The organism is Chachezhania sediminis, from assembly GCF_009765275.1.
In the GTDB taxonomy this organism is placed as follows: Bacteria; Pseudomonadota; Alphaproteobacteria; order Rhodobacterales; family Rhodobacteraceae; genus Chachezhania; species Chachezhania sediminis.
In genome coordinates this window covers 1-57671 of record NZ_VOPH01000004.1, presented here as the reverse complement: position 1 = coordinate 57671, position 57671 = coordinate 1, and the positions used below count along the sequence as shown (strand labels likewise).

Sequence of the window (57671 nt, the reverse complement as noted above, 5' to 3'; positions counted from 1 at the left end):
GGCAGAACACCCGGCCCGGATGCCATCTGCCTTTCGCGATCCGGGCCTTCGGCCGGAACCGCTGCCGTCCTTCGGGCGACGGGCATCGGACGCCACGGCGATGGCGGCCGGTCGCTGCGGCGATGACGCACCGCCCCCCAAGGACGGCCGCCGGCTCAGACAGAAAGGTGGCGGCCACCCCCGGGCACCGGGCAGCCGCGCGGGTCGATGGGGCGGCGTCAGCCCTGTTCCGGCTTCAGCCGAAAGCGCTGGATCTTGCCGGACTCGGTCTTGGGCAGGCCTTCGGTGAAGATCACGCTGCGCGGGTACTTGTAGGGTGCGATCACCGCTTTCACGTGGTCCTGGAGCGCCTTCACCATCTCGGGCGACCGTTCCTCGCCCGCGGCCAGCACCACATGGGCCTGAACGACATGGCCGCGATCCTCATCCGGCAGGCCGATCACCGCGCATTCCGACACCGACGCATGCGACAGCAGTGCCGCCTCGACCTCGGGACCCGCGATGTTGTAGCCCGAGGACAGGATGATGTCGTCGTTCCGCGCGGCAAAGTGGAAATACCCGTCCTCGTCCATCCAGAACGTGTCGCCGGTGACGTTCCAGCCGTTCTGCACATAGACCTCCTGCTTTTCGGCCCGAAGATAGCGGCAGCCCAGCGGCCCCTGCACCGCCAGACGGCCCAGCTCGCCCGGCGGCAGGTCCTCGCCCTCCGGGCCGATGATCTTGGCGCGATAACCCTTCAGAGGCTTGCCGGTACAGGCGGCCCGGTGATCCTCGAACCGGTTCGAGATGAAGATGTGCAGCATCTCGGTCGACCCGATCCCGTCCAGCAGCGGCTTGCCGGTCTTTGCCTTCCATTCCTCGAAGATCGGCGCCGGCAGCGTTTCACCCGCCGACACGGCTGCCCTCAGCGACGACAGATCCGCCCCCTCGCCCATCGCCCGCAGCATCACGCGATAGGCCGTCGGCGCAGTGAAACAGACCGTGGCGCGGTACTTCTCGATGATCGCGATCAGGTTCGGGGGCGAAGCATCTTCCAGCAACGTCGCCGTCGCTCCGAAGCGCAGCGGGAAGATGGCCAGACCGCCCAGTCCGAAGGTGAAGGCCAGGGGCGGGGATCCGACGAAGGTATCTTCGGGCCGCACGTCCAGCACCTCGGCCGCGTAGGCATCGGCGATCAGCAGAAGGTCGCGGTGGAAATGCATCGTGGCCTTGGGCTCGCCGGTCGAACCGGAGGTAAAACCCAAAAGCGCCACGTCGTCCTGCGCGGTGTCGACCGCCTTGAACCGGACCGATTTCTGCAAGGCCAGCTGGTCCAGTTCGGCGTCGTGATTGGACGATCCGTCGAAGCCCACCACCCGCTTCAGGAACCTGCTGCCCTCGGCCGCGCGCTCCATCTCCTCCATCAGGCGGGTGTCGCACAGGGCCAGTGTCACCTCGGCCTTGTCGATGTACTTGATCAGTTCGCCCGCGCGCATCATCGACATGGTGTTGACGACCACAGCGCCGACCTTGGTCGCGGCCAGCCAGCAGGCAACCAGCGCCGGGTTGTTGGCCGACCGGATCAGGATCCGGTTGCCGGGGACAACTCCCAGATCCTCGACCAGCACATTGGCCAGCCGGTTGGTCCAGTCCGCCAGTTCCTTGTAGGTCCGTCGCCGTCCGTTGCCGATCAGCGCATCATGGTCGCCGAACCCCTTTTCGACCATGCGGTCCGTCAGCTCGACGCCCGCATTCAGGCGGTCAGGGTATTCGAACCCGGGCAGGAATTCGGGCCACATGTCCGGCGGCGGAAGGTTGTCCCGTGCGAATGTGTCAGCATGGGCCGAAGGTCGAAGCATGGAGTTCCTCCCACTGGAAACCGGGTTCTTCTTGTCTTGATCTTGTCGGACCCTGACGCTCGCCTCCGAAGGGGAGCAGCCCGAAACGCAAAAGGCGCGCTCGGACGGATCCGCGGCGCGCCTTTTCCTCATCATTGCAGGGGCCAGGCCACCAAGGGGCGGTCAGCAGCACAGGCGTCTTGGCCGGCCAACCGGCCGTTCCCCCCTGCCTGACCTGAAACCTCCCCCCTGTTTTCATTCAGCCGCCCGAGTTCATTTCCCGTTCAAGCCCCTTGGGATTGGCCTCCAGCCTTTCCCGCAGGTCCTTGACGAAGTCGCCGACATAGACGTCTTCCTGCCCCTCCCTCAGCGCCTTGACGATGGCAGAGGCCACGGCACCCGGCCCCACCTTGGGGGGCGTAAGTTCCTGATACCATTCATCCTCGACAGGGCCCGAGAAGACATTGGTCACCCGCACCCCGCCATGGCGCATCTCTCCCCGCAGGGAATGGGACAGCGACAGGCAGGCGGCCTGCACCGCGGAATAGGTCCCGTAGGGATGCGTGTTGGCCAGCGCATAGGCGGAAAGGACGTTGACCCAGGCCACCGCGCTGTTGGTGCCATCGGCACCGCGCGCGCGCATCCCGCCACCGAACGTATGTGCCAGGTGCAGGAAGCCCAGGAAATGGCGGTTCAGCTGCTCGCGCGCCTCGGTCACGACATTGGTGTCCATGATGTCGCCCGGCCGCATGTAGTCGCCGGTGTTCACCAGGATATCGACCTTGCCGCCGATGGCACCGGCCAGTTTCTCGCAGCTTTTCACGTCGTCGACGGTCAGCGGCACCACGTTCACCCGCGGATCGACCGGCGGATAGGGTTTCCAGTCCTCCGAGATGCCCAGCCACACTGTCTTGGCGCCCGCGTCCAGCAGGGCCTTCGCCACAGCCCGACCGACCGGCGCGCGCCCGTCGGTCACAAGGATCCGGCGGAACTTGGGATCGGCCACCATGGTGCGCCATTGCCGGTCGTCTGCCATGTTCGGGGTCTCCTTCACCGGGCGGGCAAAGGCCGCCGCGTTGCCGGCCACATCGAGTTGCAGCGACATTCGCACCCGGTCGCCCTTGGCCGAATCGCCGTGCAGGTGGGCAACCATGATCGGGCCTTCGTCCAGCTTGATCATGCCGATCCGCCATGGCGCGCGTTCGCGGAAATAGACCTCGCCCGAGATCTCGATGGTGCTTTCCGACACGACCTCGCCACCCCGGGAGATATCGGCCAGCGGCAGATGTTCCGACAAGCACTCTGGGCAGGCATCCCGCGGGGGATAGGCGACATGGCCGCATTCTAGGCATTTCTGAAGGGCAAAACGCCCTTCGGCCGCGGCCCAGGTCAAAAGCTGCCCGGCGCGCGACCGCATCGACGGCGGAAGGACCGGGATCGCCGTCCGCTTCAGCGGATCCTTGCGTTTCGGGGGGCTCAGCGGTTCGGTCATGCGCCCTCTCCCGACAGGATCACGGCGCCGGATGCGAGGCCGCGTTCATAGTTGATCATGCCAAAGCCGGACGCCAGCGCCGTCTTCGCGCCCGCGACCTGTGTGGGCCCGGCGGTGCCGGTGACCTGCCGCATGGATTCGGTCAGGCCGATATAGCCACCGGCCGCCCCCGCCTGCCCCGCCGACAGTTGCCCGCCGGACGTGTTGTGCGGGAAATCCCCGCCGATGGTCAGGTCGTGCGACCGGACAAAGGCCGCGCCTTCGCCCTTCTTGCAAAAGCCCAGGTCTTCCAGCTGCATCATCACGATCACGGGATAATCGTCATAGGTCTGGACGACGTCGATGCCCTGCGGCGTGGTGCCTGCCGTCTCGTAAAGCTCGTCGATGTCCACGACCCAGCCGCCATGTTCCTGCACGGTGTCGTCGATGGCATTGTGCCGTTCGATGGCCCCTTTCAGGAAGACAGGTGTCAGGCCCAGTTCCTCGGCCAGATCCTCGCGCATGACAAGGAAGGCCTCTGCCCCCGCGCAGGGCATGACGCAATCGAACAGATGCACGGGCGAGGCGATGGCCCGCGCGTTCACGTATTCGTCCAGCGTCAGCGGCTTTTTCATCAGCGCGTTCGGGTTCTTCAGCGCATTGGCGCGCTGGGACACGGCGATCCGGCCCAGATCCTCGCGCGTGACGCCGTAACGGTCCATGTAGTTCCGCTGGATCATGGCAAAGCTGGAATTGGCCCCGCCCGACCCATAGGGCAGCACCGCATCCTGCGCAAAGCGGGAAAAGTTGGCGGTGGTCTGGCGGAAGGTGTCGATCTGGTTCGTATCGGCCGCGACGCAGGCCACGATATCGGCGTCGCCCGCCTGAACGAAACGCGCGGCCCGGCGGATCGCCGCCACGCCGCTGTTGCCGCCCAAGGGGATCGTGTCCACCGTCCGCAGGTTCAGACCCATGTGCTGGGCGATGCCGATGGCGCTGTCGGTCCCGGCGGTGAAGCTGGACAGGCAGAACCCGTCGAACTGCCTGTGCGAGAGGCCGGAGGAATCGGCCAGCGCCCGAAGCGCCTTGCCGATCCACCAATGCGCCGCGTGGATCGAATACCGCGAATAGGGCACCGTCACGGGGCAGGTCAGCACCACCCCGTCATAGCTTGCGCGCTGTTTTCTGCCGCCTGCCATCCGACTCAGACGCTTACCGTCAGTTTCACGTCCATGTTGCCACGGGTCGCGTTGGAATAGGGGCAGCGTTCATGCGCTTCGGCCACGATTTTTTCGGCCTCGGCCTGATCCAGCCCGGGCAGCGACACGTCGAGTTCGACCTGCAGCGCATAACGTTCGCCCGCGCGCCCGGTTTCGACCTTGGACGTGATCGCCGCCGTGTCCGGGATTGCGACCTTCGACAGGCGCCCCACCAGCTTCACCGCCGACAGGAAACACGCGGCATAGCCCACGGCAAAAAGCTGTTCCGGGTTGGTCCCCGACCCGCCCGGTCCGCCCAGTTCCTTCGGAATGGTCAGTGTCACCTTCAGGTTGCCGTCGCTGGTTTCGCCGGTGCCTTCGCGCCCGCCCGAAACATGGGCCTCGGCAGTGTACAGGATGCTTTCGGGTTTGATCATCTTGGTCTCCATCATTTCGTTGTGGCGGGCATCAATGCCAGGAAATCCTGCTGCGCCTGCCCCTTGGGCTGCGCGAAACAGGCACCGCGGCTGGGGCCCACTCCGTCGAGTTTCTTCAGTTGCGCCCACATCTCGGCCGATTTCAGCGCGACCGAGGCACAGTTGACCACCGGCGCGGTGCCGACGGTCAGCCCGGGGAAATCGGCGACGAACAGGCCCGGCAGCACGCCGCCGGCCACAATCACGTCGGCACCCTGCGCCACCAGCTTTTCGCCGGCCGCCTGAATCCGCGCCAGAAGCGAAGCCTTCACCGTTTCATCCCCCGCAAAGCTTGCGTTGAATTCCTGCGGGTTGCTTTCCAGCGAGGTCACGGCCACCAGCCGCGTGCCCAGCCCGTAAAGGTCCGCCTGTTCGCGGTGCCAGATCTCGAACTCCGGGGCCAGCGTGATGACGCCCAGACGGCGGCCAAGGGTAGAGGCCTGCAGCATCGTGGCCTCCCCTGTCCCCACGACCGGAATGTCGAGAGCGGAGCGGATCTCGTAAAGCCCCGGATCCTGGAAATGGCCCATGACATAGGCGTCGTAACCGTCTTCCAGGCGCAGGGCACGGTCGATGGCCTGCATGGCACAGCGGAACTCGGCCAGGCGGCCGAAATCGCGGTCAGGTGGGGTCATCCCTTCGACGACGACCTCGGTCCCCGGCGCGGCAATGCCGTTCAGGTATTCCGTCAGGCGGCGCAGGTAATCCGCACCGGTGACCGGATCGACGAAGCTTTGCCAGAAAATCCGCATTCGGGGTCCCTTCCTGCTCTCGTTATTTCAAGCTTAAAATATCCACGCCGTCAAGCGCGCGCCTGCCGGCTCTCGCTATCGCTTCACCTTGTAGCCGGTCGTTTCCAGGTCCCACATATCAGCGGTGATCCCGTCCTCGCGGAAGACGACCTTGCGGATCTTGCCGTTCTCGGTCAGCGGCATGTCGGCGACGAAGCGCAGGTAGCGGGGCACGGCAAAATAGGCCAGCAAGGGTTCCACGTGCCGGATCAGCGCCAGCGGATCGACCGACGTGCCCGCCTTGGGCTTGACCGCCACGGCGACCTCGTCCTCGCCCAGTTCTGACGGCACAGGGTACGCGGCGCAGGCCTCGACCTCGGGATGGGACAGGATGGCCTGCTCGACCTCCCAGGACGAGACATTCTCGCCCCGGCGCCGGATCGCATCCTTGGTGCGGTCGATGAAGCGATAGTTGCCATCCGGGTCCCGCACCACGCGGTCGCCGGTGTGGAACCAGTAGTTGGCCCAGGTTTCCACCGTCTTGTCGGCCATCTTGTAGTAGCCGGAAGCGAAGGAATGGGGTTCGGTCGGGCGCAGTAGCAACTCGCCCGGTTCGCCATCGGGGACCGGGTTGTCCCACCTGTCGGCCACGATGGCATGCGCCCCGTGTTCCAAGAACCCCATGGTCCCGGGATGGGCCGACGGGGTGGCGGAATAGAAGATGAAGTTCGTCTCGGTCGAACCATAGCCATCGACCATCGGCACCCCGAACCGTTCCAGGAAGGGCGCATGCATCGGCCCCGGCACACCGCCGCCCAGGGCCACGCGCAGGGAATGATCCCTGTCGCTGGCCTTTTCCGGCTGGGCCATCAGGATCGCGGCCATGGCGCCCAGCAGGTAGGTCACGTTGGCCTTGCGCGCCCGCGCGATGTCCCAGAAGCCGGACGCGGTGAACCGCGGCTCCAACACGTATTCGCCCTTCATCAAAAGCGCCTGGTAGAACGTGTTCAGCGCATTGGTGTGAAAGACCGGCAGCATGGTCATCAGCACGTCGCCTTCCCGCACCCCCAGGGCGCGGGCGGAATAAAGGCCCCACCAGAACAGCTGTGCCTGTGGGCAGCACACCCCCTTGGACGGCCCCGTCGTGCCCGAGGTGTAAAGGATAGCGACCGTGTCCGACGGTTTCACGTCCGGCAGGCCCGCGGGCACCTCGGCCGGGAAGATGGGCTGGTCGCCTTCGCAGACGCCCTTGGCGATCACGGTCCAGCAGCGGGGCGGCATCACCTCGTCCCGCGACAGCACGGCATAGGCGTCCAGGAAACATTCCTCGGCCACCAGCAGCTTGGGGTCGGCATTGTCCAGCACATGGGCCAGTTGCGGGCCCTTGAAGGCGGTGTTGAAAGGGGCTGCGATGGCGCCCAGCCAGGCACAGCCCAGGAAGATTTCCAGGAATTCCGGCCGGTTCGAACAGTGGATCGCCACCCGGTCACCCGGCCCGATTCCCGCTTCGGCCAGCCGCGCGGCCCAGGCGGCGGCGATGGTGCGCGTCTGGGCATAGGACCAGACTGCCTCGCCGCAGCGGACCAGCACCCTGTCCCCCATCTCGGCCGCCCGGCGGTCCAGGATCGCCGGCAGGGTCCGCGCCTCGGGCGGGAATTCCACCGCTAGGGCGGAATATATGTCGTCCTTGGGGTCGGGCATCCGGATGCCGGCAGAAACAGTAGGGGCCATCGTCGTCGCCTTGTCCAAGGTCATGTCATTCAGTCTTCGGCTTCGGGGCACGGTTCCCCTGCCCCGTCCGGCCGTCAGCCGGGGCGCGGCATTTCGAACGTGTCCCCGACGAACGCGAAGTCGAGATAGCCCAAGCGCGCCAGGGGCTTGTAGGTCTTCACCTCGAACCGGCCATCGACGATGCAGTCGTCGCGCAGGTGTACCGCCTCGATGAAACCCAGCACGACATAGTTCTGCTGGCCCGGCAGGTCGATCACCCGGTCCAGCCTGCATTCGAAAGTCGCGGGCGCGTCGGCCACGAAGGGGCAGTCGATCGTCCGGCATTCCGCCTTGGCGATGCCGACCGCCGCGAATTCGTCCACGTCCTTGGCGAAGCCGCCCGAGGACGCGTTCACCGCCTCGCGCGCGGCATATTCGGTGGTCGAGATGGCAAAGACGCCCGTCGCCTCGATATTGGCCAGCGTGTCCTTGCCCCGGGTCTGGTCCGGCTTCGTCATAGTCGACGAGAACATCAGCTGCGGCGGCGCATAGGCGGTCAGATTATAGAGCGAATGCGGCGCCAGGTTATCCACCCCGTCCGCGCTGCGGGTCGAAATCCAGGCGATCGGCCGGGGCGAGACGATGGCGGTCAGCGGGTTGTGCTCGAATGGATGCCCGTCCGCGGTGGTATAGAACATCAGGCGTCCCCTTCGATCATCGCGAAGACGCGCAGCGGGCTGCCCGACCCGCCCATGATCTTCAGCGGCGCCGCGACGATGACCGCACCGAAGGTCGGCAGCTGGTCCAGGTTGGCCAGGCACTGCAGGCCATAGCGCCCGTTGCCGTGCAGGATCGAATGGGCCGGATACGGCGGCTCAAGATGCTGCGCCTGCCCCGCATCGGTGCCCACGGTTTCGACCGCCAGCCCGACGCAGTCGCGGTCATGGACCAGGAAGTTGATCGCACTGGCGTCCGGCCCCGGCGAATGGGCGCCGTCGTCCTTCAGGTTCAGGTATTCGACCGTGCCCACCTTCTTGGACCAGTCCGTGCGCAGCGCGATCCAGTGGCGGGGCGGGATCCGGCCGTTCTTTTCCTCCCACGCTTCCAGATGCGCGCGGGTCAGGACGAAATCGGCGTCGGCGTCCGATTCCGCCACGATGTCGATCACCACGGCGGGCGCCATGAACGATTGCGCGGGGACCGCGTCCACCGTGTTCGACGGCAGGTCCTTGCCCGTCACCCAATGCGCCGGGGCGTCGAAATGGGTGCCGGTATGTTCGTTCATCGTGATGTTGTTCCAGTACCACGCCGGCCCGTTCTGATCATATCGCGACACCGGCTCCATCCGGAACGGCGCGCACTGGCCGAATTCCACCGGCAGCACGATGACGGGAAAGTCCGGCGACAGCGTGTTGGTCAGGTCCACGCATTTCACCGCGCCAGTGGTCAGCGCGTCGGCCAGTTGGGTCAGCAGTCCGGTCATGGTCAATCCTCAGGCCGTGCGTTTCTTCATGTGGCGGGTATCGATGAAACCGCCTTCGTCCAGCGTCCTGGCCAACAGCGTCTTCAGTTCGCCCCTCAGGATCTTCTGCGTGGCGGTCAGCGGCAGCGTGTCGACCGCAGCGATCCAGCCCGGCACCTTGTAGTACGCCATCTGTTCCAGCGCCCAGGTGACGATACTTTCGGCCCGCGCCTGGTCCCAGCCGCCGCCCGACAGGATCACGAAGGCCGCGACCTCGTCGCCGCGCACCTCGTCGGGGGCCGCGGCCACGGCGCAGATCTCGATCTCCGGATGGCGGTTCAGGATCGATTCCACCTCGACCGCCGCGATGTTCTCGCCCGACCGGCGGATCACGTTCTTCTTGCGGTCGACGAAATGCAGCGACCCGTCCTCGTCCTGCACCACCACGTCGCCGGTATGCAGCCAGCCCCCGGCCCAAAGTTCGTCCGTCGCGTCCTGGTTCTTCAGATAGCCCGAGGCAAAGCCGTACATCGGGTTGGGCCCCGCGCGCCGCACCAGCAGTTCGCCCTGGGTCCCGAAGGGCACGTCGTTGCCGGCATCGTCCACCAGCCGCACCTCGACATCCGCGGTCGGCCGGCCAAAGCAGGCGGTGCCGATCTTGCGCGGCTCTTCATGCGCGGAAATAGTGCCGCCCGATCCCGTCTCGGTGCAGGCCCATGCCTCGATCAGGGGAAAACCATAGCGTTCCTCGAAGGGAGCGTGCAGCTTCTTGTCGACGCCTGCGCCAAAGCCGAAGCGGACGTTGTGATCCGTGTCGGCAGGCGACGGCGCGGCGCCCATCAGCATCGACGGCATGACGCCCAGATAGTGGACGACCGTCGCTTTCGACAGGCGGACCGACTCCCACCAGCTGCGCGGATGGAACCGGTCCAGCAGGATCAGGCAGCCGCCGGTGGTGATCATCGCCATGACCGACACGGCCAGCGCGTTCATGTGGAACAGCGGCAAGGGCGTCAGCATCCGTTCGTTGTCCAGCTCCAGGCTGATGTAGCCAGGCGTTTCCGCATACCAGTCGCCGCCATGCAGGAAGTATTCGTTGGACAGGATGCAGCCCTTGGGCCGACCCGTGGTGCCAGAGGTGTAAAGCAGCGCGCATTCCGTCTGGGTCGTCAGGACATGCGTCCCGGCATCCTCGGGCGCGGGCGGCACTTCCTCCTCCGGCGCGATGATCGGGACGGTCAGACCGGCATTGGCCACGGCCTGCTGCAGTTCAGGCACGCGGGGGGCCAGGGCTATGGCCAGCACCATCTCGGAGTGTTCGATCAGGTATTCCAGTTCCGCCACCCGCAGGTCCGGGTTGATCGGCACGATGGACACCCCCAGCCCGTTCAGGGCCAGCCAGATCTCCAGATAGACCGGGCGGTTTTCCAGCAGCAGCCCGACCCGGTGCCCGGCGCCATAGCCTTGCGCCTTGAAGGTCGCGGCCCAGTCGTCCACCCGTGCGGCCATCTCGGTATACGAGATATCGCCGGCCGGAATGCCATAGACGCCGGCGGTTTCCTCCAGCACATGCAGGAACGGGGCGTCGCCCCTGCGGTCAGCGGTTTCCGCGAAACGGTGATAGACGGTGGAAGCGGTCATGTCGGTCCTTCGAAGGCGCAGGCCCTTGCAGGCACAGGTGCGGCAGAGGTCGCGATTTACTTTAAGTATAAAATACCCAGCCTCGCAAGGCAAGAATATGCGGTGCGCAGGCCCCGGGTCATCTGGTCACGCGGTCACGCCGGGTTGCAGCGGCCCCGGATGCGCAGCGTCGCGGCATTCGCCCGCCAGCCAGTCGCGAAAGGCCGCCAGCGCCGCCAGGCTGTCATTGCGTTCCGGCCAGACCAACCAATAGGCGCCGGTCCCCGGCACATGCTGTTGCAAAACGGCCCGAAGACGGCCGTCCTCCAGCTCCGGCACGGCCAGGTAATGCGGCAGCAACGCGATCCCCAGCCCCGACAGGGCCGCCTGGATCATCATCGAAAACTGGTCCATCACCATGCCCACCGTCCGCGGGCTGTCGCCCCCCTGCCCCGCGGCCCAGTCGGCCCAGGCCGTGGGCCGCGTTTCCAGCTGCAACAGCGGCAGGCCGCGCATGTCGGCCACGCTGCCGATCGGGTGCCGCGCTAGGAATCCGGGCGAGGCGCAGGCGGTATAGCGTTCACCGAAAAGCTTCATCCGCCGCGTGCCCGGTGCGGCCTCTTCCCCGAAGAGGATCCCGGCATCCAGCCCCTCGGCCTCGAAACTGAAGCTTTGCAGCCGCGTGGCCAGCGTGACGGTCACCCCCGGATTGCGGTCGAAGAACCCCCCCAGCCGCGGCGCCAGCCAACGGGTGCCGAAGGTCGGAAGGATCCCCAGGTCCAGCGACCCGCCCCCGGGGCTGGTCACCAGCCCCATCGTCGCCCGCTGCAGCATGTCCAGGCTGCGCCCGACCTTGCTGTGATAGTCCCGCGCAGCTTCCGTCGGCACCAGCCGCTGCCGCTGGCGCAGGAACAGCGTGGCGCCCACCTGTCCCTCCAGCGTCTGGATCAGCCGGCTGACGGTGCTTTGCGTCAGGCTCAGCTCTTCCGCCGCGGCGGTCACAGATCCCCGCGCCATCACCGCCTCGAAGGCCAGGAGCATCGAGATCGACGGCAGATAGCGGCGCTGGCGCATGTCATGCACTCCATGAATGAACTCATGCAGAAATGCCGCTTTTCGGGGCCTGTTGAAAGCCTCTATGCAACGACCCGACCAGATTTCACGCCGGAGTTCTCCATGTCAGCCTCGCATCGCGGCCAAGCCTTCACCTGGGACGATCCCTTTCTCCTCGACGATCAGCTGACGGAAGAAGAGCGGATGATCCGCGACAGCGCCCGCGATTTCGCACAGGCCGAACTGGCCCCCGGCATCGTCGACGCCTACATGAACGAACAGACCGACCCCGAGCTCTTCGCCAAGATGGGCGCCGCGGGCCTTCTGGGCGTGACCCTGCCGGAAGAGTACGGCTGCGCCGGCGCGACCTACGTCTCCTATGGTCTGGTCGCGCGCGAGGTCGAACGGGTCGACAGCGGCTACCGCTCGATGATGTCCGTGCAATCCAGCCTCGTCATGTACCCGATTTACGCCTACGGGTCCGAGGAACAGCGCCGGAAATACCTGCCGAAACTGGCCTCGGGCGAATATATCGGCTGTTTCGGCCTGACCGAACCCGATGCCGGTTCCGACCCGGGCGGCATGAAGACCCGGGCGACCAAGACCGAGGGCGGCTATGTCCTGAACGGCGCCAAGATGTGGATTTCCAACGCCCCCATCGCCGACGTCTTCGTCGTCTGGGCCAAGTCCGAAGCCCATGGCGGCAAGATCCGCGGTTTCGTGCTGGACAAGGGCATGAAGGGCCTCACCGCCCCCAAAGTCGGCGGCAAGCTCTCGCTGCGCGCCTCGATCACCGGTGAGATCGTGCTCGACAATGTCGAAGTCGGCGAAGACGCGCTGCTGCCGAACATCGAAGGCCTGGGCGGCCCCTTCGGCTGCCTCAACCGTGCCCGCTACGGCATCAGCTGGGGCGCCATGGGCGCGGCCGAAGACTGCTTCCACCGCGCCCGGCAGTACGGGCTGGACCGGATCCAGTTCAACCGCCCGCTGGCACAGACCCAGCTTTACCAGAAGAAGCTGGCCGACATGGAAACCGAGATCACCCTGGGCCTGCAGGGCGCGCTGCGCGTCGGCCGGCTGATGGATGACGGCCGCTTCGCGCCGGAAATGATCTCGCTGATGAAGCGCAACAACTGCGGCAAGGCGCTGGCCATCGCGCGGGAGGCACGCGACATGCACGGCGGCAACGGCATCCAGGTCGAATACCACGTGATGCGCCACGCCCAGAACCTGGAAACGGTGAACACCTACGAAGGCACGCACGACGTGCACGCCCTGATCCTGGGCCGCGCCATCACCGGCCTCCAGGCCTTCGCGTAGACCGACGGCCCCCTCTCCCCGGCCGAAGTTCACGCAGAAGTCCTCTTCGCGGAGCCACCGTCGCGCTGCCGACAGGCGCCGTCGGTGTGCCCGCGTCAAGGGGGCGCCAGCCCCGCGCGACAGCGCGGCTTGCCCTTGATGCGGGCGCATCGATGGCTCAGGCAGCAAATGCGACGGGGGATCCGTGAAGAGGACGTGGTCCCTCTTCGTGGTGAACCCGAGCCTTCCCCTTGCGACGAAGACGTCAAAGCACCGAACACAGCCGGTCGCTCACGCGACGCGTATTCCCCGCACCTATGGTTCCCCGCACCTGTGGAAGAGCATCGCGCCCGAAGCGGCGAGGTCGAAAACCGAAGGTTTTCGGCCGGGGGCTGGACGGGTGGGCCGCTGAGGGCGCGATGCCGGCCCGAGGGCCGAGAGTTCAGCCCTTGCGCCCCGGCCTGTGGGCGACATCGCCCAGCAGGTCCGACAGCCGCCAGGCCCGGTCCTGTTCGACACCGCTCAAAAGCTCGTCGATCCAGGCTTCGTGCGCCACCGCCTGCCGCTCGAATTCCTCGCGGCCGCGCTGGGTCAGACGGGCGCGAAACGACCGTCGGTCGCCTTCTACCTGCTCCCGCAGCACCAGCCCGTCGTCGACCAACCGGTCGACGATGCCCGTCACATTGCCGTTCGACACCTTCAGAACGCCGCTCAGCGCGCTCATCTTCAACCCGTCCTCGTTCCGGTACAGGGCCGACATCACGTCGAAGCGCGGCAGCGTCGTTGCGAACTCGACCCGCAGCCTTTCGCGCAGCTCGCCCTCGATATGGCGCGAGGCCGACAGGATCCGAAGCCACAGCCGAAGCCGAGACTTGCTGACGGGTTCGGATGCGTGCCGGTCCGGCATCGGGGTCATGGGCGGCTCCCTCGTGATTTCGGTCCTGCCCCTTTAGCGCCATGGCCGCCGGGAACAAAGCGAAACTCTGCCTCAAGGCGCGACAGGCCGAAACGGCCCCTGCCCGGTCAGGGACAGGGGCCATGTCGTCAGACGCGGATCGTCTCCGCCTCGCGGTCGGCCAGCCGGAACAGCTGGTCGCGGCCGCTGCGATAGGGGGCGGGCCAGGCCTCGGCCCGGTCGCCGATCCGGGCGGCCTCGTGGTAGGTCCAGTACGGGTCCGCCAGGTGCGGGCGCGCCAGGCACACCAGGTCCGCACGCCCCGCCATCAGGATCGAGTTCACGTGATCGGCCTCGTAGATGTTGCCGACCGCCATAGTGGCGATCCCGGCCTCGTTGCGGATGTGATCCGAGAACGGGGTCTGGAACATCCGGCCATAGACCGGGTGATCGCCCTTGGCCACCTGCCCGGCGGACACGTCGACGATATCCGCACCGGCGGCGGTGAACATCTTCGCGATGTCCACTGCATCTTCCGGCGTGATCCCGTCGTCGCCCATCCAGTCGTTGGCGGAAATCCGCACGGACATCGGCTTTTCCGCCGGCCAGACGGCGCGCATCGCCTCGAACACTTCCAGCGGGTACTTCATCCGGTTCTCCAGCGAACCGCCGTATTCATCCGTCCGCACATTGGTGATCGGAGAGATGAAGGACGAGATCAGGTAACCGTGCGCGGCGTGCAGTTCGATCATGTCGAAGCCGGCGCGTTCCGCCATTTCGGCCGCGGACACGAATTGTGCCTTCACCTCGTCCATGTCGGCGCGCGTCATCTCGCGCGGGGTCTGGTTCTGCTCGGACCACGCGATCGGAGAGGCCGAGATCAGGTCCCAGTTCCCGTCCGTCAGCGGCTTGTCCATCCCTTCCCAGCCGATCCGGGTCGAGCCCTTGCGGCCCGAATGCCCGATCTGACAGCAGATCTTCGCATCGGTTTCGGCATGGACGAAACCGGTCAGACGGGTCCAGGCGGCCTCGTGTTCGGGTGCATAAAGCCCCGGGCAGCCCGGCGTGATCCGGCCGGTGGGCGAAACGCAGGTCATTTCCGTATAGACCAGCCCCGCGCCCCCCTTGGCGCGTTCGCCATAATGGATCAGGTGCCAGTCGGTCGGACAGCCGTCGACGGCCTTGTATTGCGCCATCGGCGACACGACGATGCGGTTCTTCAGGTCCATGTCGCGCAGCTTGAACGGCGCGAACATCGGCGCGCGCACCGGTGCATCGGCCGGCACGCCTGCCTTGGTCTGGAACCACTTTTCCGCGCTTTCCAGCCATTCGGGATCGCGCAGGCGCAGGTTTTCATGGCTGATCCGCTGCGACCGGGTCAGCAGCGAGTAGTTCAGCTGCACCAGGTCCATGTCCAGATACCGTTCCACCCGCTCGAACCATTCCAGCGAGTTCCGGGCGGCGGACTGAAGCCGCAGCACATCCAGGCGGCGTTCCTCCTGGTAGCGGGCAAAGGCCTTCTGCATGTCGGTTTCCGAATGCAGGAATTCGGCCAGGGCAATCGCGCTGTCGATGGCCAGGCGCGAGCCCGACCCGATCGAGAAGTGCCCGGTCGCCGCTGCGTCGCCCATCAGGACGACGTTTTCATGATACCAGTTTTCACAGATCACGCGGGGGAAGTTCATCCACACGGCCGACCCGCGCAGGTGTGCGGCGTTCGAGATCAACTCGTTGCCCGACAGGTGCTTTTCGAACACCTTGCGGCAGGTCTCGACGGTTTCTTCCTTGGACATGTCCTCGAAGCCGAAGCTGTCCCAGGTGTCTTGCTGGCATTCCACGATGAAGGTCGCGGTGTTGTCGTCGAACTGGTAGGCGTGGGCCCACATCCAGCCGTGTTCGGTCTTCTCGAAGATGAAGGTGAAGGCATCGTCGAACTTCTGGTGGGTGCCCAGCCAGATGAACTTGCATTCGCGGATGTCGATGTCGGGCTTGAAATGTTCCGCCCAGGCATTGCGCACCGCGCTGTTGATGCCGTCGCAGGCGACGACCAGGTCGAAATCGCCGGTATAGTCCTCGACCGGCCCGACCTCGGTTTCGAACCGCATGTCGACGCCAAGTTCCCGCGCCCGCTCCTGCAGGATGATCAGAAACTGCTTGCGCCCGATCCCGGCGAAGCCGTGGCCGCCGGACACGGTGCGTTCATCCCCGCGGATGGTCGCGATATCGTCCCAGTAGGCAAAGTGTTCGCGGATCGTCGCGGCCGAAACAGGGTCGTTCTTGACCATGTTGCCCAGTGCGTCGTCCGACAGCACCACGCCCCAGCCGAAGGTGTCGTTGGCCTTGTTCCGCTCGAACACCACCACCTCGTGCGAGGGGTCGCGCAGCTTCATCGAGATCGCGAAATAAAGGCCGGCAGGCCCTCCACCCAGACAGGCAACACGCATTTCCCGGATCCTTCCCGCTGTCAGATTCCCGATAGTCTACCGTCGGATCTTGGCGCCATCCCGAATTTACTTCAAGCTTAAAATTTTCATATATCAAGCAATCCTCTTTTGGGGCGCCCTGCCCCAAAGCCGCACGAACCGCAGGCCGATCCGCCGCCCAAAGCGCATGAAAATGGATGCATGTGTTTGACCGGCGCGCAAGAGAGATGACACCGGCCGGCAGGTCAACCCGGGCCATCGCCCGGATTTTCCGGCCTGCGCGCCACCGCTGAGACGCTTCAAATCGTGAATATGACTGAAAAACGGGCAAATGATCAGACAGCGGGCGCTGGACGGCCCGGCGCCCCCGCAGTGGCCCAAAAATATTTGCATTTGCATTTATCTGATCCTAGCGTTTTCGTAACGCCCTCGGGCCGACACGACTTTTGCACCACTCCGGGACCGCCGACATGAAAGATTCGCCTGCCGACGCCCGCCGCACCGCCCTGGGCGAGCTGGGGCTGAACAACTTTCCGCCCTACCTGATGAACCGCATCATGGGACGCTACAACACCTCGCTTCGGGATGAACTGGCGGCCCTGGGCCTGACCACGCCGCAGGCCCGTGCGCTGGCCGTGCTGGCGGTCAATGACGGGCTTCTGATCCGCGACCTGGCGGTTTTTGCCGTCGTCGAACAGTCGACGCTCTCCCGCGCGCTGGACCGGCTGCAAACCGACGGCAAGATCCGCCGCGAGGCCGATCCCGACGACAGCCGCGGCGTCCGCATCTTCATCACCCCCGAAGGCCGCGCCACCTTCGAAGGGCTCTGGCCCCACATGGACGATGTCGCCGCGATGATGTTCCGGGACATCCCCGACGAGGAACGCCGCGCTTTCGTCGCCACGCTTCACAAGATGCTGTCGAACGTCCGGCAGCACGAATTCTAGGGGCCGGTCCGCCGGCATCCTGTCCATAGCCACCATGAAAGAAGGCACGCCATGGCCGAACGATCATTCAAGGCAGAAGTCGAACATCTGAAACTGGGCAAGGGGGAAACCTTCACCGGCGAAGGGATCCTTGCCATCACCAAGGCATTGTTGGAATCCGGTGTGGGATATGTGGGCGGCTACCAGGGCGCCCCGATCTCTCACCTGATGGACGTGCTGTCCGACGCGCAGGACCTCCTGGGCGAGCTGGGCGTGCGCTACGAGGCTTCGGCGAACGAGGCGGCGGCGGGCGCAATGCTGGCCGCTTCCGTTCACTATCCGATCCGCGGCGCCGTCACCTTCAAAGGTCCCGTGGGCGTGAACGTGGCCTCGGACGCGCTGGCCAACCTGGCGTCCGGGGGCGTGAACGGCGGCGCGCTGGTCATCGTGGGCGAGGATTACGGCGAAGGCTCCTCGATCATGCAGGAGCGGACCCATGCCTTCGCGATGAAATCGCAGCTTTGGCTGATGGATCCGCGCCCGAACCTGCCGTCGATCGTGAAGGCGGTGAAGGACGGCTTCGAACTGTCCGAGGCATCGAACACCCCGGTCATGCTGATGGTCCGGATCCGGTCCTGCCACGTGTCGGGCACCTTCGAATGCGACGACAACAAGAAGCCCGCCCTTTCGGTGCGCGAGGCACTGTCGAACCCGCAATCGGATTTCAACCGCGTCGTGCTGCCGCCGATGTCGTTCACCCACGAACAGGACAAGATCAAGGCGCGCTGGCCCAACGCCGAAAAGTTCATCCGCGACCGCAAGCTGAACGAACTATTCGGACCGAAGGAGGCGCCGCTGGGCATCGTCGTCCAGGGCGGCATGTACAACGGCGTCATCCGCGCGCTGCAGCGCCTGGGCCTGGCCGATGCCTATGGCGAGACGGACATTCCCATATATGTCCTGAACGTCACCTATCCCCTGCTGGCCGACGAATTCCACGACTTTTGCGCCGGTAAGGAACATGTGATCGTGGTCGAGGAAGGCCAGCCCGAATTCATCGAGACCCAGCTGGGATCCTTCCTCTATCGCTCGGGCCAGCCAGTGAAGCTGCACGGCAAGGACATCTTCCCCATGGCCGGCGAATATACCGGCCAGGTGATGCTGGACGCGATGGAGGCCTTCGTGCGCCTCGCCGCGCCGCAGATGCTGCCGGCCGCGGTGCGCGCGCCGAACATGGATCGCCCGGCGATCCCGGACCTGTCCAAGACGGTTCCGATCCGTCCACCCGGGTTCTGCACCGGCTGCCCGGAACGCCCGATCTTTGCCGCGATGAAGCTGGTGGAAGGCGAACTGGGCAAGCACCAGATCGCGGCCGATATCGGCTGTCACCTCTTCGGCTCGCTGCCGCCCTTCGAAATCGGCGGCGCGACCATGGGCTATGGCCTGGGGCCGGCCGGCAACGCGGCCTTCGACGGCGGCGGCGAACGGCGCCCGGTGTCGATCATCGGCGACGGCGGGTTCTGGCATAACGGCCTGTCGTCGTCCTTTGGCACCATGGCCTTCAACAAGTCCGACGGCGTGGCGATCATCGTCGACAACTTCTATTCGGCGGCAACCGGCGGGCAGGACATCATGTCGTCCCGCGCGACGAACCCGACGAAGTCGACCCGCAACCCGATTTCCAAGGCCCTGAAGGGCATCGGCATCGACTGGGTGCGCGAAATCGATCGCACCTATGACGTGAAACGCATGCGCGACACGATCCGCGAGGCACTGACCACCGACGAACCGGGCCCGCGGGTCATCGTGGCCTCGTCGGAATGCATGCTGAACCGTCAACGGCGCGAAAAGCCCCTGCGCAACCAGGCGATCCGCGAAGGCCGCCGGGTCGAAGCCCCGCGCTTCGGCGTGGACGAAGAGGTCTGCACCGGCGATCACGCCTGCATGCGCCTGTCGGGCTGCCCGTCGCTGTCGCTGAAAAAGACCGGCGATCCGCTGCGGGACGATCCCGTGGCGTCCATCGACCAAAGCTGCGTCGGCTGCGGCAACTGTGGCGAGGTGGCGGATGCCGCGATCCTCTGCCCGTCGTTCTACCGCGCCGATGTCGTCCACAACCCGTCCAGGGCAGAACGCTGGTGGGCCGGCGTGTCGTCGAAGGTCATCGACTGGCTGATCACCCGCCGCACCGCCCGTTCGCTCAGCTTCGGAGACGCGCAATGAGCATCCATGAAACCCTAGACCCGCGTCCCGCCGATCCCCGCCTGGGCGACATCATCAAGCTGGCGATGCTGGCGGTCGGTGGCCAGGGCGGCGGCGTCCTGACCAACTGGATCGAGGCGGTCGCCCGCGCCAACGGCTATGCCGCGCAGGCGACGTCGGTCGCGGGCGTGGCCCAGCGGACCGGCGCCACGGTCTACTACATCGAAATGGCACCCCTGGGCGAAAAGCCCACCGTCTTCTCGCTGGCGCCGGCGGCCGGTGACGTCGACATCATGATCGCGGCGGAAATGATGGAGGCCGGCCGGTCGATCCAGCGCGGCTTCGTCACGCCGGACCGCACGGTCCTGATCGCCTCGACCCACCGCGCGCTGGCCGTGTCCGAAAAGATGGTCCCGGGCGACGGCATCGCATCGAGCGAGGAAGTCATCGCCGCCGCCGAAATCGCCGCGCGCCAGTTCATCGCCGCCGACTTTGACACGATCGCGGTGAAAAGCGGCTCTGTCATCTCGGCAACGCTCTTCGGTGCGCTGGCAGCTTCGGGCGCATTGCCCTTCCCCCGGGAAAGCTTCGAGGACGCGATCCGCGCCTCGGGCAAGGGGGTCGAACCCAGTCTGCGCGCCTTCGCGGCCGGTTATGACGCAGCCATGGCAGGCGCCGAACCGCTTGCGAAACCGGTGGCCCCCACGGCACCGTCAACCGCCGTCAAGGGTCCCGACAGCCTGATCTACGAATGGGAACAGCTGCAGGCGCGCATCCCCGCCCTGCCCCAGATCGCACAGGAACTGGCACAGCTCGGCCTGCGCAAGGTGGTCCGCTTCCAGGACACGCGCTATGGCGCGCTCTACCTCGACCGGCTGGAGGCGCTGGCCAAGGCCGATACCGGCGACGGCACCTTCACCCGCGAAGCGGCGAAGTACCTGGCGAACGCCATGGCCTACGACGACATCATCCGCGTGGCCGAGGCCAAGACCCGCGGCGGCCGGTCCACCCGCATCGCGGCCGAAATGGGCGCGGGCGAGGCCCAGCTGATGCACGTGACCGAGTTCCTCCACCCGAGGGCCGAGGAAGTCGTGTCCATGCTGCCGAAAGGCCTCGGCGCCAAGCTGGAAAAAAGCCCGGGCTGGATGAAAGCCATCGACAAGGTCTTCAACCGCGGCCGACGTCTGCGGACGGACCGGCTGATCCCTTTCCTGACGCTTTACATGCTGGGCGGGATGAAGGGCTGGCGCCTGCGCACCCTGCGCCACGCCCAGGAAACCGCCCATGTCGAAGCCTGGCTCGCCCGCGCCACCGCGGCGCTGCCCCGGAACTACGATCTGGCGGTCGAGATCCTGAAGACCCAGCGTCTGGTCAAGGGCTACTCCGACACCCATGCGCGGGGACAGTCCAAGTTCCACAAGGTGACGGAGGGCATCGTCCTGGTCGAAGGTCGCGACGACGCCGCCGATTGGGCCCGCCGCCTGATCGAAGCGGCGCTGCAGGACGAAAAGGGCAAGACGCTGGACGGCGCCATCGAGACGATCCGAAGCTTCGCCTGACGGGTCCCGGCACTCCGCGCCCGATCGCGGGTTGCCGACGGCAGACGCGGCGACGATGTCCCCGCACCCTTGGGAAATGCTTGATGACCGAAGACGTCAGGGACGTCGCGCTGCAAACCCTCTGGGCCGTTCCGCATCGCCGATGTCGCGCGGGGACGCTGTCCCCGCACCCCTGAGTTATTTGAAGATCAAAGAAGTTGGGGGGGCGCCCGGAATAGAAAAGGGGGCCGCCGATCGGGCGCGCCCCCTTCTTCTCTTTCCAAATACCTCCCGCCGGAGGCATCCGACGGTGCGTCCAAAGCGCCGTCGGAAGATCTGCATCAGTCCTGGGCGATGTAGGCGGTCGCCTCGATCTCGACCAGGGCGTCGTCCTCGACCAGGGCCTGGATCACCAGCATCGACATGGCCGGGAAATGTCGGCCCAGGACGCGGCGATAGGCTTCGCCGACTTCGCGCTGGCGGGCCAGGTATTCGGCCTTGTCTGTCACGTACCAGGTCAGGCGGCCGATATCCTCGACGGTGCCGCCCGCCGCCTCGACGATGGCGACGATGTTCTTCAGCGCCTGCTCCATCTGGGCAATGAAGTCCTTGGAGACGAATTTCTTCTGCGCGTCCCAGCCGATCTGTCCGGCGATGTGAAGCGTGCCGTCCGCCATCAGCATGCCGTTGGCATAGCCCAGTGCCGGGGCCCAGCCTTCGGGTTGTACGTCCCGGGGTTTCCGCTTGTCTGTCATGGGCTTGCCTTTCTTTTTGTTCTTGGGCTCAATATCCGTCACGCGCCGGCGGTCTGCCGGGCGATCACCACGCGTTGAACGTCCGACGCACCTTCGTAGATCCGGAGCGCCCGGATTTCGCGATAGAGGCTTTCGACCTTCACGCCCGATTTCACCCCTTCGCCCCCGAAGAGCTGGACCGCCGTGTCGATCACCTTCTGCGCCTGTTCGGTCGCGAAAAGCTTGGCCATGGCCGCCTCGCGCGTGACGCGGGGGGCGCCGGAATCCTTGGTCCAGGCCGCGCGGTAGACCAGGAGCGCCGCCGCGTCCACGTCCAGCGCCATGTCGGCGATGTGGCCCTGCACCATCTGCAGGTCGAACAGCGACTGGTTGCCGATCTTGCGCGAGGTCACGCGTTCCAGCGCCTCGTCCAGGGCGCGGCGGGCAAAGCCCAGGGCCGCGGCCGCGACGGTCGACCGGAAGACGTCCAGCACCGACATCGCGATGCGGAAGCCCTGGCCGGGCGCGCCCAGCATGGACGACGCCGGGATCCGGCAGTCGGTGAAGCGCAGTGTGGCCAGCGGGTGGGGTGCGATGACCTCCAGCCGTTCGGCCACTTCGAAGCCGGGCAGGCCTGCGGGCACGATGAAGGCCGACAGACCCTTGGCGCCCGGCGCCTCGCCCGTGCGGGCGAAGAGCGTGTAGACATCGGCGATGCCGCCGTTCGAAATCCAGGTCTTCTCGCCGTTCAGGACGTAATCGTCGCCGTCGCGCACAGCCGTCATCGTCGAATTGGCGACGTCGGAGCCGGATTGCGGTTCCGTCAGGGCAAAGGCCGAAATCGCCTCGCCCGCGCGCGTCCTGGTCAGCCATTCGGCCTTCTGCGCGTCGGTGCCGAAGAGCGAGATCGCCCCCGTCCCCAGCCCCTGCATCGCGAAGGCAAAATCGGCCAGACCGTCATGGCGGGCCAGCGTCTCGCGGATCAGGCACAGGGACCGCACGTCCAGCGGCGCCCCCGTGGACGGATCGACGGCGGAATGGGTCAGGATCCCGGCCTCGCCCATCGCCTTGACCAGCGACCGGCAGGCATTGTCGGTGTCATGGTGGTCAAGCCCGGCCGTGAAACCGGCAGCCCAGGTGTCGACCAGGGCGGCCAGATCCGAATGGCGCTCTTCGAAGAAGGGCCAGCTGAGGAAGGTCTTGTCGGCCATCAGTCGCCCTCGAACACAGGTTTTTCTTTTGCCACGAAGGCGTTGTAGGCGCGGGTAAAGTCCTGCCCCTGCATGCAGATCGCCTGCGCCTGGGCTTCGGCCTCGATCGCCATTTCCAGGCTCATCGACCATTCCTGCGCCAGCATGGTCTTGGTCATCATGTGGGCAAAGTTCGGACCCGCCGCGATCTTCGCGGCCATGTCCAGCGCGTCGGCTTCCAGGGCGTCGGCGGCGACGATGCGGCTGAAGAAGCCCCAGTTCACGCCTTCCTCGGCCGACATCGACCGGCCGGTGTAAAGGAGTTCGGCGGCGCGCGACTGTCCGATGACCCGCGGAAGGATCGCGCAGGCGCCCATGTCGCACCCTGCCAGCCCGACGCGGGTGAACAGGAACGCCGTCTTGGCGTCTGCCGTTGCAATACGGATGTCCGATGCCATCGCCATGATCGCCCCGGCCCCGGCGCAGACACCGTCGACGGCCGCGATGATCGGCTTGCCGCAGTTGATCATCGCCTTGACCAGATCGCCCGTCATGCGGGTGAAGCGCAGCAGTTCCTTCATCGACATCCTGGTCAGCGGACCGATGATGTCGTGCACGTCCCCGCCGGAGGAGAAGTTGCCGCCATTGGGCACGATCACCACGGCCTTCACGTCGTCGGAATAGTGCAGCTCGCGGAACCAGTCGCGCAGTTCGGCATAGCTGTCGAAGGTCAGCGGGTTCTTCCGCTCGGGCCGCGCCAGAGAGATCTTGGCGATGCCCCCTTCGATGGTGCAGTTGAAATGGGTAACCTGGTCCAGCATGGAACGGATCTCCTCCTCGGATGTCTCAAAGCGCGCGGGCGGTCAAATCTCGCCGCCCGACAGCGCCAGCGTGTGGCCATTGACGGGGCGCGCGGCATCGGAACACAGCCACAGCGCCGCGCCGGCGACCTCGTCCGGCTGGACGAAGGCCTTTTGCGGATTGGTGTCGGACAGCGCCGCGCGGGCTTTTTCGACGCTCATGCCGGTCTTGGCGATGATGTTGTCGACCGACCGGTCCAGCATCGGCGTATCGACGAAGCCCGGGCAGATGGCGTTGACGGTGATCCCCGTCTGCGCCAGTTCCAGCGCCAGCGAACGGGTCAGGCCCACGACTGCATGCTTGGCCGCGGAATAGCCGGACGTGTAGGCATAACCTTTCAGCCCCGCGGTCGACGCGACGGCGATCAGCCGGCCCCAGCCTGCGGCCTTCATGTCGGGCAAGGCGGCCTGCCAGCACTGCATGACGCCGATGACGTTGACGGCCATCAGCCGTTCCATCAGGGCGGCATCCATGCGGTGGAAGGGCTGGGTTTCGGCCGCACCCGCATTGGCAATCACCGACAGGATCGGCCCGCGCGCGGCGCGCGCGGCGTCGAAGGCAGCCTTGACCTGCCCCGCATCCGTCACGTCGCACAATTCGTAGGGAAGGCCCTGTTCGGCCAGCGGCGCCTCGCTGCGGCCCATGATGGTCACAGCCGCGCCCGCGCCGGCCAGTGCATGGGCGATTGCCGCCCCTACCCCGGTGCCGCCGCCGGTCACGACCACGTGCTTGCCTTCCAGGCTCATCGCTGCTGTCTCCGGTCCAGGGCCAGGGGTCCAGGTGTCTTACAGGTCATGGCAGGGTCCGGCCGCAGTGGTCTGATCTTCGCCCAAAGGCTAGACGCGGGGCTGAATTAATTCAAGCTTAAAATATTTAGGTTCAGAAGGACTGCCGCAGCGTTTCGGGACGGTTCGGCAGACGGTGTCACAGGCTGCTCGTGAACCTGTGGCCAGCCCGGTAGTAAAGCCTGACGGCGGTGATGATCCGGTCGCCATCCTGGGTCGACCGGTCCAGGCACAGGACGGGGCTGGCATCCGTCACGTCCAGCAGGCGGGCAATCTGGGCCGAGGCCGGTTCAGCCGAAAAGGCAAGCGCGCCGCCGGTATAGGGGATATGTTCCAGCAGCCATTCGTTCGGGCTGACCCGGTCGAAGGGCGCGGCATCAAGGCCGGTCAGGCAGGCGTCGATCCAGCGATCCTCGACCGCATAGGACACGCCGTCGGCATGGTGCAGCGCCAGCACGTGCAGGCAGGGCCCCGACGACCGCATGCGGGCCGCCACATCGTCCGGTGGCGTGACGATACCGCTTTGGACAAGGCGATAGCCGTAGGCGGCGCCGGTCTCTTCGACCTCCTGCCGCATGATGGCGATTTCCAGCACCGCGCGGCGCACCGGGTGGAGCGCAACCCGCGTGCCGCCCTTGCGGCGGCGGTCGACCAGCCCGTCCTCGGCCAGGCTGCGCAGCGCGCGGTTCACCGTCGCGCGGGCACAGCCGAATTCCTGGGCCAGCACTTCCTCGTTCGGGATCGGCGCCCCGGGCGGCCAGTCGCGGCTGTGGATGCGCTGGCGCACCGTTTCGCGGATCTGCTGCCAGCTGGCCCGGGCGGGCTTGGTGGTTTGCGTCAAAGCGTGTCCCTCAGCCCCTTCAGGGCGGCGCGGTAACCGGCCGTGATCGCATCGTGGCGAACATGGCGCCCCCCGGTCACGACATGGCGCCCGGCGGACCAAACCTCGGCCACCCGGCGGTCGTCGGCGGCAAAGACATAGGCGTCCAGCAGCGTATCGCCATGCAGCCCGTCCAGGTCGACATGATCGGTATCCAGCGCCAGCAGGTCCGCCTGTGCCCCCACGGCGATCTGGCCGCAATCGCGCCCGGCGGCCTGCGCCCCGCCCTGCCCGATCTCGTCGAAGATCCGCCGCGCGGTGGATTTTTCGGCCGTGGCCAGCATCGCCCGGCCCTTGTCCCGCAGGCGCTGGGAATGGTCGAGCACCCGGATTTCCTCACTCAGCGAAATCCGCAAGTTGGAATCCGATCCGACACCGATGCGCCCCCCGGCCTCCAGATAGCGCACCCCGTCGAAGATGCCGTCGCCCAGATTGCTTTCCGTGATCGGGCACAGCCCGGCCACGGCACCGGAGGCGGCAAGGGACAGGGTTTCAGACGGCGTCATCTGCGTGCAGTGGATCAGGCACCAGCGCGGGTCAAGGCCCAGATGTTCCATCGCCCAGTCGACCGGACGGGCGCCATAGGCCGCCTCGATCTCCTCGACCTCGGCCACCTGTTCGGCCAGGTGCATGTGGACCGGGCCGTCGACGCCCAGCCCCGGCAGGTCCGGGAAGGCATCGCGCGACACAGCGCGCAGGGAATGCGGCGCGATGCCAAGGTTCGCGTCGTCCGGCAGCCCGGCCAGCGCCTTGCGCGCGCCCTCGACCACCTGCGCATAAAGATCCAGATCACAGCCAAAGCGCACCTGCCCCGGCCCCAGCGGCCGCCCGTCGCAACCGCCCACCTGATAAAGCACCGGCAACAGGGTCAGGCCGATCCCGGTCTCGGCAGCGGCCGCGGCCACGCGTTCCGACATTTCGGCCACGTTGGCATAGGGCACCCCGCCCGGCTGATGGTGCAGATAGTGGAATTCGACCGAGGCGCCGTAACCGGCCTCCAGCATCTCCATCTGCACAAAGGCGGTGATGGCCTGCACCTGATCGGGCGTCAGCCGGTCCAGAAAGCGGAACATGAGCCGCCGCCAGGTCCAGAAACTGTCGGTCGCATCCGGGCCCCGCGCCTCGGTCAGGCCCGACATGGCCCGCTGGAAGGCATGGGAATGCAGGTTCGCCGGCGCCGGCAGCAGGACGTCGACCGCCTGCGAAATGCCCGCGTCGGGACCACCTGCTTCAACGGCCGCGATCCGGCCATCCACGACATGCACGGTCACGTCCCGCGCCCAGCCTTCCGGCAGAAGGGCCTGCCCGGCCCGGATCTTCAGCATCGCAACCACCGCTTGACGGAATTAATATGTGCATACATAATCAGGACTCGAGTGACCCTGCAAGGTGTTCCGATGCTGCTTCTGAAGAATTTCACGATGGTGCCCGCCGCTGGCACACCCGTACCCCAGGCCGCTATGGTGCTGGACGGCGACACAATCGTCTGGACCGGCGCCCTGTCCGAACTGCCGGTGGAACATGGCGCCTTCCCGGCCGAGGATCTGGGCGGCCGGCTGGTCACGGCCGGGCTGATCGACTGTCACACCCATGTCGTCTTTGGCGGTCACCGCGCGAACGAATTCCGGATGCGGCTGGAAGGCGCCAGCTATGACGCCATCGCGCGCGCCGGCGGCGGGATCGTATCGACCGTCACGGCCACCCGCGCGGCCTCGGCCGAGGCGCTGCTGGCCGATGCCCTGACCCGTGTCGACGCGCTGATCGCCGAAGGCGTGACGACGATAGAGATCAAGTCGGGCTATGGGCTGAACATCGAGACGGAACTGAAGATGCTGCGCGTCGCCCGCGCCGTGGGCCAGGCCCGGCCGGTCGACGTCGTGACCAGTTTCCTGGGCGCCCATGCGGTGCCGGCCGAATACGCAGACCGGGCGGACGCCTATATCGACGAGGTCTGCATCCCCGCCCTTCACGCCGCCCATGCCGAAGGGCTGGTCGACGCGGTGGACGGGTTCTGCGAAGGCATCGCCTTTTCGCCGGACCAGATCGCGCGGGTCTTCGACGCCGCCAAGGACCTGGGCCTGCCGATCAAGCTTCATGCCGAACAGCTGACCGACCTGGGCGGGGCCCGGATGGCGGCGCAGCGCGGCGCGATGTCGGTCGATCACCTGGAATATCTGGCGGCCGAGGATGCGGCCGTCCTGGCCAAGCACGGCACCGTCGCCGTCCTGCTGCCCGGCGCGTTCTACACCTTGCGCGAAACCCAGCTGCCGCCGGTGAACGCCCTGCGGGACGCAGGCGCCAAGATGGCCGTGGCCAGCGACTGCAACCCGGGCTCGTCGCCCATGGCCTCGATCCTTCTGTCGATGAACATGGCGGCGACGCTGTTCCGGATGACGCCGGACGAATGCCTTTCCGGCGTCACGGCCCATGCGGCCGACGCGCTGGGACTGGCCGACCGGGGCCGGCTGGCCGCGGGCCAGCGCGCGGATCTCTGCGTCTGGGACATCGGCGCGCCAGAGGAACTGAGCTACCGGATCGGATTCAACCCGCTGTGGCGGCGGTACTATCGGGGAAAATCATGCTGACTTTGACACCGGGCGCAACGACGCTCGACACGTTGCGCGCCGTCTGGACGGGCAGCGATCCCGTGACGCTGGACCCGGCCTTCCGCGCGGGCGTCGAGGCTGCGGCGGCTCGCGTCCATGCCGCCGCGATGGGGGGCGATGCCATCTATGGCGTGAACACCGGCTTCGGGAAACTGGCGACCGTGCGGATCCCGCCGGCCGATACGGCGACGCTGCAAAGGAACCTGATCCTGTCCCATTGCGCGGGCGTGGGCGCGCCCCTGCCGGCCGAGGAAGTGCGCCTGACCATGGCGCTGAAGCTTCTGTCGCTGGGCCGCGGTGCCTCTGGCGTGCGGTGGGAGATCGTGGCCCAGATCGAGGCGATGCTGTCCACGGGCGTCCTGCCGGTGATCCCGGAACAGGGATCCGTCGGCGCCAGCGGTGACCTGGCCCCCCTGGCCCACATGGCCGCCGTGATGATCGGCGAAGGCGAAGCCACGTATCAGGGCGCCCGCCTGCCCGGTGGCGAGGCGCTGGCCCGCGCCGGTCTGACGCCCGTCGAACTGGGACCCAAGGAAGGGCTGGCCCTGATCAACGGCACGCAGTTTTCGACCGCGCTGGCGCTGGCGGCGCTGTTCCGCGGCTGGACCGCGGCGCAGACGGCCATCGTCACCGGCGCCCTGTCCATCGACGCGATCATGGGCTCCACTGCGCCCCTGCTCGCCGAAATCCACACCCTGCGCGGCCATCGCGGCCAGATCGAGGCCGCGGCCGCCCAGCGCGCGCTGATCGAAGGGTCCGAGATCCGCGAAAGCCACCGCGAAGGCGACACCCGCGTGCAGGACCCCTATTGCATCCGCTGCCAGCCGCAGGTGACCGGCGCCGCGATGGACCTGATGCGGTTCGCCGCCCAGACGCTGGAGATCGAGGCCAATGCCGTCACCGACAACCCGCTGGTCCTGTCGGACGGGCGGATCGTGTCGGGCGGCAACTTCCACGCCGAACCCGTGGCCTTTGCCGCCGACCAGATCGCGCTGGCCGTGGCCGAAATCGGCGCCATCGCCCAGCGCCGCATCGCCATGATGGTCGATCCCGTCCTGTCCTTCGACCTGAAGCCGTTCCTGACGCCTGCGCCGGGCCTGAACTCCGGCTTCATGATCGCCGAGGTCACGACCGCCGCGCTGATGAGCGAGAACAAGCACCTGGCGAACCCCTGTTCCACCGACTCGACACCGACCTCCGCAAATCAGGAGGACCACGTATCCATGGCCGCCCACGGTGCCCGCCGCCTGATGCGGATGGTGGGGAACCTGGACGTGATCCTTGGCGTGGAAGCCCTGTGCGCCATCCAGGGCGTCGAGTTCCGCGCACCGCTTCAGACCAGCGACACGCTGAAGGGCGTGATGGCCCGCGTGCGGGCGGATATCCCGCGACTGGAGGAAGATCGCTACATGGCCACCGACATGGAAAAGGCGGCAACGCTGGTGAAGACCGGCGCCCTGACCGAAGGGCTGGAATTGCCGGAGCTGGGCGCATGAATCCGGTCGAGGTCACGCAGGGCGACGGCCCGGTCGTGCTGGGCATGCCCCATACCGGCACCTTCGTCCCGCCAGAGGTGATGGCGGCGCTGAACGACACAGGGCGCGAACTGGCCAATACCGACTGGTTCGTGGATCAACTGTACGACGGACTGCTGCCCGGTGCCTCGGTCGTGCGGGCGACGTTCCACCGCTATGTCATCGACGCGAACCGCGATCCGTCGGGGGCGTCGCTCTATCCCGGCCAGAACACCACCGGGCTGGTGCCGCTAACGGACTTCGACGGGCTGCCGCTCTGGTCGACCGAACCGGACGCGGCAGAGATCGAGCGGCGGCGGACGATCTATCACGCCGCCTATCACGCGGCGCTGGAGGCCGAACTGGAACGCGTCCGCGCGAAACACGGCGTGGCGATCCTTTGGGACTGCCATTCGATCCGCTCGGTCATCCCGTTCCTGTTCGAAGGGACGCTCCCGGATTTCAATATCGGCACCGACAACGGCGTCACCTGCGACGGCCGGATCGAAGCGGCCGTGCGCGACATCTGCGCGGCCTCGCCCCTGACCTCGGTCCTGAACGGAAGGTTCCGGGGCGGCTGGACCACGCGGCACTATGGCCGGCCCGAACAGGGCGTCCACGCCATCCAGATGGAGATGGCCTATACCACCTACCTCGCGTCCGAAGAGGCGCCGTGGCGCTTTGATCCCGCCCGGGCGGCGCGTGCGCGCGCGGTCCTGACGGACTGTCTGACAGCGCTCTCCTCCCTTGCCCCGACCCTTGCAGCCGAAGGTGCGATCCGATGAACAATCCCCGCCTGAACACCCGCGACGTCTTCCCCGCCACGGGCACCGAACTGACCGCGAAAAGCTGGATGACCGAAGCGCCCCTGCGGATGCTGATGAACAACCTGCATCCCGACGTGGCCGAGAACCCGCACGAGCTGGTCGTCTATGGCGGCATCGGCCGCGCCGCCCGCACATGGGAGGATTTCGACCGGATCTGTGCCGCGCTCCGCGACCTGGAAGAAAACGAAACGCTGCTGGTTCAGTCCGGCAAGCCGGTGGGCATCTTCCGCACCCATGCCGACGCGCCGCGCGTGCTGATCGCCAATTCGAACCTTGTCCCCCACTGGGCGACCTGGGCCCATTTCAACGAACTCGACCGCAAGGGGCTGGCCATGTACGGCCAGATGACTGCCGGATCGTGGATCTATATCGGCACCCAGGGCATCGTGCAGGGAACTTACGAGACCTTTGCCGAGGCCGGGCGCCAGCACTATGGCGGCGACCTGACCGGCCGCTGGATCCTGACCGGCGGCCTGGGCGGCATGGGCGGCGCCCAGCCCCTGGCCGCCGTGATGGCCGGCGCCTGCTGCCTGGCCGTGGAATGCGACGAGACCCGGATCGATTTCCGCCTGCGCACGCGTTACGTCGACGAAAAGGCCCGGACGCTGGACGAGGCGCTGGAGATGATCGACCGCTGGACCAAGGCCGGCGAAGCCAAGTCCGTGGGTCTTCTGGGCAACGCGGCCGAGATCTTTCCCCAGCTGGTCGAACGGATGAAGGCCGGCGGGCCGCGCCCCGACATCGTGACCGACCAGACCTCGGCCCATGACCCGCTGAACGGATATCTTCCCATCGGGTGGAGCGTGGCAGAGGCGCGGGCCAAGCGCGAAACGGCCCCGGCAGAGGTCGAGGCCGCGGCGCGCGCGTCGATGAAGGTCCACGTGGCCGCGATGGTCGATTTCTGGAACGCGGGCGTGCCGACGCTGGATTATGGCAACAACATCCGCCAGGTGGCGCTGGACGAAGGGCTGGAAAACGCCTTTGCCTTCCCGGGCTTCGTGCCGGCCTATATTCGGCCGCTTTTCTGCCGCGGGGTTGGTCCGTTCCGCTGGTGTGCGCTGTCGGGCGATCCCGAGGATATCTACAAGACCGATGCCAAGGTGAAGGAACTGGTCGACGACCCGCACCTGCACAACTGGCTGGACATGGCGCGCGAGCGGATCGCGTTCCAGGGCCTGCCGGCGCGGATCTGCTGGGTCGGCCTGGGCGTCCGCGACAAGCTGGGCCTGGCGTTCAACGAGATGGTGCGCAACGGCGAATTGTCGGCCCCGGTCGTGATCGGCCGCGACCACCTGGATTCCGGTTCGGTCGCCTCGCCCAACCGCGAGACCGAGGCGATGATGGACGGGTCCGACGCCGTGTCGGACTGGCCGCTGCTGAACGCTCTCCTGAACACGGCCTCGGGCGCGACCTGGGTGTCGCTGCACCATGGCGGCGGCGTGGGCATGGGCTTTTCCCAGCATTCCGGCATGGTCATCTGCTGCGACGGGTCGGAAGACGCCGACCGCCGCCTGTCCCGCGTGTTGTGGAACGACCCGGCGACGGGCGTCATGCGCCACGCCGATGCGGGCTATGACATCGCGAAGGACTGCGCGCGGGAACACGGGCTGCGGCTGCCGGGGATCCTGGGCTAAGCTTCGACTTTCGCCGGTCTGACCGTTCAAATCTGCCGTAGGGTGCGTGGTCTCCACACACCTTTCACGATCCGGGGGATGGTGCGTGCGAAGCACGCACCCTACCGCAAGGCCCGCCGCCGGAATGTGCGTTATACGCACATCCGCCTGAATGGCCGTAGGGCGCGTGGTCCCCACGCACCTTTCGCGACCAAGGGACGGTGCGTGCGCAGCACGCGCCCTACCGCAAGGCCTGACGGTCCGAAGGGTTCATGCCTCGCACGCGGTGTGTCGCCGCCCGACGGGCGTGTGCGTATAACGCGCACCCATGTACAGTCCCGTAGGGTGCGTGCTCCGCACGCACCTTTGCGGTCGGGGAAGGTACACGCACCTTGGGTACGGTCCATTGCAGATCGTGCGTGAAGACCACGCACCCTATCGCGGGACCCGAACGCCGTTCATCAAACGACCGTAGCGTGCGTGGTTGCCACGCACCATGACGCGCCTACCGACCCAGGACATCGTTCACGGCCAGCCGGATCGTGGCGCCCAGCGGCCAGAAGGGCTGGAACGGGATCCGCCTGATCTGCGTGGCCTTCAGCGGCAGGTCTGCCTGCCGGCCGTCGCGCAGGCGGGCGGCCAGGACCGGGCCCAGCGCCGTTGTCATGGCCACGCCCCGCCCGTTCAGGCCGACGCAGGCCAGGCCGGTTTCGCCAAATTCATGTACGTGCGGGTAATGGTCGTCGGTCAGGCAGACCCGACCGTTCCAGTAATGGTCCCAGCCGACCGCCTTCAACCCCGGCCAGATCCGTTCCGCCAGCGCCGCGATGCGGCCCGGTTCCATGCGCCCTTCGATCGGGCTTTGCGGGCCGCGGCCGCCGAACAGGAACCGCCCGTCGGCATCGACGCGGTAGTAATACGTGACCAGCCCGGTTTCATACAGCACTTCCCGCCCCGGCAGGATCGCCGCGCGCAGCGGCTCCGGCAGCGGCTTCGATGCGACGATGGTCGAAAAGACCGGCAGCAGCGACCGACGCAGGCCCGGGATCAGGCCGTCGGTATAGCCGTTCGTCGCAAAAAGCACCTTGTCGGCGGTTACACTGCCAGAGGCGGTCGACAGCTTCCACCTTGCCCCATGCTCGACCTGGATCACGGGCGTGTTGGAATGGATCACCGCGCCCGCGCCTTCGGCTGCCGCCGCCAGACCGCGGACATATTTCAGCGGATTCAGCTGACCCGCCGCCGGATCGAAAAGGCCCCCGGTATAGCGATCCGTCCCCGCGGCCGCCCGCATCTGTCCGGCATCGCGCGGCTGGACCGGGATGTTGCGCCGTTCCAGCTGACGGATCAGGTCCTCGACCTCGGCCTGCAGCTTCGCATCGGTCGCCACACGATACCCGCCGCCATTGGCATAGTCGCAATCGATGCCCAGCCGCTCGATCAGCGCACGGGTCCGGTTCGGCGCGTCGTAGGAAAAGCGCACGGCCTCGGCGCCGTGATCCTTTTCCACCTCCTCGGGCACGTGCTTCAGGCCGGAATTGACCTGCCCCCCGTTCCGCCCCGAGGCCCCCCAGCCGGGTTCGTTCGCCTCCAGCACCATGACGTTCGTCCCGCCCTCGGCCAGCGCCAGCGCGGTCGAACACCCCATGATCCCGGCGCCGACGATGGCGACATCGGTGGTCACGTCGCCCTGCAGGGACGACCGCGCGATGTCGGACACCTGGGCGGCATAGGCACTGGGGGGCAAGGGCTGCGCTGTGCGGGTACGGACGATATCGATCAGGGGCATGGACGGAACCTAGGACAGGGGCGTTCCCCAAGGCGTAGCGCCTGTCGCCCGTCGCTCGCAACGGTTCCCGCGCCGCACCCCTGCGGCAGTTGCGCCGGGCACGGCCCAACTTTGAACACCCGCGCGCGCCGGCTCCGGTCACTTGTCACGCCACCTGCGGGACCGTCGGTGCCAAGGCCCCCGGGGCCCGTGCACCGGACAGGAAAATTCATCGCACCCGGCGCAAAATCCAATGCGGACGTTGTTGCCGACTGGCGGAGCGGGTTATTGGTCGGAAACTGGCCCACCACCGTCCGCATGCACCGGACAACCTTAGGAAGGGAACTGTCCCATGAAGGGAAGCGAAAAGGTCATCGAGTACCTGAACAAGTCGCTGCGTCACGAACTGACCGCGGTGAATCAATACTGGCTGCATTACCGGCTGCAGGAAGACTGGGGCTATACCAAGCTTGCCAAGAAGAGCCGCGAGGAATCCATCGAGGAGATGGAGCACGCCGACAAGCTGATCGAGCGGATCATCTTCCTGGAGGGCCATCCGAACCTGCAGGTCCTGGACCCGCTGCGCATCGGCGAGAACATCAAGGAAACGCTGGAATGCGACCTGGCCGCGGAATATTCGGCCCGCGCCCTTTACAAGGAAGCGCGTGAGGTCTGCCGCGACGAAGGCGACTACGTGACCATGGCGCTGTTCGAAGGGCTGATGAGCGATGAGGAAAGCCATATCGACTTCCTGGAAACGCAGCTGCAGCTTTACGCGGAAATCGGCGCCCAGAACTATGGCCAGCTGAACGCCAGCCCGGCCAACGAAGCCGAATAATCGCACGCGTGCCGCAGGTCGCATCGCGCGTCCTGCGGCCGCCCCGCGGCGCCGACACGCGCCGCAAAGCCGCGATCCCGTTCGGGCGGGACCCGGAAGGCGCAGGCGCCCCCTAGAGCGCGTGGACGCTTTTCCAGTCGCGCTTGATCTTCTTGGCCAGGCTCCATTTGTGGACCTCGGTCGGCCCGTCGTAGATGCGGAAGGCGCGGATCTCGCGGAAGACCTGTTCCACGATCGTGTCCCGGGTCACCCCCTGCCCGCCCATGGTCTGGACGCACTTGTCGGCGATGCGCATCAGCGCCTCGGACACAGCGACCTTCGCCATCGAACTTTCAACTGTGCCCAGCGCCCCGGTGTCCAGCACCTCGGCGCACCAGTAGACCATCAGTTCGGCCTGTTTCAGGTCGATCCAGTTTTCGGCCAGCATGAAGCCCACGCCTTCATGATCGACCAGCGGCTTGCCGAAGGCATGGCGGCGGTTCGCGTAATCCACCGCGATTTCCTGGGCGCGGATACAGGACCCCAGCCAGCGCATGCAATGCGTCAGCCGCGCCGGCGCCAGCCGGATCTGGGCGTATTTGAAGCCCTCGCCGCTTTGCCCCAGCATCTGGTCTGCGGGCACGCGCAGGTTGTCGATCATCACCTCGGCATGGCCGCCCGGCATCGAGCTGTCGATGGTGTCCAGCACGCGCTCGATCCGGATCGCAGGGTCCGGCAAATCCACCAGGAACATGCAGGCGCCGTCGTCGGACTTGGCCATGACGATGCCGACCTTGGCGCCCTCGGCCCCGGTGATATAGGTCTTGCGGCCATTGATGACCCAGTGATTGCCGTCCTGCACGCAGGTCGTCTGCATCATCGACGGGTCCGACCCCGCCCCGCCTTCGTCCGCCGGTTCGGTCATGAAGAACGCCGACCGCGCATTGCCGGACACCAGCGGATCCAGGAACCGTTCCCGCTGTTCGGGCGAGGCGACCTTGCCCAGCAGGTACATGTTGCCCTCGTCGGGCGCCATCGTGTTGCAGGCGACGGGGCCCAGCGGCGACAGGCCCGACCGGATCAGCACGGCCGCCGTCTCGCGGTGGGTCAGGTGATCGCCGTCGCCCAGGATGTGGGGGGTCATCACGCCGGCGGCACGGGCCTTTTCGCGCAGTTCTGCCACCAGGTCCCCGGCCGGGCCATGGGCGCCCAGGCGCGGGTCGCTCTCGTAGGGGACCACGACCTCGCGCACGAAGGTTTCGACCTTCAGCGCGATGTCCAGCGCCCGGTCTGACAGGCCGGTATCGTCCAGTGTCGCCGTCATCGCGTCACGCTCCCCTTCCGGCCACGCCGGGCCACCATTTCGATGCAGGTCATGTCGATCCCTCCCCTGGAGATGCAAAGCCGCTTGGCTTGAGCACATTATTTGTCCGACAAATCGACAGGCGCAAGCCGATGCGGTGCGGCACGGTCAACTTGTCGCGAAAAGGACGGTTGTCCGAACGCACGCCCAGGCGCCGCCCTCTTCGGCCCACGATTCAGGCCATGATCCAGACCGCAATCCAAGATTGTATGTTTCTGGGTCTAATTTCATCTTAAGGTGGTGTTGCGGCAGGCCCTGCCGAAGTCGGATCCGGAACGGGAGGATCCAGATCCGAACGGCCGCCCCGGCCCCCTGCCTGCATTTTTCAAAGACACGTTCAGCGCGCGCCCACCGGCCGCGCAAATAGGAGAGAACCCATGCGTTTCAGAACGATCTCAGTTTCCTCTTGTCTTTCGGTTTGTGTCTCGGTCCTGTCGCTGGCCCTGCCCGGCACGCTGGCAGCGCAGGATGCCAAGCCCAATATCCTGGTGATCTGGGGTGACGATATCGGGCAGTCCAACATATCGGCCTATACCCGCGGCATGATGGGTTATCACACGCCCAATATCGACCGCATTGCCGAAGAGGGTATGCTTTTCACCGATTATTACGGCGAACAGTCCTGCACCGCGGGCCGGTCGTCCTTCATCACCGGGCAGTCGGTGTTCCGCACCGGCCTGTCCAAGGTCGGCCTGCCGGGCGCCGAACAGGGCATGCAGGAGGAAGACCCGACCATCGCCGGCATGCTGAAGGCGCAGGGCTATGCCACCGGCCAGTTCGGCAAGAACCACCTGGGCGACCGGGACGAACATCTGCCGACGAACCATGGCTTCGACGAGTTCCTGGGCAATCTCTATCACCTGAACGCCGAGGAAGAGCCCGAGAACGAGGACTATCCGGGCGATATGGTCCTGCAGGACGGCCGCACCTTCCGCGAGGCCTACGGCCCGCGCGGCGTGATCCGGTCCGTGGCCGGCGGCGCCATCGAGGATACCGGCCCCCTGTCCAGGAAACGCATGGAAACGGTCGACGACGAAACAGTCGGGGCGGCGCTGGACTTCATCACCCGCAAGACCGCGGAAGGCACCCCCTGGTTCGTCTGGTGGAGCGGCACGCGCATGCACTTTCGCACCCATGTCGACCCCGAGATGCGGGCCATGGCGGATGAAATCGCGGGCCGTCACGTGGACGAATATTCGGCGGGCATGATCCAGCACGACATGCATATCGGCCAGTTCCTGGACAAGCTGGACGAACTGGGTCTGGCCGATGCCACGCTGGTCTTCTATTCGACCGACAACGGGCCCCACATGAACACCTGGCCCGATGCCGCGATGACGCCCTTCTGGAGCGAGAAGAACACCAACTGGGAAGGCGCCTGGCGCGTGCCCGCCATGGTGCGCTGGCCCGGTCATATCGAGGCGCAGAGCGTCTCGAACGAGATCGTGCACCACATGGACTGGTTCCCGACCCTGCTGGCGGTGGCGGGCGCGCCGGACATCAAGCAGGACCTGCTGGAGGGCCTGTCGGTCCCGGCGCTGGGCCGCGACTACAAGGTACACCTCGATGGCTACGACATTCTGCCGCTGCTGACCGGCCAGACGGACAAGAGCCCGCGGGAAGAGATCTTTTATTTCTCGGACGACGGCGACCTGACCGCCATCCGCTGGAACGACTGGAAGCTGATCTTCATGGAACAGACCGCCTGGGCCACCTTCCGGGCGTGGATGCAGCCCTTCACAGAACTGCGGGTGCCGCTGATCTTCAACCTGCGCCGCGATCCCTATGAACGGTCCTACCGGACGTCCAACACCTATTACGACTGGCTGCTGGACCGCGCCTACATGCTGGTGCCGGCCCAGGCCTACGTGGCGAACTTCCTTGAAACCTTCCAGGAATTCCCGCCGCGGCAAAAGGCGGCCAGCTTCTCGCTGGAACAGGTGCTGGAAAAGATGACGGTGCCCGACATCAACCAGTGACCGGCCGACGGGGCCCGACAAAGGGGCCCCGACGAAGGGGCCGGCCGGGCCGCTTGTCTACATCTCGTAGACTTCGATCCGGTCGGCCTCCAGTTCATATCCGATGGCGGCCAGGTCGGTTTCGCGCAGCTTGGCGTGAAGCCTGCCCCAGACCCAGATCGCGCCCCAGATGTCGTCCTCGGACAGGGGCGTCTTCGTGTTGACGAAGACCAGCTGGTTCGGCGGCGGCGGCGGCACGTGGATGCAGGCGCCTTCGTAGGGCACCAGCACCAGCGTGTGGACCCCGTCGCTGTCCATGTCGACGGGCACGACATAGCCCGGCATCTTGATCAACGCGCCGTCCAGGCCCTGATTCAGTTTCACCGCGTTCTCGTCATAGACGGGGGCCCAGACGTCGTTTTCCTCGTCCATGTAGCCTTCGCCGATGATCTGGGCATAGGGCACGCCGGGCGGGATCAGGTCTTCCCAGGTCACTTCGCGATAGTCCTCGGCCCGGGCCGCCCGGGGCACGGCCATGGCGGGCGCGGCCAGTCCGGCCGCGGCAAGCCACGTAAAGTGGCGTCTGTTCAGGTTGAATGTCTTGGTCATGTCCTCACCATCATGCCATCGGCCAGCGACATGCGATAGGCACGAAGCGCGGGCAGCAGGCTGGCCAGCGCCGCGGCGCCGATGACCGCGCCAAGGGTGGCCAGTTCGCGCAGGTCCGGGGCTGCCAGCGGCAGCCAGATCCCGAAGGCGCTGTCGACGATGGGCTGCGCCACCGCCAGCCCGGCATAAAGCAGCAGCATCCCCAGTACGGCGCCGACGGCGGCCATGATCGCCGCTTCCAGCACCAGCAGGGCCAGGATCGTCCCGGGCCGCGCGCCCATCGCGCGCCAGATCGCCATTTCGCGGCGGCGTTCGTTCAGGCTGGCGAAGATCATCGCCATCATTCCCAGAAGTGCCGTCACCACCACCATGGCGGACACCGCGATCAGCGCCTGTTCGGCCACGCCCACGATCCGCCACAGCTCTGCCAGGGCCACGCCGGGCAGGATCGCCAGCAACGGTTCGGCCCGGTACTGGTTGATCCAGCGCTGCAGGTTGAAGACCTGCAGCCGCGACTTCGTCCCCACCAGCGCGGCCGTGATGCCCGTGGGGGTCAGGTCCATCGTCCGGATCGCCTCGACCGGGGTCGTATGGCCGGGGATCTTCGCGCCGCTTTGCCAGTCGACATGGATCGCCTCGATCGCTTCCAGGCTGACGATCACCGTCCGGTCCACCGGTGTGCCGGTCTTGGCCAGGATCCCCGCGACACGGAACGGCTGATCCGCGTGATCGGTGAAGGATGCCAGCCCGTGCGACACCACGATGGCGTCGCCCACCCCATAGCCCAGCGTCCGCGCCACATCCGCGCCGATCACCGCATCGTAAAGGTCATCCAGACCGTGCCCGTCGTCAAAGGCCAGCGCGCGGCCCCCTCGGTACTTGTAGCGGTCGAAGAATTCATCCGTCGTCCCCATCACCCGGAATTGCCGGTGGCTGTCGCCAAGAGAGATCGGGACGATCCAGTCGACCTCGGGGCGTTTGGCGATGTCCTGATAGCTTTCCCAGGTCAGATTGTTGGTCGCATTGCCGATCCGGAACACGGAATAAAGCAGCAGCTGCACCGCACCCGACCGCGCGCCCACGATCAGGTCGGTGCCGGAAATCGTGTCGGCGAAACTGGCGCGCGCGCCGGTCCGCACCTTTTCCACGCCCAGAAACAGCGCCACCGACAGGGCGATGGCCAGAACGGTCATCGCCACCGTCAGCGCCCGCGCCATCAGCGACGCCCATGCCAGCCGCAGGATCATGCCGCCTGTCCCTGTCTGGTCACGACATTTTCGATCCGCACCACCCGGTCGAAACGGGGCGCCACCCGTTCGTCATGGCTGACCATCAGCAGGGACGACCCGGCAGCCGCGCTCTGATCGAAGAGCAGCCCCAGAAACCCGTCCTGCGTGGCGGCATCGAGGGCCGAGGTCGGTTCGTCCGCGACGATCAGCGGGGGGCGCCCGATCAGGGCGCGGGCCACGGCCACACGCTGTTGCTGGCCGACGCTCAGGGTTCCGGCGCGCTGGTGCAGCGCGGCCGGCGGAAGGCCCAGCGCCCGGACCAGCCGCCGCGCCTCGGCCTGGGCATCGCCCGCCTGTCGCCGGCGTTCGGGGGCAAAGCGCAGGGGCAGCAGGATGTTGTCGGCAACACTGGCATAGGGCAACAGGTTGAACTGCTGGAAGATCACGCCGATCCGTTCGGCGCGGAACCGGTCCCGCGCCCCGGGACGCAGGGACCCCAGGTCGGTGTCCCCGACCCTTACCTGCCCCCGATCCGCCGCAACGATCCCGCAGACCAGCGACAGCAGCGTCGACTTGCCCGAGCCGCTGGCCCCCAGCAGCAGGACGCTTTCCCCCGCCCCCACCCGGAACGACGGGCAGGACAGCGCAAAGCCGCCCCGCCCCGGCCAGGCGAAGGTCACATCGTCAAGGAAAAGGGCGTCCGTCATCGCTCACTTCAGGGTCAGGGTTCCGGAGTTGCGACCGATCTCGACCGCGCCGGCAGTGGTATCCGTGACATACTGCGCCTCGATCTCCTGCGCATTCGGGAACCGGTCGAAGAACGGGAATTTGATCTGGGTCAGCGCCTCGGGGGCCGCGCAGTCAAAGCCATAGGTCACATGGAATTCGCTGTGCCCCGCCCGATGGTCGTGATCGCCGTGATCGTCATGTTCCCCGTGGTCGGCATGGTCGTCATGGTCATCGTCGTGCCCGCCGTGATCGTCGTCATGCCCGTCGTTATCATCGCCGTGAACATGCGCCACCACCTCGGTCAGTCGGCAACCGGCCGCTTCGGGGAACGTCACCACGTCCGTCGCGCGCGCCAGTTGCAGGATCGCCGCCTGCAGGGCGTCGCGGTCGGCGGCACTTTCCGCCGCGTATTCGAAGCCGGCGATATCCATGCCGGGCGCCCTGAGGTCGATTTCGACCCGGCTGCCCTCGACCGCGATCTCTGCCGTGGTGACGCCGTGAACATGGGCGCCCATCTCGCGGTGGTCCTGCGCCAGGGCGGGACCTGCGGCCAGTGCGGCGACAATGGCCAGGGGGAATCTTGTCATGTCGGAACCCTTCATACCGGTCGGCCCGGGGACCGACGTGTCATCCAATGGCCGAAGTTGTAATGTTATAACATGATGAAAGGCAAGCCGCTCCAGATCGCCGTGGCACATCCCCGCGCAGATCCTTAAGGTGCGCGCGATCCGACGACGACCGAAGGCCCTGCCCCCATGATCCATGATCCCGAAAGTGCGACTGAATGAGCGTTCCGATCCTTCTTGTCACCGGCTTCCTGGGCGCCGGGAAGACCACCTTCATCAACGGCCTGCTGCAGGACGCAGAAGGCCTGAAGATCGCGGCCATCGTCAATGACTTCGGCAGCATCAACATCGACGCGGCCCTGCTGGAAACCGCCTCGGACGAGGTGATCGGGCTGAAGAACGGCTGCATCTGCTGTTCGCTGCAGGGCGACCTTCTGCGCACGATCAAGCAGGTGATGGTCCAGGGCACCCCCGACCTGATCGTGCTGGAAGCCAGCGGCGTGGCCGACCCGCAGGGCATCATCGAAGGGCTGATGGATCCGGTCCTTTGGCAGGCCGCGATGCTGGACACCATCGTCTGTCTGGTGGATGCCGAGGATCTGACCGCATCGTCCGACCGCTGGAAGGACCCGCTGTGGCGGGCCCAGGTGGACGCGGCGGATTTCGTGCAGCTGTCCAAGGCCGAAGGCGCGGATCCCGATGCCGTGGGCACACTGATCACCAAGCTGGGCGCCATCGGCAAGCGTCTGGTCTATGGCGCCGATGGCTCGACCCGTCCCGTGCGGGCGCTGATCGGATCGGGTGTTGGCGCCAGGCGGACGCTGAACCGGCCAAGGATCGATGCCTCGCGCTTTGCGACGCTGGAATGGCAGACCGACAGCGCAATCTCTGTCACCGCGTTCCAGGAGGTGATCGGCCGCCTGTCCCCCGGCCTGCTGCGGGCCAAGGGGTTCCTGTCGTTCAGGGAACGTCCGGGCCGGCCGATGCTGTTCCAGCTGGTCGGCCAGCGTGCCAGCCTGTCGGGACATGACGGCCCCGTCGATGGCTGCGAACTGGTGCTGATCGGCGAGACATCTGCGCTGGACGTGGACGAGGCGCGCAAAGAGCTGGACACGCTGACAGCCTGAAGGAAGGCGGGGACCGCCCCCCGTTCAGGATGGCGGGCGGCAGGCTTTCCCGGGCGGTGCGTGCCAAGAACACACCATACGCTTGCCCGATGCGCTGACGGCCCGAGACATTGGAGCCCCATCCGGCCGCAGGCTGGACGGCGGCCGACCGGCGCGCGGTCAAGACGGCGGATGGCGGCCCTTCCGGATGGTGCGTGCGCAGCACGCACCCTACGCCTGCCATCACTTCGGGGCCGGTGCCCCCTACAGCGCCGACAACTGCGGCGGTCTGCGCAGGATCGTTTCCATCGCGAAATAGCCCGTCACCCGTTCCAGATCGAAGCCGCGGATCAGGCTTTGATAGAAGCTGTCATAGCCCGCCACTCCTTGGGTCGCGGCCTTGACCAGATAATCCCAGTCGCCCCCGATCCGGTAGAAGTCCAGCACCTGCGGCAGCGCCTCGACATGGGTGCGGAACTTGCGCGACCACTCGTCCGAATGGTGCCGCGTGCGGATCATGACGAAGACGGTCAGGTCCAGGCCCAGCGCGGCCAGGTCGATTTCGGCCCGTGTGCCCTTCAGCACCCCGTCCTGCTGCAGACGCGTCAGACGCCGCCAGCAGGAGTTCTGCGACAGCCCCACGCGGGATGCCAGTTCCCGCTGGGACAGGGCACCGTCCCTGGACAGCTCCTCCAGCAGGGCGATGTCGATGCGGTCGAGAATGGGCATATTCCTCTATCGTTTGACACAAGCATGCAGCAATCTGTGCAAATATTGAAGATGATTTCACCGCAACGCCGATGTCATCCTGCCCGAAACATGGCAGCGGAGTGTCAGATGACCCAAGTTCCCGGCGAAACCTATTTCGATGACTTCGAACAGCGCCTTGCCGCGACCGGGCGCGACGCATTGCACATGGGCGAGATCGGCAACGGTATCGAGATCCCCGGCCCCTTCGGCCCGCAAAGGCTGCTCTATGCCGATTATGTCGCCTCTGGCAGGTCGCTGCGGCAGGTCGAGGAGGCGGTGATGACGGATATCCTGCCCTGGTACGCCAACAGCCATACCGAAGCATCGCATTGCGGCGCCACGATGACCCGCCTGCGCCGGGCCGCGCGGGACTATATCGCCCGCCAGATCGGCGCCGGGCCGGACCACGCGGTGATCTTTGCCGGATCCGGCGCCACGGCCGGGCTGAACCGGCTGGTGCATCTCTTCGGGATCGCCGACGCCCTGACCCAAGGTCGGGACGTGCAGGTCTTCGTCGGCCCCTATGAACATCATTCGAACATCCTGCCCTGGCGCGAAAGCGGGGCGCAGGTGATCGAGATCGCGGAAGGCACCGCCGGCGGCCCCTGCCCCGATGCCCTGGCCCGTGCGCTGGACAGGGCGCCGGCGGGCGCGCTGCTGATCGGCACCTTTTCGGCTGCGTCGAACGTGACGGGCAAGCTGACGGATATCGCGGCGATCACGAAGCTGCTGAAGGCGCACGGCGCCCTGTCGGTCTGGGACTATGCCGGCGGCGGGCCTTACATGCCGATCCGGATGGATGCGGACGGCGCAGGGATCGACGCCATCGCCGTGTCGCCCCACAAGTTCCTGGGCGGCCCCGGCGCCAGCGGCCTGCTGGTCATCCGCAAGGATGCCTGCCGTGCCACGACGCCGACCTTCCCCGGCGGCGGGACGGTGTCCTTCGTCTCTCCCTGGGGGCACAGCTATTCATCGAACATCGCCGCGCGGGAAGAGGCCGGGACACCGAATGTCGTGGGCGACCTTCGTGCGGCGCTGGCCTTTGCCGTGAAGGCCGCGATGGGCGAATCCTGGCTCTTCGACCGCCAGATCGACCTGTCGGCCCGCGCGCTGAAGGTGCTGGAGGCCGCGCCGGGCATCGATCTGCTGCCCGCAGGCCCCGGTGCGCGGCTGCCGATCCTGTCCTTCCGGGTGACGCAGCCGGACGGCACGCCGGTGCATCAGCAACTGGCGACGCGGCTTCTGTCCGACTGTTTCGGCGTGCAGGCCCGCGGCGGCTGTGCCTGCGCCGGACCTTACGTCCACCGGCTGCTGGACATCGACGAACCGGCGTCCCACGCGCTGGAAGCCAGGCTGAAAGCGGGCGAGGAACTGGCCAAGCCCGGTTTCGTCCGCCTGTCGATCAGCGCGCTTCTGACAGAGGACGAGATTACCCGCCTTCTGGACGCGATCACGCAACTGCCCGAAGCCGCCGCGCGGCATGCCGCGCATTACCAGGGCTGCCCCGGCACCGCGATCTTCCGCTTCGCGGCGTGACGGCCGGGCCCTTTGGCCCCCAACAATGCGCAGGGCTGGCCCTATGGCCGGCCCGCGTTGCGGTGTCGTGTGGTCCCATCCTTCCGAGCCATGTCAGGACCCGCCATGCCCACCACGATCTTTCAGGCCAAGGCCATTCACACGATGACCACGACCCGGCCCATGGCGACCCATGTCGCAGTGCGGGACGGCAGGATCCTGGGCGTGGGCACGCTGAAGGAACTGGAACGCTGGGGCGACTACCGCCTTGACACGACCTTTGCCGACAAGGTGCTGTTGCCGGGTTTCGTCGAAGGCCATGCCCACGCCAGCGCCGGCCCGGTCTGGGACGGCACCTATCTGGGCTGGTACGACCGGACCGATCCCGAGGGGAAGGTCTGGAAGGGCCTGAAGACGGTGGACGACATCGTCGCCCGCCTGAAGAAGGCGGATGCCGCCGCCCCGGGGACCGGGCCGCTGATCGCCTGGGGCCTCGACCCGATCTACATGGACAATGTCCGCATCACCCGGCAGGACCTGGATCGCGCGACGACCGAAAGGGCGATCCTGATCACCCATGCCTCGGGCCACATCATGTCGATGAACTCCAAGGGGCTGGAGGACGTGGGCCTTCTGAAACAGGGCCTGAACCATCCCGCGATCCCGCTGGGGGCCGACGGGCTGCCGATGGGCGAGCTTCTGGGACCGGAGGTGATGGTGCCCGCCGCGACCCGGTTGGGCTATGACCGCCGCGCGGAAGAGGCAAATCCTGCAGGGATGAAGGCCTTTACCAAGGTCTGCGTGCGCGCCGGGGTCACGACGATTGCGGACCTGGCCCGCACCTATACCCGCGACGATGTCGACAAGATGCTGGTGCAGACCGCCGCCCCCGACTTCCCGATCTGTCTGGTCCCCTTCCGCCATGGCCGCGACATGGCGCCCAAGGATCTGATCGCCTATATGGTCGAGATGAAGGCCAAGAGCACCGAGCGGCTGGAGCTTGGCAACATCAAGCTGCACGCCGACGGGTCGATCCAGGGCTTCACCGCCCGCCTGCGCTGGCCCGGCTATCAGAACGGCGCGCCGAACGGTCTGTGGTATCTGGCCCCCGAGCAGCTGACCGAAATCCTGGAAGGCGCGTTCGAGAACGGCCTGCTGGTCCATGTTCACACCAATGGCGACGAGGCGTCGGAACTGGTGATCGACACGGTCGAGAAGGTGCTGAAGAAGATCCCCGCGGCGGACAACCGCACCACCCTGCAGCACTGCCAGATGGCGACGCCCGCGCAGTTCAGAAAGGCCGCCCGGCTGGGCATGTGCGTGAACCTTTTCGCCAACCACCACTGGTTCTGGGGCGACGAGCACTACAAGTACACCGTGGGCCCGGAACGCGCCGAACGGATGAACGCCTGCCGCACGGCGCTGGACATGGGCGTTCCGATGACGATCCATTCGGATGCGCCGGTCACGCCGCTGGGGCCGCTGTTTACCGCCTGGGCCGCCGTCAACCGCCTGACGCCGTCCGGCCGGGTGCAGGGCGAGGCCGAGAAGATCACCGTCGCCGAAGCGCTTCAGGCCATCACCCTTGGCGCGGCCTTCACCATGAAGATGGACCACCTGATCGGGTCTATCGAGGCCGGCAAACGCGCCGATTTCGCGGTGCTGGACGAAGACCCCTACAAGGTCGCGCCCGAGGCATTGAAGGACGTCCCCGTCTGGGGCACGGTCCAGGGCGGCCGGGTCTTCCCTGTCGCCGGGCTGTGATCCGGCGGCTGGCCCCGTCGATTGCACGGGGCTGGCCCTGCCATCTTGCGGGGCCCGCGACTTGATGGGCATCATGGGAACGTTCCAGCCCCCGCCGCACTCCAAGCCCGAATTCCAAGGACCCGCCATGACCACCACGATCTACCAGGCCCGGAAAATCATCACGATGAGCCACGCCCGCCCCTACGCGACCCATGTCGCGGTGCGGGAGGGCAAGATCCTTGGCGCCGGCACGCTGGAGGAACTGGCGCGCTGGGGCGATTACCGGCTCGACACCACCTTCGCCGACAAGGTTCTGATGCCAGGCTTCGTCGAAGGCCACGCGCATTCGGCCGAAGGATCGGTCTGGGACGGCGCCTATGTCGGCTGGTTCGACCGTGCCGACCCCGCCGGCAAGGTCTGGGAAGGGCTGAAAACCGTCGATGCGGTCGTCGCGCGCATGAGGGATGCGGCCGCGGCCAAACCCGACGAACCCGTCGTCGTGGGCTGGGGTCTGGACCCGATCTACATGGACAATGTGCGCGTCACCCGCGAGGATCTGGACCGCGCCTGCGCCGACCGTCCGGTGGTGGTCCTGCATGCCTCGCTTCACATCATGAACATGAACACCAAGGGTCTGGAACTGGCGGGGCTGCTAAAGTCCGGCGTGAACCACCCCGGCGTACCCCTGGGCCAGGACGGCCTGCCCATCGGCGAACTGCGCAGCCCCGAGATCATGGGCCCGGCCGCGGCCAAGGTTGGCTTCGACCGCGGCAAGGCCATGGAAGGCTCGCCCGAGGGGCTGCGGTCCTACGCGCGGCTTTGCGTGCGGGCGGGCGTGACCACGGCGACCGACCTGGCCCGATCCCTGACGGACGAGTCGGTGGACGAGGCGCTGAAGATTACCGGCGCGCCGGACTTTCCGCTGTGCCTCGTGCCCTTCCGGATCATGGCGGGCATGACGCCCGAGGATCTGGTGGCCTTCACTGCCGGCATCAGGAAGAAGTCGACCGACCGCTGCGACCTGGGCCGGATCAAGGTCGTGGCCGACGGATCCATCCAGGGCTTCACTGCCCGGATGCTGTGGCCCGGCTATATCAACGGCGCGCCGAACGGCCTGTGGTACGTGGCCCCCGACCAGCTGGCCCAGATCTATGAACACGCACTGGGCGCGGGGGTCCTGGTCCACACCCACACCAATGGGAACGAGGCGACGGAGCTGGCGATCGAGACGCTGGAAAGCGCCCTGAAGAAGGTTCCGGCCCGCGATCACCGTTTCACCCTGCAGCACTGCCAGCTGGCCAGCCCCGCGCAGTTCAAGCGGATGGCCCGGCTGGGCATGTGCGTGAACCTGTTCGCGAACCACCATTTCTACTGGGGCGACGAACATTATGCCCTGACCGTCGGCCCGGAGCGGGCCGAGCGCATGAATGCCTGCCGCACCGCACTGGATACGGGCGTGCCCATGACCATCCATTCGGACGCGCCGGTGACGCCGCTGGGGCCGCTCTTCACCGCGTGGGCGGCCGTCACGCGCCTGACCGCATCGGGACGCGTCCAGGGCGAAGGCGAAAAGATCACCGTGCCGGAAGCGCTGGAGGCGATCACCCTGGGCGCGGCCTTCACGCTGGGCATGGACGACCTGATCGGATCGATCGAGACCGGCAAGCGCGCCGATTTCGCCGTGCTGGAGGACGATCCGCTGGAAGTGGCACCGGAGGCCCTGAAGGACATTCCCGTCTGGGGCACGGTCCAGGGCGGCCGCGTCTTCGCAGCGGCGACAATCTGATGGCAAGGCCGGCGCTGCCCGTCACCGTGATCGGCGGCTATCTGGGCGCCGGCAAGACCACGCTGGTGAACCAGCTTCTGCGCCATTCCGGCCTGAGATTGGCGGTGATGGTGAACGAATTCGGCGCGTTGCCCATCGACCGCGATCTGATCGAGGCCGAGGACGACGCGCTGATTTCCATCTCCGGCGGCTGCGTGTGCTGCGAATTCGGCGACGATCTGGCGGGCGCGCTGCTGCAGGTGGCCGGGATGGATCCGCGGCCCGATCACATCCTGCTGGAAAGTTCGGGCGTGGCGATCCCGGGGTCGATCCTGACGACGCTGCTGTTCCTGGACGGGCTTCGGGGAGACGGCGTGGTCGTGGTGGCCGATGCGGCGGAGATCCGGAACACGGCGGCCAATACCTACCTTGCGGACACGATCCAGCGGCAGCTGGACGATGCCGACATCCTGGTCCTGAACAAGACCGACCTGGTGTCCGAGGCCGAGCTGGCCGAGGTCACGGGCTGGGTCCGCTCTCATACAAAAGGCACGCGCATCGTGCCCGCCGTCCACGGCGCGGTGCCCCACGACGTGCTGCTGGGGTCGGTCCCCCTGCCCCGGCGCGGCCACAAGGTGTCGGGCCATGCCGAGGCGCTGTTCCGGTCCCGCGTCCTGCAACCCGACGGCCCGGTCGATCCCGTGGCGCTGGCCCGCGCGCTGGCCGAGGGCGATCTGGGCCTTGTCCGCGCCAAGGGCTATGTCGCCCGGCCCGGCGGCGGGCTCAGCCTGATCCAGGTCGTCGGCGCCCGCTGGACGGTCGAGGACGCCACGGACGATCACCAGACCGGCGTCGTCTGCATCGGGCTGAAGGCCACGTTCGACGCCGACGGGCTGGCGCGGCTGGGCCCGCTGGAGCCGGTCCCGGCCTGATCTGCCCCGCGCGTTCCTGTTTTCTTCCGCCCCCGTCCGCGGTAAAATCGGGCCCGAGGCAGAGAACAGGAGAAGACAGTGCAAAAAGCCGTCCTTGTCATGCTGGCAGCAGCTTTTCTGGCAACAACGGGCCCCGGACCGGCCATGGCGGCCTCTTTGGGCCGTTACGTGGTCTTCGGCGTCGAAGGCGAAGACATGCTGAAGATGCGTGCCGGTCCCGGAACCGGGTACAACGTGATCGTAGGCCTGCCCAACGGCACGGTCCTGCGGGTCCACAGCTGCGAACAGACCGGCAGCACCCGCTGGTGCAGCGTGTCGCTGGACCGCGCGCGCAGCCTGAGGGGCTATGTGTCCTGGGCCTATCTGAAGAAACAATAGGTCCGGGCGGCCATCCGACGGGCCGCGGCCCGTCGGTCGGGCCGCCTTTCCCGCACGGCAGGCGGTCCGCAACGACGGCCGGTCACGTCCGGTGAACGTGCGCGCCGCCTGTCCCCTTCGACGCGCGTGGGTGCAGGGGCGCCGGGCGACGACCCTCACCCACAGGCCGTAATGGGGACCATGGCGAACGGCGACCAGACCCCGGCCTGCGCAAGCCGGTTGCCATGACGCAGGGCCCTGCCCTGTCACCGTGCGAAACGGGGCACATCGACAGCAACAGAACATGCGCCCTCGCGGTTCTGTGCCGGGCTTGAAATCCCCACCCTGGCGTCTTCACCAGACCCACGCAGCAAGGGTCCGTCAGAACCCGGCCTTTCGGCCAATGCCCTTGTCCGGACTGCCGGGAGCCGGGCCAGGACGCCCCGAGATGGTCGGGTCCGCAGATGCCGGCGACCCGCGGCCCGATACCGGGGCTGGACCCTGGTGGCCCTTGTGGCCCATGTGCCCCCCCGGACTTGCCGTTTCCCTACCCGCCGGTCTTCCGGTGCGGGGTCTGCCGTTCTTGCCAGGCCCCGGGAAATTTTTGAACCGGCCCCCCTTCCCGTTCGACCCAGTTCCGAAGACGCCAGATGGCGGACCAGAAACGGCTGAACAGGGAAAAGAACGATGGCGAATGATCTGACGGAACAGTCCCAGGACCTGAGCAACGGCATCGAAGCGCTGATCGGGCCCAACAATGCCACCAGCGCCGACAGCGGCAGCCTGAATGCCTTCCTGCGGGACGTGCGCGACACCAAGGCGCTGCTGATCGCGACCAAAAGCGTGCTGGGCGCCATGGGTTCCGCGCAGGAAGGCGCCGAAACGGCCGCTGAAATCGTCGACACGACCCGCGACGCGCTGAAGCTTCTCGGCAAGGTGGGCGGCGGTCTGGGCAAGATCGTCGATGCCTTCCAGAAAACGCTGGGCCCGCTGGAAAGCGCGCTGGAAAAATTCGGCGAACTGGCAGGCAATGCCGCCGACAACACGGCCTTCCTGCTGGAGATGGTCGACATCCTGATCGACAAGATCACCACCGATTTCGAAGAGCCCCTGATCGCCTCGATCGCGAACGCCGAACGGTCCCGGGACAGCGTGGACCTGATCACCGACGTGGCCGACAGCCTGACCACCGCGGTCGACTTGTCGAACCCGGAAACGGGCGGCGACCCGCGCTTGCTGGCCGCGGCCCAGCAGCTGGAGCATTTCACCCAGACCCGCCTGGCCGCGATGCAGGACGCCGAGACGCTGGTGAAGGAAAGCGCCGTTTTCGAGGGCATGACCGATGTCTTCCGTCCGGTCTTCGACACCATCGGCGCCGTGAATTCCAGCTTTGACCGGATCGAGCAGATCCAGGACAAGCTGTCTTTCCTTGAAAAGCCGCTGGGGATCGTAAACACGGCGCTGGGCCCGATTTCGGGCGTGCTGGATGCCGTGGGCTTCGTCTTCGACACGGTCGTGGCGCCGATCCTGAACCCGATCCTGCGGGCCACCGGCATCCAGCGCCTGCTGGATGCCCTGGGCCAGAAGCTGGGCGAACTGGGCCCCGATTTCGATGCGTTCCTGGGCTATGTGCAGGGGCTGATCGGCGACAAGGCGGTCGAAGCGCTTCAGAACGAGGAGCGCTTCACCTCGAGCGAGGATGTCGATGTCGACGCCAAGGACGAGAACGGCATCGACTATTCCACCGAGGCGAAGGAATTCGCCAAGTTCATCGTTGCCCAACTGGCCACCCATGCCACGCTGAGCGACGACTTCACCGCCGATCTCGACAGCCGCATCGATGGCATGCGCGTGGCCCGGGACGTGTCCGACGACGACGGGATCTTCGCCGGCGACGTGAAGATGATCGACAGCTTCGATGGTGAAACCGGGACATTCGGCGCGGCCACGGTCGCCATGGGCGGGGGCGACGACATCGTCATCGACGACGCGGGCAGCAACGTGATCGACGCCGGTGCGGGATCGGACGTGATCATCATGAACGCGGGCGACGATCTGGTGAAGGGCGGCACGGGCAACGACTTTGCCGTCTTCCACGGGCTGGTCGGCGCCTATACCTTCGGCGCGACCGAGGAAGGCCGCCTTCAGGTCTGGAACACCCGCCCCGTCGACGGCAAGGCCTATGAAGGCACGAACACCTTCGAAAGCGTCGAATTCTTCCGCTTCGGCGACAGCCAGTTGACCGAGCTTCAGGCCTTCAGCGTCCGGCAGATGGCCGCCGGCGAAACCGATGCCACCGGCACGGACGGCGCCGACGTGATCATCGGCAATGCGGACCGCAACATGATCGAAGGGCTGGGCGGCGACGATGTCCTGAACGGTGGCGGCGCAGGCAGCGACCGGATCCTGGGCGGCGACGGCAACGACCTGATCCAGGTGCAGGACGGGTTCGAACTGGCCGATGGCGGCGCCGGCACCGACACGCTTTCGCTGGCTGGATCGGACCGGAACTGGGAGGTCGACCTGCGGGACAACGTGCCCGCGAATATCCGGCCGGACAGTTCCCACCGACAGATGACCGCCGTGATCGTCGAACTTGTGCGCCAGCAACTGGTCGACGCAGGCGAAGCACAACAGGTGGCCCAGCTCGACGCGGCCTTTCAGGACGCCGAAACACAGCCGCTGAACATCTGGTACGCCAGCTACGGCGCCTTCCTTGAAGACGTGGTCGGGACCTTCCAGGTGCAGGTTCATCCCGACGAGGAGCCGGGTGTCCTGCCCTTCGAAATCCAGATCAAGACGCTTTACCCCTCGACCCAAGACGTCGACATCGCCATCCGCGGCTTCGAAAACGTGCTGGGCGGCAATGGCAATGACGACCTGCGCGGCACCGATGGCGACAACGCGATCATCGGCAACAACGGCGACGACGACCTGTTCGGCCGCAAGGGCGACGACGTGCTGAACGGCGGCGAAGGCGACGACACGCTGGACGGCGGCGCAGGGTTCGACGTGCTGATCGGCATGGGCGGCGACGACCGCTTCATCGGCTCGCTGATGGTCGATGCAGACGGCAACGCGCTGGACCACGACAAGATCGACGGTGGCGACGGTTTCGACACCGTGTCCTTCGCCCATATCGACCACGACCTGACGGTCGACATGGTCGACGGAACGTTCAACGGCATCGACGGCTATGACATCGTGGATATCGAAAGCGTCGAAACGGGAAAGGGCGACGACGTGATCCGCATGGCCAACGTGCTGGGCGGCGCCTTGACCGGGGCGGGCAATGACACCGTGATCACCGGCGCAGGCATGGCGCGGCGCGAATTCCGCACCCTGTCAGCCACCGCGGACGCAATCGTCGAGATGCCCGGGACCGAAGACGATATCGACGCCGACATCGATACCGCGACGGGCGACGACACGGTGGTGTCGAAACTGGCCAACCAGTTCACCTACGATCTTGGCGCCGGGAATGACCGGCTCGGGATCTCGGGCGAGGTCGACGACCTTGAGGACGCTTATCATTATGCCTTCGGCGGTGCGGGGCATGACGTTCTGGACCTTGGCACCATTGGCGGCGGCGTGAATCTTGCCCGCCAGACGAGCCTTGATTTCGCAGGCGACGTGGCCGACAGCCAGGGTGCTACGGCGGGGGTCCTGATCGGCGGGTTCGAAACGCTGTACCTGACCGAAAGCGCGGATACCCTCCGCGGCAGTTTCAGGGACGGCTTTTCCCGGATCGAAACCCGCGGCGGCGACGACATCGTGAACCTTGCCGGCCAGGACGGCAGCGTCGTCGACGGCAAGCCCGTCATCGACACCGGGGCGGGCAATGACCGGGTGACCGTGAACTCCAGCTTCGCGGCCATGATCCGGACAGGCGATGGCGACGACCGGGTCGACGCGTCCATCGGTGCGCACGCCGTGGGTGTCGTCCACGACTACCGCATGGGTGCTGGCGATGATTTGGTGAAGGTCGGCAACGCCTTCGCCAATGTCCACATGGGCGAAGGCATCGACACCGCCGACTATTCGGCGCGGGCAAACGTGCTGTTCCTGTACATGGGAGGCGTCAACCAGAGCATCAACGTGAACGGAACCCGCTACGATCCGGGCAGCTTCCTTGGCATCGGCTTTGAAACCAATTCCGGGATCGAAAACCTGATCGCAACGGAAGGCAACGACTTCGTCAACGGAAACGGCTGGGACAACATCATCGAAGGCCGTGCCGGGAACGACGACATCGACGGCAACGGCGGAGACGATACCCTGTTTGGCGGCGCCGGTGACGACGTCCTGGATGGCGATACCGGCGCGGACACCCTGCTGGGGGGGTCCGGGAACGACGAACTGATCGGCGGCATCGGCGCCGATACCCTGTCCGGCGGCGCCGGGAACGACGTTCTGGACGGAGGAGACGGCGACGATTTCCTGGACGGCGGCGCCGGGCACGATGCCCTTTTCGGCGGCGCCGGAGACGACCGGCTGATGGCGGTCTACGACTGGAATTTCGACGAAACCTACGACGGCGGCGAGGGTTCGGACACCATTGTCCTTGCAGGTCTGACAACCGATCTGGGCCGCCGGAATTCCTTCCGGGAATACGATGTCTTTCTTCAGGACCGGAAGATCGAACTGCATTATGTCTACAACCCCAAGTTCGGCAGGAACCAGCAAAAGCACATCAAGTTCGCCGACCTGGCAAATATCGAGAACGCCACCGGCTCGGACTTCCGCGACAGGATCTTCGGCACCGACGACGCGAACAGGATCGAAGGCGGCGGCGGCAACGACCTGATCGAAGGGGCCGGCGGCGACGACATCCTGTCGGGCGGCGCGGGCGACGACGTCGTGCGGGGCCAGGCGGGCGACGATACCATCGACATCCGGGTCCGGGAGGACAGCGGCAACGACATCTATGAAGGCGGCGACGGCAACGACAGCTTCCGCATCGCGGTGACTGACCCCGACGGCGACGCGCTGGCCCCCGCCCCTGCGCAGTCCGCCAGCATCCGTGGCGGCGCGGGGCAGGACACCGTCAGCTTCGATGTCGGCTTCGACCAGGTGATCGTCGCCAGCACCGGCGCGACCCTGAACGTCACGACCGGCGCCGGGTCCAGTTTCACCGTCTTCAACGACGTCGAACAGTTCGACTTTGCCGGCCACGTGATGACCTTCGACGAGGTCGCCACCGCAACGACACAGATCGTGGGCGAATACGGCAGCTTCACCGCTTCGGACGCCTACAAGACCGTCACGCTGGAGCACGACTACGAAAATCCCGCCGTGATCGCCTTTGTCACCACCGAGAACGGGCCGGAATTCGTGGCCGCCCGGATCCGCAATGTCGATGGCGACAGCTTCGAGATCGCCCTGCAGGAACCGGACGGCGACGACGGCCTTCATGTCGACGAGACCGTGACCTACATGGTCGTCGAAGCCGGGCGTCACGAACTGACCAATGGCGCGGTGATCGAGGCCGGGACCATCGACACCGATGCCGTCTACATGACGGGCTTCACCGGCGGCTTCGCGACCGTCGCCTTCGAAAGCGGGATCTCTGGCGATGACACGGCCGTCTTCGCCTCGACCAATTCCGCCAATGACGGGCAGATGGTCACCGCCCGTGTCGACGACGTGTCTGCGACCGGCTTCAAGGTCGCGATGGCGGAATCCGAAATCCGGACCGACGGCCACGGAGAGGAAACCGTCGCATGGGTCGCGGTCGAGAGCGGCGATTTCTTCGACTTCCGGACCGGCCGGTTCGAACTCGACGACAATCCCGTCGCGCTGGACGGGCCCGTGGACCTGGCCCAGATCACCGGGATCGCCGGCAGCGATACCGCCATCGTACGCCAGGATCTTTCCGACAACACGATCCGGATCCAGGAAGACACCACCCACGACGACGAGACCGGCCATCTAGACGACATGGTTTCGGTCCTGACCTTCGACCAGGACCAGGGTCTCCTCCATGCCTTCGTCTGAGAGGCGCCCGGCTGTATGGGGCGTGCGTCATATCCCCGGCGCACACGGTCGGCCCGGGCATACCGGGCCGGGTAAGTGACCGGCCGGTAACACCGATCAGGCCTCCGCAAGTCGCGGGGGCTTTTCCGCGGGATCGTCTTCATGTCTGGATCTCAACATCCGGCTTTCCGGCTTTGCCGCGGGCGAACGCGCCCCTGCAGATCCCGCACCCGCCTCGCCAGCCGTGGCCTCGGCCGGCTTCGGTTGCGTGGCCCACGCGGCGCAAACGACGAATTCCTCCTCGCCGCCACCGCCCAGAACCTCAGGAAACTCGCGAAGCTCCCTCCCGCACCGCAGAAACCGCGAAATGCCTGACAAGAAAGGCACCTGCACCAATCAAAAGCCCCAGGATTCTGCACTCGCGAACAGGAGTTTTTTTCACAGAATCCGCCCGCGGCTGCCGTTCGCAGAAAGGCAGCATCGCTTCGCACCGACCGGGGTTCCGATGCGGATCGGTGCCACCAGGTTTCGGACTGTTCCCGGATGCAAAACGAGGATGACAACAGCCTCGACGACAAGATCCCATGGGCACTTGGGTCAGGCTTCGCAGGCTCAGACGCTTTTCACCCAGTTCACGATATCTGCACTGCGTTGGGCCCCCGACTGGCGTCGGCGTTCCTTGCCCCCGGCAAAGGCGACCATCGTCGGGATGCCCCGGATGCCGTATTTCGCCCCGGCGGCCTGATGGTCCTGGGTATTCAGCTTCACCAGTCGCGCCTGGCCATTCAACTCGGTCGCGGCGCGGGAGAATTCAGGCGCCATCATCCGGCAGGGGCCGCACCAAGGCGCCCAGAAATCCACGACCAGCGGCATGTCATCGTTGCGCGCGGCCTTCTGCAGGATCTCGGGGGCGACCTCGAATACCTTGGCGCCGGTCAGTTTGGCCCCGCAGGTGCCGCATTTCGGATCAGCCGACAGGCGCTCTGCGGGGACACGGTTCACCTGGCCGCAGTCCAGGCATGTCACTTTCATTCCGGCCATAGCGTGCCCTCCTGATCTTCGCTCCAGATATATTCACGGGACAAGGAGCTGCAAAGTCCCCGGCGGCGCCAATCTTGCAGCCCCCAAGGCGCCCGCGCTACTTAGGGAATTCAACTCTCATTGCCGTCTTATCGCTGGGTCCAACTTGGTCGCTGCATCTTTCAGACGGCGGCGGCGCGATCTGGTCGTCACCGGTGAAGAATTCCATGCCACTCGAAGGCCTCAGGGCCCATCGATTTGAACCGCGCCCCGTGCGACGGTCCGCCTCGGGCTGAGGCGAACCATCGGCATCGCGGCGCGCTGGTCGTACAGTTGAGGCAGTCCGTACGGGGAGCGGCCCGAAGCCGACGAACGCATGGAACCTTGTGCCGCGGTGCGGTCTGCCCGAAGCAGCCGTTCACCTCCGGGTGCAGCATCGGTTGGTTCATAGATGTCCCGCTCTGCGGACAAATCTGTCATTCGTTGCAATGCAGCAGCCTGCATTGGGTAGCCGTTCACGACGCGCCTCTGCCCGGCATAGCTGGTGACAATCTTGATGAGTTCCATCATGACCAGACCTTCAGGTGGCCTATGGAGTGGAAGGATGCTGACCCAAGTAAATGGGATTGAAGTCAACTTCGAGGAACACGGTTCAGGCTGGCCGATCCTCATGCTTCATGGCGGTTATCTTGACCATCGACATATGATGGACGAAATGGAACCTGCGTTCCTGGACCGCGCCGGATGGCATCGTATATACCCCGACCTGCCCGCCCACGGACGCACTCCGACCCTGCCAAGGCCGATGACTTTCGACGTACTGCTGGACCAGGTGATCAGGTTCATTGACGTTATCGCGCCCGGAAAACGATTTGCGGTTGCAGGCATGTCAGCCGGCGGACACCTTGTTCGAGGGCTTGCGGCCAAATACCCGGACAGACTTCTTGGGGTGTTTATCAATGCTACACCCTTTGAAATTGACTACGAAAAGCGCGCCCTGCCCCAACCCACGACAATCTTCGAAGAAGATGGGTTCGCAGAGAAGGCTGGAGACCGAACCGATACGCTGCGCTTCGTGCAGCCTGTTCGCGACGCAGCTCTCGTTGATTGGGACACTTCATGCCTTCTCCCGGCGCTATCCCTGCTCGATGAGGAGGCCGCTTTGGAAAGCTGGCGCCCTGAAAACTACGCTTTCAGTTTCAACCCGGATGAAGTCGGCGCACCATTCTCTGCCCCATCGCTGATACTTGCGGGAAGGCAAGATACGATTGCTGGATATCGTGACGCATGGATGTCTGTTGAGCGTTTTCCCAGAGCGACGTTCGCCACGCTCGATGGCTGTGGACATTTCATCGCTCCAGCCAAAAGGGAGTTATTCCGATCGCTGGTCATCGACTGGCTGGAACGCATGGAACTTGACGGCGGCGTGTAGCTTCAGCTCTGGGCTCACGAAGCAGACATGCGGCGCCGCGGCGTGCTGGACGCCCAGGTGAGTGGGTCTGCCCGGCAGAGACGGCCCGAAACCGACCTTCGCCAGGATCACCGTTGCCGCAGCGGAGCTTCGCCATACCTGATGGAGTGGATGGCTCCTGCTCCATCGGCGTCGCAATGCGCCATAGTGCAGATGTCATTGTCT

General features: G+C 66.2%; 45 protein-coding genes. 18 read left to right on the top strand and 27 right to left on the bottom strand.

What is annotated here, in order from left to right; translation table 11 throughout:
* Positions 1-218: 218 nt before the first annotated feature.
* The 10 genes from FQK05_RS13825 to FQK05_RS13780 form a co-directional block, all read right to left on the bottom strand.
* A complete protein-coding gene (locus FQK05_RS13825; RefSeq protein WP_158967794.1) occupies positions 219-1838 on the bottom strand; it encodes an AMP-binding protein in 1620 nt (539 codons plus the stop codon).
* A 238-nt stretch (positions 1839-2076) separates the two neighbouring features.
* The gene (locus FQK05_RS13820; RefSeq protein ID WP_158967792.1) at positions 2077-3309 is read right to left on the bottom strand and encodes an SDR family NAD(P)-dependent oxidoreductase; all 1233 of its coding nucleotides are present in this window, start codon (positions 3307-3309) and stop codon (positions 2077-2079) included.
* Positions 3306-4487 carry a thiolase family protein gene (locus FQK05_RS13815; RefSeq protein ID WP_158967790.1) on the bottom strand — a complete coding sequence of 394 codons (1182 nt, stop codon included), beginning with the start codon at positions 4485-4487 and terminating at the stop codon, positions 3306-3308. Before FQK05_RS13815 ends, FQK05_RS13820 begins: the two co-directional genes overlap by 4 nt.
* A gap of 5 nt (positions 4488-4492) precedes the next feature.
* Positions 4493-4924, bottom strand: coding sequence for an organic hydroperoxide resistance protein (locus FQK05_RS13810; protein ID WP_158967788.1), 432 nt, complete (start codon positions 4922-4924; stop codon positions 4493-4495).
* An 11-nt stretch (positions 4925-4935) separates the two neighbouring features.
* Entirely contained in the window at positions 4936-5715 is a 780-nt protein-coding gene (locus FQK05_RS13805) for an aspartate/glutamate racemase family protein (protein ID WP_158967786.1), read from the bottom strand.
* A gap of 75 nt (positions 5716-5790) precedes the next feature.
* Positions 5791-7449: an ATP-dependent acyl-CoA ligase gene (locus FQK05_RS13800; protein ID WP_199252667.1), complete on the bottom strand. Its 1659-nt coding sequence runs from the start codon at positions 7447-7449 to the stop codon at positions 5791-5793.
* A 50-nt stretch (positions 7450-7499) separates the two neighbouring features.
* On the bottom strand, positions 7500-8102 hold the full coding sequence (locus FQK05_RS13795) for a flavin reductase family protein (RefSeq protein WP_158967784.1): 603 nt from the start codon (positions 8100-8102) through the stop codon (positions 7500-7502).
* The gene (locus FQK05_RS13790; protein ID WP_158967782.1) at positions 8102-8887 is read right to left on the bottom strand and encodes a cyclase family protein; all 786 of its coding nucleotides are present in this window, start codon (positions 8885-8887) and stop codon (positions 8102-8104) included. Before FQK05_RS13790 ends, FQK05_RS13795 begins: the two co-directional genes overlap by 1 nt.
* Positions 8888-8896: 9 nt before the next feature.
* Entirely contained in the window at positions 8897-10507 is a 1611-nt protein-coding gene (locus tag FQK05_RS13785) for an AMP-binding protein (RefSeq protein ID WP_158967780.1), read from the bottom strand.
* Between the two features lie 126 nt (positions 10508-10633).
* Positions 10634-11560 carry a LysR family transcriptional regulator gene (locus tag FQK05_RS13780; protein ID WP_158967778.1) on the bottom strand — a complete coding sequence of 309 codons (927 nt, stop codon included), beginning with the start codon at positions 11558-11560 and terminating at the stop codon, positions 10634-10636.
* A 102-nt stretch (positions 11561-11662) separates the two neighbouring features.
* Between FQK05_RS13780 and FQK05_RS13775 the strand changes: the two genes are divergently transcribed.
* Positions 11663-12859 carry an acyl-CoA dehydrogenase gene (locus FQK05_RS13775; protein WP_158967776.1) on the top strand — a complete coding sequence of 399 codons (1197 nt, stop codon included), beginning with the start codon at positions 11663-11665 and terminating at the stop codon, positions 12857-12859.
* Positions 12860-13280: 421 nt separating this feature from the next.
* Here FQK05_RS13775 and FQK05_RS13770 read toward each other — a convergent pair whose 3' ends face one another.
* Together FQK05_RS13770 and FQK05_RS13765 are read right to left on the bottom strand one after the other, a co-directional pair.
* Positions 13281-13754 (bottom strand): MarR family winged helix-turn-helix transcriptional regulator, encoded by a 474-nt coding sequence (locus FQK05_RS13770; RefSeq protein ID WP_158967774.1) that lies wholly within the window; start codon positions 13752-13754, stop codon positions 13281-13283.
* A 128-nt stretch (positions 13755-13882) separates the two neighbouring features.
* Positions 13883-16177, bottom strand: a complete 2295-nt coding sequence (locus tag FQK05_RS13765) for a bifunctional salicylyl-CoA 5-hydroxylase/oxidoreductase (RefSeq protein WP_158967772.1) — start codon at positions 16175-16177, stop codon at positions 13883-13885.
* 449 nt (positions 16178-16626) lie between these two features.
* Here FQK05_RS13765 and FQK05_RS13760 point away from each other — a divergent pair, with 449 nt between their 5' ends.
* From FQK05_RS13760 to FQK05_RS13750, 3 genes are read left to right on the top strand one after another with little or no spacing between them, the layout of a single operon-like run.
* Complete coding sequence (locus tag FQK05_RS13760) at positions 16627-17103, top strand: MarR family winged helix-turn-helix transcriptional regulator (protein ID WP_158967770.1); 477 nt, start codon at positions 16627-16629, stop codon at positions 17101-17103.
* A 51-nt stretch (positions 17104-17154) separates the two neighbouring features.
* Complete coding sequence (locus tag FQK05_RS13755) at positions 17155-19302, top strand: thiamine pyrophosphate-dependent enzyme (protein ID WP_158967768.1); 2148 nt, start codon at positions 17155-17157, stop codon at positions 19300-19302.
* A complete protein-coding gene (locus FQK05_RS13750; protein WP_158967766.1) occupies positions 19299-20840 on the top strand; it encodes an indolepyruvate oxidoreductase subunit beta family protein in 1542 nt (513 codons plus the stop codon). Before FQK05_RS13755 ends, FQK05_RS13750 begins: the two co-directional genes overlap by 4 nt.
* A 320-nt stretch (positions 20841-21160) precedes the next feature.
* On the opposite strand, the gene FQK05_RS13745 is transcribed toward FQK05_RS13750, so the two are convergent.
* The 6 genes from FQK05_RS13745 to FQK05_RS13720 form a co-directional block, all read right to left on the bottom strand.
* Entirely contained in the window at positions 21161-21574 is a 414-nt protein-coding gene (locus tag FQK05_RS13745; protein ID WP_158967764.1) for a RidA family protein, read from the bottom strand.
* A gap of 38 nt (positions 21575-21612) precedes the next feature.
* The gene (locus tag FQK05_RS13740) at positions 21613-22764 is read right to left on the bottom strand and encodes an acyl-CoA dehydrogenase family protein (protein WP_158967762.1); all 1152 of its coding nucleotides are present in this window, start codon (positions 22762-22764) and stop codon (positions 21613-21615) included.
* Positions 22764-23564: an enoyl-CoA hydratase family protein gene (locus FQK05_RS13735; RefSeq protein WP_158967760.1), complete on the bottom strand. Its 801-nt coding sequence runs from the start codon at positions 23562-23564 to the stop codon at positions 22764-22766. The genes FQK05_RS13740 and FQK05_RS13735 overlap by 1 nt, the downstream gene beginning before the upstream one ends.
* A gap of 42 nt (positions 23565-23606) precedes the next feature.
* Positions 23607-24350, bottom strand: coding sequence for an SDR family NAD(P)-dependent oxidoreductase (locus tag FQK05_RS13730; RefSeq protein WP_158967758.1), 744 nt, complete (start codon positions 24348-24350; stop codon positions 23607-23609).
* Between the two features lie 178 nt (positions 24351-24528).
* Entirely contained in the window at positions 24529-25230 is a 702-nt protein-coding gene (locus tag FQK05_RS13725) for a GntR family transcriptional regulator (protein ID WP_158967756.1), read from the bottom strand.
* Positions 25227-26594 carry a formimidoylglutamate deiminase gene (locus tag FQK05_RS13720; protein WP_158967754.1) on the bottom strand — a complete coding sequence of 456 codons (1368 nt, stop codon included), beginning with the start codon at positions 26592-26594 and terminating at the stop codon, positions 25227-25229. The genes FQK05_RS13725 and FQK05_RS13720 overlap by 4 nt, the downstream gene beginning before the upstream one ends.
* Before the next feature lie 72 nt (positions 26595-26666).
* Here FQK05_RS13720 and hutI point away from each other — a divergent pair, with 72 nt between their 5' ends.
* The 4 genes from hutI to hutU are packed head-to-tail and all read left to right on the top strand — an operon-like array spanning position 26667 to position 31850.
* Entirely contained in the window at positions 26667-27854 is a 1188-nt protein-coding gene (gene hutI / locus FQK05_RS13715; protein WP_158967752.1) for an imidazolonepropionase, read from the top strand.
* Complete coding sequence (hutH, locus tag FQK05_RS13710) at positions 27848-29371, top strand: histidine ammonia-lyase (protein ID WP_158967750.1); 1524 nt, start codon at positions 27848-27850, stop codon at positions 29369-29371. Before hutI ends, hutH begins: the two co-directional genes overlap by 7 nt.
* Positions 29368-30174, top strand: a complete 807-nt coding sequence (hutG, locus tag FQK05_RS13705) for an N-formylglutamate deformylase (protein ID WP_158967748.1) — start codon at positions 29368-29370, stop codon at positions 30172-30174. Before hutH ends, hutG begins: the two co-directional genes overlap by 4 nt.
* Entirely contained in the window at positions 30171-31850 is a 1680-nt protein-coding gene (gene hutU, locus FQK05_RS13700; protein ID WP_158967746.1) for a urocanate hydratase, read from the top strand. The genes hutG and hutU overlap by 4 nt, the downstream gene beginning before the upstream one ends.
* 484 nt (positions 31851-32334) lie before the next feature.
* Here the strand turns inward: hutU and FQK05_RS13695 are convergent, their stop codons facing one another.
* Positions 32335-33618 carry an NAD(P)/FAD-dependent oxidoreductase gene (locus FQK05_RS13695; protein ID WP_158967744.1) on the bottom strand — a complete coding sequence of 428 codons (1284 nt, stop codon included), beginning with the start codon at positions 33616-33618 and terminating at the stop codon, positions 32335-32337.
* Between the two features lie 331 nt (positions 33619-33949).
* Between FQK05_RS13695 and bfr the strand changes: the two genes are divergently transcribed.
* A complete protein-coding gene (gene bfr, locus FQK05_RS13690; protein ID WP_158967742.1) occupies positions 33950-34435 on the top strand; it encodes a bacterioferritin in 486 nt (161 codons plus the stop codon).
* 112 nt (positions 34436-34547) lie between these two features.
* Here the strand turns inward: bfr and FQK05_RS13685 are convergent, their stop codons facing one another.
* Positions 34548-35738, bottom strand: coding sequence for an acyl-CoA dehydrogenase family protein (locus FQK05_RS13685; protein WP_158967740.1), 1191 nt, complete (start codon positions 35736-35738; stop codon positions 34548-34550).
* 416 nt (positions 35739-36154) lie between these two features.
* On the opposite strand from FQK05_RS13685, the gene FQK05_RS13680 reads away from it, so the two are divergent.
* The gene (locus tag FQK05_RS13680; RefSeq protein ID WP_158967738.1) at positions 36155-37756 is read left to right on the top strand and encodes an arylsulfatase; all 1602 of its coding nucleotides are present in this window, start codon (positions 36155-36157) and stop codon (positions 37754-37756) included.
* 57 nt (positions 37757-37813) lie between these two features.
* Here FQK05_RS13680 and FQK05_RS13675 read toward each other — a convergent pair whose 3' ends face one another.
* Genes FQK05_RS13675 through zrgA form a run of 4 tightly spaced genes read right to left on the bottom strand, consistent with a single transcriptional unit; the run spans position 37814 to position 40889 of the window.
* Entirely contained in the window at positions 37814-38344 is a 531-nt protein-coding gene (locus tag FQK05_RS13675) for a DUF3299 domain-containing protein (RefSeq protein WP_158967736.1), read from the bottom strand.
* On the bottom strand, positions 38341-39591 hold the full coding sequence (locus FQK05_RS13670; RefSeq protein ID WP_158967734.1) for an ABC transporter permease: 1251 nt from the start codon (positions 39589-39591) through the stop codon (positions 38341-38343). The genes FQK05_RS13675 and FQK05_RS13670 overlap by 4 nt, the downstream gene beginning before the upstream one ends.
* Entirely contained in the window at positions 39588-40280 is a 693-nt protein-coding gene (locus FQK05_RS13665) for an ABC transporter ATP-binding protein (protein ID WP_158967732.1), read from the bottom strand. The genes FQK05_RS13670 and FQK05_RS13665 overlap by 4 nt, the downstream gene beginning before the upstream one ends.
* Positions 40281-40283: 3 nt before the next feature.
* Positions 40284-40889, bottom strand: coding sequence for a zinc uptake protein ZrgA (gene zrgA / locus FQK05_RS13660; protein WP_158967730.1), 606 nt, complete (start codon positions 40887-40889; stop codon positions 40284-40286).
* 197 nt (positions 40890-41086) lie between these two features.
* Here zrgA and FQK05_RS13655 point away from each other — a divergent pair, with 197 nt between their 5' ends.
* Positions 41087-41995 carry a CobW family GTP-binding protein gene (locus FQK05_RS13655; RefSeq protein ID WP_158967728.1) on the top strand — a complete coding sequence of 303 codons (909 nt, stop codon included), beginning with the start codon at positions 41087-41089 and terminating at the stop codon, positions 41993-41995.
* Between the two features lie 243 nt (positions 41996-42238).
* Here the strand turns inward: FQK05_RS13655 and FQK05_RS13650 are convergent, their stop codons facing one another.
* The gene (locus FQK05_RS13650; protein WP_158967726.1) at positions 42239-42703 is read right to left on the bottom strand and encodes an Lrp/AsnC family transcriptional regulator; all 465 of its coding nucleotides are present in this window, start codon (positions 42701-42703) and stop codon (positions 42239-42241) included.
* A gap of 108 nt (positions 42704-42811) precedes the next feature.
* Here FQK05_RS13650 and FQK05_RS13645 point away from each other — a divergent pair, with 108 nt between their 5' ends.
* The 6 genes from FQK05_RS13645 to FQK05_RS13620 all read left to right on the top strand — a co-directional run bounded on the left by FQK05_RS13645 (position 42812) and on the right by FQK05_RS13620 (position 55036).
* A complete protein-coding gene (locus FQK05_RS13645; protein ID WP_158967724.1) occupies positions 42812-44260 on the top strand; it encodes an aminotransferase class V-fold PLP-dependent enzyme in 1449 nt (482 codons plus the stop codon).
* 105 nt (positions 44261-44365) lie between these two features.
* On the top strand, positions 44366-46003 hold the full coding sequence (locus FQK05_RS13640) for an amidohydrolase (RefSeq protein WP_233270506.1): 1638 nt from the start codon (positions 44366-44368) through the stop codon (positions 46001-46003).
* Between the two features lie 127 nt (positions 46004-46130).
* A complete protein-coding gene (locus FQK05_RS13635; protein WP_158967720.1) occupies positions 46131-47771 on the top strand; it encodes an amidohydrolase in 1641 nt (546 codons plus the stop codon).
* Entirely contained in the window at positions 47771-48682 is a 912-nt protein-coding gene (locus tag FQK05_RS13630; RefSeq protein ID WP_158967718.1) for a CobW family GTP-binding protein, read from the top strand. Before FQK05_RS13635 ends, FQK05_RS13630 begins: the two co-directional genes overlap by 1 nt.
* 78 nt (positions 48683-48760) lie before the next feature.
* Positions 48761-49060, top strand: coding sequence for an SH3 domain-containing protein (locus tag FQK05_RS13625; protein WP_158967716.1), 300 nt, complete (start codon positions 48761-48763; stop codon positions 49058-49060).
* A 666-nt stretch (positions 49061-49726) separates the two neighbouring features.
* The gene (locus FQK05_RS13620) at positions 49727-55036 is read left to right on the top strand and encodes a calcium-binding protein (protein WP_158967714.1); all 5310 of its coding nucleotides are present in this window, start codon (positions 49727-49729) and stop codon (positions 55034-55036) included.
* Between the two features lie 591 nt (positions 55037-55627).
* Here the strand turns inward: FQK05_RS13620 and trxC are convergent.
* Positions 55628-56056 carry a thioredoxin TrxC gene (gene trxC / locus FQK05_RS13610; protein WP_158967710.1) on the bottom strand — a complete coding sequence of 143 codons (429 nt, stop codon included), beginning with the start codon at positions 56054-56056 and terminating at the stop codon, positions 55628-55630.
* A 222-nt stretch (positions 56057-56278) separates the two neighbouring features.
* Positions 56279-56605, bottom strand: a complete 327-nt coding sequence (locus FQK05_RS13605) for a hypothetical protein (protein WP_158967708.1) — start codon at positions 56603-56605, stop codon at positions 56279-56281.
* Positions 56606-56639: 34 nt separating this feature from the next.
* Between FQK05_RS13605 and FQK05_RS13600 the strand changes: the two genes are divergently transcribed.
* Positions 56640-57467 carry an alpha/beta fold hydrolase gene (locus tag FQK05_RS13600; protein ID WP_158967706.1) on the top strand — a complete coding sequence of 276 codons (828 nt, stop codon included), beginning with the start codon at positions 56640-56642 and terminating at the stop codon, positions 57465-57467.
* The last annotated feature ends 204 nt before the right edge of the window (positions 57468-57671 follow it).

Excerpts from the sequence above, each read along its gene's own strand:
- FQK05_RS13825 (WP_158967794.1), bottom strand. The coding sequence starts at position 1,838 with ATGCTTCGACCTTCGGCCCATGCTGACACATTCGCACGGGACAACCTT.
- FQK05_RS13820 (WP_158967792.1), bottom strand. The coding sequence starts at position 3,309 with ATGACCGAACCGCTGAGCCCCCCGAAACGCAAGGATCCGCTGAAGCGG.
- FQK05_RS13815 (WP_158967790.1), bottom strand. The coding sequence starts at position 4,487 with ATGGCAGGCGGCAGAAAACAGCGCGCAAGCTATGACGGGGTGGTGCTG.
- FQK05_RS13810 (WP_158967788.1), bottom strand. The coding sequence starts at position 4,924 with ATGATCAAACCCGAAAGCATCCTGTACACTGCCGAGGCCCATGTTTCG.
- FQK05_RS13805 (WP_158967786.1), bottom strand. The coding sequence starts at position 5,715 with ATGCGGATTTTCTGGCAAAGCTTCGTCGATCCGGTCACCGGTGCGGAT.
- FQK05_RS13800 (WP_199252667.1), bottom strand. The coding sequence starts at position 7,449 with ATGACCTTGGACAAGGCGACGACGATGGCCCCTACTGTTTCTGCCGGC.
- FQK05_RS13795 (WP_158967784.1), bottom strand. The coding sequence starts at position 8,102 with ATGTTCTATACCACCGCGGACGGGCATCCATTCGAGCACAACCCGCTG.
- FQK05_RS13790 (WP_158967782.1), bottom strand. The coding sequence starts at position 8,887 with ATGACCGGACTGCTGACCCAACTGGCCGACGCGCTGACCACTGGCGCG.
- FQK05_RS13785 (WP_158967780.1), bottom strand. The coding sequence starts at position 10,507 with ATGACCGCTTCCACCGTCTATCACCGTTTCGCGGAAACCGCTGACCGC.
- FQK05_RS13780 (WP_158967778.1), bottom strand. The coding sequence starts at position 11,560 with ATGCGCCAGCGCCGCTATCTGCCGTCGATCTCGATGCTCCTGGCCTTC.
- FQK05_RS13775 (WP_158967776.1), top strand. The coding sequence starts at position 11,663 with ATGTCAGCCTCGCATCGCGGCCAAGCCTTCACCTGGGACGATCCCTTT.
- FQK05_RS13770 (WP_158967774.1), bottom strand. The coding sequence starts at position 13,754 with ATGACCCCGATGCCGGACCGGCACGCATCCGAACCCGTCAGCAAGTCT.
- FQK05_RS13765 (WP_158967772.1), bottom strand. The coding sequence starts at position 16,177 with ATGCGTGTTGCCTGTCTGGGTGGAGGGCCTGCCGGCCTTTATTTCGCG.
- FQK05_RS13760 (WP_158967770.1), top strand. The coding sequence starts at position 16,627 with ATGAAAGATTCGCCTGCCGACGCCCGCCGCACCGCCCTGGGCGAGCTG.
- FQK05_RS13755 (WP_158967768.1), top strand. The coding sequence starts at position 17,155 with ATGGCCGAACGATCATTCAAGGCAGAAGTCGAACATCTGAAACTGGGC.
- FQK05_RS13750 (WP_158967766.1), top strand. The coding sequence starts at position 19,299 with ATGAGCATCCATGAAACCCTAGACCCGCGTCCCGCCGATCCCCGCCTG.
- FQK05_RS13745 (WP_158967764.1), bottom strand. The coding sequence starts at position 21,574 with ATGACAGACAAGCGGAAACCCCGGGACGTACAACCCGAAGGCTGGGCC.
- FQK05_RS13740 (WP_158967762.1), bottom strand. The coding sequence starts at position 22,764 with ATGGCCGACAAGACCTTCCTCAGCTGGCCCTTCTTCGAAGAGCGCCAT.
- FQK05_RS13735 (WP_158967760.1), bottom strand. The coding sequence starts at position 23,564 with ATGCTGGACCAGGTTACCCATTTCAACTGCACCATCGAAGGGGGCATC.
- FQK05_RS13730 (WP_158967758.1), bottom strand. The coding sequence starts at position 24,350 with ATGAGCCTGGAAGGCAAGCACGTGGTCGTGACCGGCGGCGGCACCGGG.
- FQK05_RS13720 (WP_158967754.1), bottom strand. The coding sequence starts at position 26,594 with ATGCTGAAGATCCGGGCCGGGCAGGCCCTTCTGCCGGAAGGCTGGGCG.
- hutI (WP_158967752.1), top strand. The coding sequence starts at position 26,667 with ATGCTGCTTCTGAAGAATTTCACGATGGTGCCCGCCGCTGGCACACCC.
- hutH (WP_158967750.1), top strand. The coding sequence starts at position 27,848 with ATGCTGACTTTGACACCGGGCGCAACGACGCTCGACACGTTGCGCGCC.
- hutG (WP_158967748.1), top strand. The coding sequence starts at position 29,368 with ATGAATCCGGTCGAGGTCACGCAGGGCGACGGCCCGGTCGTGCTGGGC.
- hutU (WP_158967746.1), top strand. The coding sequence starts at position 30,171 with ATGAACAATCCCCGCCTGAACACCCGCGACGTCTTCCCCGCCACGGGC.
- FQK05_RS13695 (WP_158967744.1), bottom strand. The coding sequence starts at position 33,618 with ATGCCCCTGATCGATATCGTCCGTACCCGCACAGCGCAGCCCTTGCCC.
- bfr (WP_158967742.1), top strand. The coding sequence starts at position 33,950 with ATGAAGGGAAGCGAAAAGGTCATCGAGTACCTGAACAAGTCGCTGCGT.
- FQK05_RS13685 (WP_158967740.1), bottom strand. The coding sequence starts at position 35,738 with ATGACGGCGACACTGGACGATACCGGCCTGTCAGACCGGGCGCTGGAC.
- FQK05_RS13680 (WP_158967738.1), top strand. The coding sequence starts at position 36,155 with ATGCGTTTCAGAACGATCTCAGTTTCCTCTTGTCTTTCGGTTTGTGTC.
- FQK05_RS13675 (WP_158967736.1), bottom strand. The coding sequence starts at position 38,344 with ATGACCAAGACATTCAACCTGAACAGACGCCACTTTACGTGGCTTGCC.
- FQK05_RS13670 (WP_158967734.1), bottom strand. The coding sequence starts at position 39,591 with ATGATCCTGCGGCTGGCATGGGCGTCGCTGATGGCGCGGGCGCTGACG.
- FQK05_RS13665 (WP_158967732.1), bottom strand. The coding sequence starts at position 40,280 with ATGACGGACGCCCTTTTCCTTGACGATGTGACCTTCGCCTGGCCGGGG.
- zrgA (WP_158967730.1), bottom strand. The coding sequence starts at position 40,889 with ATGACAAGATTCCCCCTGGCCATTGTCGCCGCACTGGCCGCAGGTCCC.
- FQK05_RS13655 (WP_158967728.1), top strand. The coding sequence starts at position 41,087 with ATGAGCGTTCCGATCCTTCTTGTCACCGGCTTCCTGGGCGCCGGGAAG.
- FQK05_RS13650 (WP_158967726.1), bottom strand. The coding sequence starts at position 42,703 with ATGCCCATTCTCGACCGCATCGACATCGCCCTGCTGGAGGAGCTGTCC.
- FQK05_RS13645 (WP_158967724.1), top strand. The coding sequence starts at position 42,812 with ATGACCCAAGTTCCCGGCGAAACCTATTTCGATGACTTCGAACAGCGC.
- FQK05_RS13640 (WP_233270506.1), top strand. The coding sequence starts at position 44,366 with ATGCCCACCACGATCTTTCAGGCCAAGGCCATTCACACGATGACCACG.
- FQK05_RS13635 (WP_158967720.1), top strand. The coding sequence starts at position 46,131 with ATGACCACCACGATCTACCAGGCCCGGAAAATCATCACGATGAGCCAC.
- FQK05_RS13630 (WP_158967718.1), top strand. The coding sequence starts at position 47,771 with ATGGCAAGGCCGGCGCTGCCCGTCACCGTGATCGGCGGCTATCTGGGC.
- FQK05_RS13620 (WP_158967714.1), top strand. The coding sequence starts at position 49,727 with ATGGCGAATGATCTGACGGAACAGTCCCAGGACCTGAGCAACGGCATC.
- trxC (WP_158967710.1), bottom strand. The coding sequence starts at position 56,056 with ATGGCCGGAATGAAAGTGACATGCCTGGACTGCGGCCAGGTGAACCGT.
- FQK05_RS13605 (WP_158967708.1), bottom strand. The coding sequence starts at position 56,605 with ATGATGGAACTCATCAAGATTGTCACCAGCTATGCCGGGCAGAGGCGC.
- FQK05_RS13600 (WP_158967706.1), top strand. The coding sequence starts at position 56,640 with ATGCTGACCCAAGTAAATGGGATTGAAGTCAACTTCGAGGAACACGGT.